Origin of the sequence: Timonella senegalensis JC301 (genome assembly GCF_000312125.1) — a bacterium.
In the GTDB taxonomy this organism is placed as follows: domain Bacteria; phylum Actinomycetota; class Actinomycetes; order Actinomycetales; family Cellulomonadaceae; genus Timonella; species Timonella senegalensis.
In genome coordinates, this window is the sequence record NZ_HE978644.1 from 262,510 (window position 1) to 320,180 (window position 57,671).

General features: G+C 60.7%; 49 protein-coding genes and 1 tRNA gene (1 of these 50 running past the window's edge). 39 read left to right on the plus strand and 11 right to left on the minus strand.

From position 1 onward, the window contains the following. Nucleotides 1-1,677: DEAD/DEAH box helicase (locus HGSM_RS11900; RefSeq protein WP_040595146.1), on the plus strand; the 1,677-nt coding region annotated here is incomplete at its 5' end. A gap of 33 nt (nucleotides 1,678-1,710) precedes the next feature. Here HGSM_RS11900 and HGSM_RS14495 read toward each other — a convergent pair. Both HGSM_RS14495 and HGSM_RS11905 read right to left on the minus strand, forming a co-directional pair. Then, on the minus strand, nucleotides 1,711-1,851 hold the full coding sequence (locus HGSM_RS14495; RefSeq protein WP_154646341.1) for a hypothetical protein: 141 nt from the start codon (nucleotides 1,849-1,851) through the stop codon (nucleotides 1,711-1,713). Nucleotides 1,852-2,147: 296 nt separating this feature from the next. Further along, complete coding sequence (locus tag HGSM_RS11905) at nucleotides 2,148-2,765, minus strand: DUF1349 domain-containing protein (protein ID WP_019148991.1); 618 nt, start codon at nucleotides 2,763-2,765, stop codon at nucleotides 2,148-2,150. Nucleotides 2,766-2,896: 131 nt separating this feature from the next. Here HGSM_RS11905 and HGSM_RS11910 point away from each other — a divergent pair, with 131 nt between their 5' ends. The 19 genes from HGSM_RS11910 (at nucleotide 2,897) to HGSM_RS12000 (ending at nucleotide 25,085) form a co-directional block, all read left to right on the plus strand. After that, the gene (locus HGSM_RS11910) at nucleotides 2,897-3,457 is read left to right on the plus strand and encodes an LURP-one-related/scramblase family protein (RefSeq protein ID WP_019148992.1); all 561 of its coding nucleotides are present in this window, start codon (nucleotides 2,897-2,899) and stop codon (nucleotides 3,455-3,457) included. A 504-nt stretch (nucleotides 3,458-3,961) separates the two neighbouring features. Then, nucleotides 3,962-5,491, plus strand: coding sequence for an ABC transporter substrate-binding protein (locus tag HGSM_RS11915; RefSeq protein WP_019148993.1), 1,530 nt, complete (start codon nucleotides 3,962-3,964; stop codon nucleotides 5,489-5,491). Between the two features lie 237 nt (nucleotides 5,492-5,728). Continuing rightward, entirely contained in the window at nucleotides 5,729-6,700 is a 972-nt protein-coding gene (locus tag HGSM_RS11920) for an ABC transporter permease (RefSeq protein ID WP_019148994.1), read from the plus strand. Then, nucleotides 6,697-7,635 (plus strand): ABC transporter permease, encoded by a 939-nt coding sequence (locus HGSM_RS11925; protein WP_230197546.1) that lies wholly within the window; start codon nucleotides 6,697-6,699, stop codon nucleotides 7,633-7,635. The genes HGSM_RS11920 and HGSM_RS11925 overlap by 4 nt, the downstream gene beginning before the upstream one ends. Then, nucleotides 7,632-8,429, plus strand: a complete 798-nt coding sequence (locus HGSM_RS11930; RefSeq protein ID WP_019148996.1) for an ABC transporter ATP-binding protein — start codon at nucleotides 7,632-7,634, stop codon at nucleotides 8,427-8,429. The genes HGSM_RS11925 and HGSM_RS11930 overlap by 4 nt, the downstream gene beginning before the upstream one ends. Then, nucleotides 8,429-9,232, plus strand: coding sequence for an ABC transporter ATP-binding protein (locus tag HGSM_RS11935; RefSeq protein WP_019148997.1), 804 nt, complete (start codon nucleotides 8,429-8,431; stop codon nucleotides 9,230-9,232). The genes HGSM_RS11930 and HGSM_RS11935 overlap by 1 nt, the downstream gene beginning before the upstream one ends. A gap of 531 nt (nucleotides 9,233-9,763) precedes the next feature. Next, the gene (locus HGSM_RS13895; protein WP_019148998.1) at nucleotides 9,764-12,592 is read left to right on the plus strand and encodes a carbohydrate binding domain-containing protein; all 2,829 of its coding nucleotides are present in this window, start codon (nucleotides 9,764-9,766) and stop codon (nucleotides 12,590-12,592) included. Nucleotides 12,593-13,189: 597 nt separating this feature from the next. Then, nucleotides 13,190-13,972, plus strand: a complete 783-nt coding sequence (locus tag HGSM_RS11945; protein WP_019148999.1) for a MazG family protein — start codon at nucleotides 13,190-13,192, stop codon at nucleotides 13,970-13,972. Nucleotides 13,973-14,190: 218 nt separating this feature from the next. Continuing rightward, nucleotides 14,191-15,483, plus strand: a complete 1,293-nt coding sequence (gene eno / locus HGSM_RS11950; protein ID WP_019149000.1) for a phosphopyruvate hydratase — start codon at nucleotides 14,191-14,193, stop codon at nucleotides 15,481-15,483. A gap of 249 nt (nucleotides 15,484-15,732) precedes the next feature. Next, nucleotides 15,733-16,620 carry a septum formation initiator family protein gene (locus HGSM_RS14220; RefSeq protein ID WP_019149001.1) on the plus strand — a complete coding sequence of 296 codons (888 nt, stop codon included), beginning with the start codon at nucleotides 15,733-15,735 and terminating at the stop codon, nucleotides 16,618-16,620. A gap of 175 nt (nucleotides 16,621-16,795) precedes the next feature. Further along, nucleotides 16,796-17,308 (plus strand): DUF501 domain-containing protein, encoded by a 513-nt coding sequence (locus tag HGSM_RS11960; protein WP_019149002.1) that lies wholly within the window; start codon nucleotides 16,796-16,798, stop codon nucleotides 17,306-17,308. An 84-nt stretch (nucleotides 17,309-17,392) separates the two neighbouring features. Then, nucleotides 17,393-18,394, plus strand: coding sequence for a Ppx/GppA phosphatase family protein (locus HGSM_RS11965; protein WP_019149003.1), 1,002 nt, complete (start codon nucleotides 17,393-17,395; stop codon nucleotides 18,392-18,394). Between the two features lie 267 nt (nucleotides 18,395-18,661). Beyond that, nucleotides 18,662-19,033, plus strand: coding sequence for a PadR family transcriptional regulator (locus HGSM_RS11970; protein WP_019149004.1), 372 nt, complete (start codon nucleotides 18,662-18,664; stop codon nucleotides 19,031-19,033). Further along, entirely contained in the window at nucleotides 19,030-20,589 is a 1,560-nt protein-coding gene (locus HGSM_RS11975; RefSeq protein ID WP_019149005.1) for a hypothetical protein, read from the plus strand. The genes HGSM_RS11970 and HGSM_RS11975 overlap by 4 nt, the downstream gene beginning before the upstream one ends. A 194-nt stretch (nucleotides 20,590-20,783) precedes the next feature. Then, the gene (locus HGSM_RS11980) at nucleotides 20,784-22,238 is read left to right on the plus strand and encodes an NAD(P)/FAD-dependent oxidoreductase (RefSeq protein WP_019149006.1); all 1,455 of its coding nucleotides are present in this window, start codon (nucleotides 20,784-20,786) and stop codon (nucleotides 22,236-22,238) included. Between the two features lie 125 nt (nucleotides 22,239-22,363). Next, nucleotides 22,364-22,436 (plus strand) — tRNA-Leu (locus tag HGSM_RS11985). A gap of 42 nt (nucleotides 22,437-22,478) precedes the next feature. After that, complete coding sequence (locus HGSM_RS11990) at nucleotides 22,479-23,576, plus strand: hypothetical protein (RefSeq protein ID WP_040595147.1); 1,098 nt, start codon at nucleotides 22,479-22,481, stop codon at nucleotides 23,574-23,576. 101 nt (nucleotides 23,577-23,677) lie between these two features. Continuing rightward, on the plus strand, nucleotides 23,678-24,520 hold the full coding sequence (locus HGSM_RS11995; RefSeq protein ID WP_019149008.1) for a Bax inhibitor-1/YccA family protein: 843 nt from the start codon (nucleotides 23,678-23,680) through the stop codon (nucleotides 24,518-24,520). 160 nt (nucleotides 24,521-24,680) lie between these two features. Further along, nucleotides 24,681-25,085, plus strand: coding sequence for an FKBP-type peptidyl-prolyl cis-trans isomerase (locus HGSM_RS12000; protein ID WP_019149009.1), 405 nt, complete (start codon nucleotides 24,681-24,683; stop codon nucleotides 25,083-25,085). A gap of 182 nt (nucleotides 25,086-25,267) precedes the next feature. On the opposite strand, the gene HGSM_RS12005 is transcribed toward HGSM_RS12000, so the two are convergent. Continuing rightward, on the minus strand, nucleotides 25,268-25,684 hold the full coding sequence (locus HGSM_RS12005) for a DUF5997 family protein (RefSeq protein ID WP_040595148.1): 417 nt from the start codon (nucleotides 25,682-25,684) through the stop codon (nucleotides 25,268-25,270). 35 nt (nucleotides 25,685-25,719) lie between these two features. Here HGSM_RS12005 and HGSM_RS12010 point away from each other — a divergent pair, with 35 nt between their 5' ends. Beyond that, nucleotides 25,720-26,547, plus strand: coding sequence for a LysR substrate-binding domain-containing protein (locus HGSM_RS12010; RefSeq protein WP_019149011.1), 828 nt, complete (start codon nucleotides 25,720-25,722; stop codon nucleotides 26,545-26,547). A gap of 83 nt (nucleotides 26,548-26,630) precedes the next feature. On the opposite strand, the gene msrA is transcribed toward HGSM_RS12010, so the two are convergent. Then, nucleotides 26,631-27,287 (minus strand): peptide-methionine (S)-S-oxide reductase MsrA, encoded by a 657-nt coding sequence (gene msrA / locus HGSM_RS12015; RefSeq protein WP_019149012.1) that lies wholly within the window; start codon nucleotides 27,285-27,287, stop codon nucleotides 26,631-26,633. Nucleotides 27,288-27,464: 177 nt separating this feature from the next. On the opposite strand from msrA, the gene HGSM_RS12020 reads away from it, so the two are divergent. Beyond that, the gene (locus HGSM_RS12020; RefSeq protein ID WP_081581479.1) at nucleotides 27,465-28,937 is read left to right on the plus strand and encodes an AI-2E family transporter; all 1,473 of its coding nucleotides are present in this window, start codon (nucleotides 27,465-27,467) and stop codon (nucleotides 28,935-28,937) included. A gap of 43 nt (nucleotides 28,938-28,980) precedes the next feature. Continuing rightward, nucleotides 28,981-30,204, plus strand: a complete 1,224-nt coding sequence (gene ilvA / locus HGSM_RS12025; RefSeq protein WP_019149014.1) for a threonine ammonia-lyase — start codon at nucleotides 28,981-28,983, stop codon at nucleotides 30,202-30,204. A 92-nt stretch (nucleotides 30,205-30,296) separates the two neighbouring features. On the opposite strand, the gene greA is transcribed toward ilvA, so the two are convergent. Continuing rightward, entirely contained in the window at nucleotides 30,297-30,779 is a 483-nt protein-coding gene (gene greA, locus HGSM_RS12030; protein ID WP_019149015.1) for a transcription elongation factor GreA, read from the minus strand. 342 nt (nucleotides 30,780-31,121) lie between these two features. Beyond that, nucleotides 31,122-31,565 (minus strand): DUF4307 domain-containing protein, encoded by a 444-nt coding sequence (locus HGSM_RS13900; RefSeq protein ID WP_019149016.1) that lies wholly within the window; start codon nucleotides 31,563-31,565, stop codon nucleotides 31,122-31,124. A 126-nt stretch (nucleotides 31,566-31,691) separates the two neighbouring features. Between HGSM_RS13900 and mca the strand changes: the two genes are divergently transcribed. From mca to HGSM_RS12050, 5 genes are all read left to right on the plus strand, one after another. Continuing rightward, entirely contained in the window at nucleotides 31,692-32,579 is an 888-nt protein-coding gene (gene mca / locus HGSM_RS12040; RefSeq protein WP_040595149.1) for a mycothiol conjugate amidase Mca, read from the plus strand. After that, complete coding sequence (locus HGSM_RS13905; protein ID WP_019149018.1) at nucleotides 32,579-32,974, plus strand: hypothetical protein; 396 nt, start codon at nucleotides 32,579-32,581, stop codon at nucleotides 32,972-32,974. Before mca ends, HGSM_RS13905 begins: the two co-directional genes overlap by 1 nt. A 658-nt stretch (nucleotides 32,975-33,632) precedes the next feature. Further along, nucleotides 33,633-33,998: a hypothetical protein gene (locus HGSM_RS14500; RefSeq protein WP_154646342.1), complete on the plus strand. Its 366-nt coding sequence runs from the start codon at nucleotides 33,633-33,635 to the stop codon at nucleotides 33,996-33,998. A 17-nt stretch (nucleotides 33,999-34,015) separates the two neighbouring features. Further along, nucleotides 34,016-35,275: a S1 family peptidase gene (locus tag HGSM_RS14505; RefSeq protein WP_154646343.1), complete on the plus strand. Its 1,260-nt coding sequence runs from the start codon at nucleotides 34,016-34,018 to the stop codon at nucleotides 35,273-35,275. A gap of 611 nt (nucleotides 35,276-35,886) precedes the next feature. Continuing rightward, the gene (locus tag HGSM_RS12050) at nucleotides 35,887-36,672 is read left to right on the plus strand and encodes a carbon-nitrogen hydrolase family protein (RefSeq protein WP_019149019.1); all 786 of its coding nucleotides are present in this window, start codon (nucleotides 35,887-35,889) and stop codon (nucleotides 36,670-36,672) included. A 25-nt stretch (nucleotides 36,673-36,697) separates the two neighbouring features. Here the strand turns inward: HGSM_RS12050 and trhA are convergent, their stop codons facing one another. After that, complete coding sequence (gene trhA, locus HGSM_RS12055; protein ID WP_019149020.1) at nucleotides 36,698-37,507, minus strand: PAQR family membrane homeostasis protein TrhA; 810 nt, start codon at nucleotides 37,505-37,507, stop codon at nucleotides 36,698-36,700. Between the two features lie 244 nt (nucleotides 37,508-37,751). Between trhA and HGSM_RS12060 the strand changes: the two genes are divergently transcribed. Both HGSM_RS12060 and HGSM_RS12065 read left to right on the plus strand, forming a co-directional pair. Beyond that, nucleotides 37,752-38,513 carry an isoprenyl transferase gene (locus HGSM_RS12060; RefSeq protein ID WP_019149021.1) on the plus strand — a complete coding sequence of 254 codons (762 nt, stop codon included), beginning with the start codon at nucleotides 37,752-37,754 and terminating at the stop codon, nucleotides 38,511-38,513. Nucleotides 38,514-38,597: 84 nt separating this feature from the next. Then, a complete protein-coding gene (locus tag HGSM_RS12065; RefSeq protein ID WP_019149022.1) occupies nucleotides 38,598-39,344 on the plus strand; it encodes a chlorite dismutase family protein in 747 nt (248 codons plus the stop codon). 144 nt (nucleotides 39,345-39,488) lie between these two features. On the opposite strand, the gene HGSM_RS12070 is transcribed toward HGSM_RS12065, so the two are convergent. Next, a complete protein-coding gene (locus HGSM_RS12070; RefSeq protein ID WP_019149023.1) occupies nucleotides 39,489-40,946 on the minus strand; it encodes a sensor histidine kinase in 1,458 nt (485 codons plus the stop codon). Between the two features lie 325 nt (nucleotides 40,947-41,271). On the opposite strand from HGSM_RS12070, the gene HGSM_RS13910 reads away from it, so the two are divergent. The 8 genes from HGSM_RS13910 (at nucleotide 41,272) to HGSM_RS12110 (ending at nucleotide 49,364) form a co-directional block, all read left to right on the plus strand. After that, the gene (locus tag HGSM_RS13910; RefSeq protein ID WP_195891385.1) at nucleotides 41,272-41,787 is read left to right on the plus strand and encodes a DUF2505 domain-containing protein; all 516 of its coding nucleotides are present in this window, start codon (nucleotides 41,272-41,274) and stop codon (nucleotides 41,785-41,787) included. A gap of 644 nt (nucleotides 41,788-42,431) precedes the next feature. After that, nucleotides 42,432-43,763 (plus strand): ABC transporter substrate-binding protein, encoded by a 1,332-nt coding sequence (locus HGSM_RS12080; protein ID WP_019149025.1) that lies wholly within the window; start codon nucleotides 42,432-42,434, stop codon nucleotides 43,761-43,763. 148 nt (nucleotides 43,764-43,911) lie between these two features. Then, nucleotides 43,912-44,925, plus strand: coding sequence for a carbohydrate ABC transporter permease (locus HGSM_RS12085; protein ID WP_019149026.1), 1,014 nt, complete (start codon nucleotides 43,912-43,914; stop codon nucleotides 44,923-44,925). Beyond that, complete coding sequence (locus HGSM_RS12090; RefSeq protein WP_019149027.1) at nucleotides 44,925-45,845, plus strand: carbohydrate ABC transporter permease; 921 nt, start codon at nucleotides 44,925-44,927, stop codon at nucleotides 45,843-45,845. The genes HGSM_RS12085 and HGSM_RS12090 overlap by 1 nt, the downstream gene beginning before the upstream one ends. After that, entirely contained in the window at nucleotides 45,842-47,293 is a 1,452-nt protein-coding gene (locus tag HGSM_RS12095; protein WP_019149028.1) for a GH1 family beta-glucosidase, read from the plus strand. Before HGSM_RS12090 ends, HGSM_RS12095 begins: the two co-directional genes overlap by 4 nt. A 42-nt stretch (nucleotides 47,294-47,335) precedes the next feature. After that, the gene (locus tag HGSM_RS12100; protein ID WP_019149029.1) at nucleotides 47,336-48,388 is read left to right on the plus strand and encodes a LacI family DNA-binding transcriptional regulator; all 1,053 of its coding nucleotides are present in this window, start codon (nucleotides 47,336-47,338) and stop codon (nucleotides 48,386-48,388) included. Continuing rightward, complete coding sequence (locus HGSM_RS13915) at nucleotides 48,385-49,002, plus strand: fluoride efflux transporter FluC (RefSeq protein ID WP_019149030.1); 618 nt, start codon at nucleotides 48,385-48,387, stop codon at nucleotides 49,000-49,002. The genes HGSM_RS12100 and HGSM_RS13915 overlap by 4 nt, the downstream gene beginning before the upstream one ends. Next, complete coding sequence (locus HGSM_RS12110; RefSeq protein ID WP_019149031.1) at nucleotides 48,999-49,364, plus strand: FluC/FEX family fluoride channel; 366 nt, start codon at nucleotides 48,999-49,001, stop codon at nucleotides 49,362-49,364. The genes HGSM_RS13915 and HGSM_RS12110 overlap by 4 nt, the downstream gene beginning before the upstream one ends. A 291-nt stretch (nucleotides 49,365-49,655) precedes the next feature. On the opposite strand, the gene HGSM_RS12115 is transcribed toward HGSM_RS12110, so the two are convergent. Beyond that, the gene (locus tag HGSM_RS12115) at nucleotides 49,656-49,904 is read right to left on the minus strand and encodes a WhiB family transcriptional regulator (RefSeq protein ID WP_019149032.1); all 249 of its coding nucleotides are present in this window, start codon (nucleotides 49,902-49,904) and stop codon (nucleotides 49,656-49,658) included. A 417-nt stretch (nucleotides 49,905-50,321) separates the two neighbouring features. On the opposite strand from HGSM_RS12115, the gene HGSM_RS12120 reads away from it, so the two are divergent. Continuing rightward, on the plus strand, nucleotides 50,322-50,774 hold the full coding sequence (locus HGSM_RS12120) for a hypothetical protein (protein WP_019149033.1): 453 nt from the start codon (nucleotides 50,322-50,324) through the stop codon (nucleotides 50,772-50,774). Here the strand turns inward: HGSM_RS12120 and HGSM_RS12125 are convergent. Then, the gene (locus tag HGSM_RS12125; protein WP_019149034.1) at nucleotides 50,771-54,985 is read right to left on the minus strand and encodes an FtsK/SpoIIIE domain-containing protein; all 4,215 of its coding nucleotides are present in this window, start codon (nucleotides 54,983-54,985) and stop codon (nucleotides 50,771-50,773) included. The two genes, HGSM_RS12120 and HGSM_RS12125, sit on opposite strands and share 4 nt — an antisense overlap. A gap of 182 nt (nucleotides 54,986-55,167) precedes the next feature. Beyond that, nucleotides 55,168-57,671, minus strand: partial view of an ABC transporter permease gene (locus HGSM_RS12130; RefSeq protein ID WP_019149035.1) — the 3' portion only. It continues 115 nt past the right edge of the window; only the last 2,504 of its 2,619 coding nucleotides appear in the window; the start codon falls outside the window, past its right edge — the gene reads right to left on this strand; the stop codon is at nucleotides 55,168-55,170.

A 57,671-nucleotide genomic window follows, 5' to 3' on the forward strand; every position in this document is an offset into this window, starting at 1 on the left:
GAAACCCCGGATCAGTTGGCCACGATTGATGAGGTCAAGGCAGACATGGAGCGCGAGATGCCCATGGACCGCCTGGTGTGTGGAGACGTGGGCTACGGCAAGACGGAGATCGCCGTTCGTGCGGCGTTCAAGGCAGTCCAGGATGGCAAGCAGGTTGCTGTCCTCGTGCCCACAACCCTGCTGGTTCAGCAGCACTATGACACGTTCTCTGAGAGGTACGCGGGCTTCCCCGTAACGGTCAAGGCGCTGTCCCGATTCCAAACCGACAAGGAAGCCAAGGCAGTCTTGGACGATCTGTCCAAGGGTAAGGTCGACGTCATTATTGGCACGCACCGTCTGCTCTCGGGCACCGTGCACTTCAAGGACCTTGGGCTCGTCATCATTGACGAGGAGCAGCGGTTCGGCGTGGAGCACAAGGAGACGCTCAAGCAGTTGCGCACCAACGTGGACGTGCTCGCGATGAGCGCGACCCCGATCCCGCGCACGCTCGAGATGGCCGTAACCGGCATCCGCGAGATGTCCACGTTGACCACCCCTCCGGAGGAGCGCCACCCCGTGCTCACATACGTGGGTGCGTATGAGGACAAGCAGATCATCGCCGCGATCAGGCGCGAACTGTTGCGCGAGGGCCAGGTGTTCTACGTGCACAACAAGGTGGATTCGATCAACCGCACAGCTTCCAAGCTCATGGAGCTGGTGCCCGAGGCGCGAGTCCGGGTTGCGCACGGAAAGATGAACGAGCACGAGCTTGAGCAGGTGATCATGGACTTCTGGGAGAAGAAGTTCGACGTGCTCGTGTCCACCACGATCATCGAGACCGGCCTGGATATTTCCAACGCGAACACCCTGATTGTGGAGCGGTCCGACCGCCTCGGCCTGTCCCAGCTCCACCAGTTGCGCGGCCGCGTCGGCCGCGGTCGCGACCGCGCCTACGCGTATTTCCTGTACCCGCCGGAGAAGCCGCTGACTGAGACTGCGCATGACAGATTAGCGACGATTGCCGCCAATACCGATCTCGGGTCCGGTATGGCTGTGGCTCTGAAGGACCTGGAAATTCGCGGTGCCGGTAACCTCTTGGGCGGTGAGCAGTCGGGCCAAATTGCTGGGGTCGGCTTTGACCTCTACGTGCGCATGGTTGGCGAGGCCGTGTCGGCGTTTAAGGGTGAGTACAAGCAGGAGGTCCCGGAGGTCTCGATCGAGCTTCCCATTGACGCGCACATTCCGCACGAGTACATCGCGCACGAGCGTCTGCGTTTGGAGGCGTACCGCAAGATCGCGGAGGCCACGGACGAGGTTCAGTTGGAGCATATCCGCGAGGAGCTGCTCGACAGGTATGGCTTGCTGCCGGAGGCGGTGGGCAACCTGTTCATTGTTGCCTCGTTCCGTAACTTTGTGCGTGAATCGGGGGTCCATGACGTCACTGTTCAGGGTAAGTACGTGCGCTTTGCTCCGGTGGAACTGGCGGAGTCCGCGACGATGCGCCTGAAGAGGATCTATCCGGGCTCGATGATTAAACCTGCGGTTCGCACGATTTTGGTGCCGTACCCAACCACCTCGCGCATTGGCGGTAAGCCGCTGCGTGGCGAGGAGATTGTGGAGTGGGCGCGCCAGTTGATTCGGATTATCGTCCAAGGGGATGTCTCCGCTGCGGCAGCAGTGGCGACCAACCGTAGGTAATAACGATCGAAGTGAGTTGTTGCCGCAGGGTGGTCAGAACTGCTGACGGAGCAGTCGGTACGGCTGCGGCAGCAGTGGCGACCAACCGTAGGTAATAACGATCGAAGTGAGTTGTTGCCGCAGGGTGGTCAGAACTGCTGACGGAGCAGTCGGTACCGCAGCGGTAGCTGGCACGAGGTAAGGGTGCGGCGGAGCCCGCCCCATTACCCAACCCTCACCTGCCGAACGAGAGTATTCTCTAGCCCACTCTCGACGTCGAGAGTGGGCTAGAGAATACTCTCGTTGAAAGCGAGGGCGGAACTCCCTCACAGGCCCGCCCGCGCCCATCTCGGTGTGCCTTCACCTTCTTCTCCCTGCGAGATAGCGGTTGGGGGAGCGAGATGTTCCGGCGGACCTACAATCTCGGACCCCCAGGTGCAATCTCGGCGGAGGGAAGGTGGGGCTCGGCGGAGCCCGACCTTACCTGTATGTCAGGAGCCGTCGCGCTGGTCTGCCAACCTGGTGCGACTGAACTTGATCTCCTCGAACTCGATGTCGCATCCCTGTCCGGTGGGAGATTGGGCTTCGAAGCCGATCTGTGGGAGTTCACCTTCATAGTTCAGGTCAAAGACTCGTACGAGGTCCCACTTTTGTCCGTCGAGGGAAGAGTGCATACAGGTCACGTTGTCTACGCGGGAGATGCGCATCCATACGGTATTGCCGTCTACGACTACGCCGTTTGAGTCGTCTGATACCTCGCGGTTCACTACTGAGACCACGGTGGCTTGACCCGCAGGGTTGTACTCAAAGCAGAACTTGGCCCAATAGCGTTCGTTGAACCACACGAGCAGGACCCCGGCGTCGAACTTGGACTTGAACCCCACGGTGATCTTGGCGCTGAGTTGGTAGTCGCCTTCCGGCGCGCTCATGAGCAGGGTGTCGGCGTTGAGGACGGCCGGGTTCGGGTTGGAGGCGTTCGGGTCCACGAATATGTCGGTCATTGGGGCTGCGGTTACTGCAATGTGCGGACGGTCGGCGCTGATCGCCCAGTCGACGGCTCCGGTGGCGGTGAACTCGGCGTCGATGCCAGGGATGTGGTGAGTGCTCATGAAGTGTCGCTTCCTTCGTCGGAACGGATTGCCTCCATAGTGGACTGGTGCTCTGCGGTTTGAAACCGGGCGCGCTGAACTTCATACGAAAGTACGTCGTTTGGGTCGCGGAAAGGTGGTTTTATGGTGGGGTGACCTCAAACCTTGACCTTGCCAGTGCCCGTGAGTTCGTTCTGCGCCAGAAAGTCCGCATGGTTGCGAACGAGTACACGATTGAGAGTGCGAACGGCACTCTGCTCGCGTATGCGAAGCAGAAGGTCATGGCGCTCAAGGAGCGGGTCAGGTTCTTCTCTGACTCCACCAAGTCGATTGAGGTTTTTTCTTTCCAGGCCCGCAACGTCATGGACATGACATCCAAGTGCGATGTATTTGACGGGCACGGTACCCAGATCGGGTTCTTCTCCAAGGACTTTGGCAAGTCAATGCTGCGGTCCACGTGGCACCTCGAATGCGCTAGCGGACACTATCAGGGCCAAGAATCTAGCCAAGCCATCGCCCTTATCCGCCGCTTTGCCGACGTGGCGCTTCCGTACGACTTTGCATTCAAAGACGCTCAAGGGAACCCTGCCTTCCACATTGAGCGCAAGATGACGCTGAGGGATTCCTACAAGGTCACGATCATGGACCCGAGCATTGATGGACGTGTAGTTGCCGCATTGGCAGTGGCACTCGACACTCTGCAACAGCGCTGATCAGCTCAAGCTTTTGGTAGTAGGGCAAGCTTCGCAGGAGCGGGAGTGCTCGCGAAGCCGAGGAGTCCCGCTCCTCACTGAGTGTGACGTGTCAGATATGAGACGGCTCTGCTCAATAGCGCTTTGCGTATGCAATACTTGAACCATCATGCACAACAACACTTTTCCCGTAATCAACACCGTGCCCCGCGTCGCCGGCACCGTGTGTTGTCGTTGTTGTTGATTCCAGCCTTCGCGTAAGGGTGGACAGACTGCTGCACCCAGGGTGCCTCGCACCCAGTGAAGACCAGCCGCTCTGCGGCCGCTTCTTGAGTGAGCAGAACGCTCCGTAACCCGCGCAGGTACGCCACCACAATCGTCGTGAATAAATTCCGGCGATGTGGCGGCAGGATCAGACTTTTCTCCCCAGTTGTGCGGCGCATTCCACTTATTAGCAGGTGTAGGCAATGCCGCCGATCCGCTATTCCGCATCCACGTAAGCACCTGCAGAACAGGAACACCGCAATGAAAACCAGGCTTTCCCTGGCCACGCTGGCACTCGTCTCGTCGCTGGTGCTCGCAGCGTGCGGAACCGGTGGCGGCACCGGCGCCAACCCAGAAGCTACCTCGACGGGTGGCGGCTCGAACGCCGCAACCACTGAGGAAATCGTCATCGGTTCGACCAACGAGCCCACCTCGTTTGAGCGCAACATCGGCGGCTCGTCCGGCATCTCGGAGACCACCACCCGCAACGTCTACGAGGGTCTGACCTCGATTGACGAGTCCGGTCAGGTCATCAACACGCTGGCCAAGGACATCGCGATCTCGGACGACGGGCTCACCTACACGTTCACCCTCCAGGACGGCGTGAAGTTCCACGACGGAACCGCTCTGACCTCCAAGGACGTCAAGTGGGCGATCTCACAGGCGATTGCGCCGGAGTCCAAGTCGGCGCGCAAGTCGGACCTCGCGGTCATCCAGAAGATCGATACCCCAGACGACGCAACCGTGGTGCTGACCCTCGGACACAAGGCCGCCTCGCTGCCATTCTTCTTGGCCTCGGTCACCGTGGTGAAGGACGGCGATAAGACCAACACCGCAGAGAATGGCACCGGGCCCTACAAGCTCGCTGAATACAAGCAGGGCGACCACCTCACCCTGGTCAAGAACGACGACTACTGGGGCGAACCAGCCAAGAACCCAGGCGTAACCTTCCAGTTTTACAACGACGAAACCGCAATGAACAACGCAATGCGTACGGGCGCGCTCGACATCGTGCTGCAGGAGGAAACCCCTGACCAGCTGATGCAGTTCCAGGACGACCCACAGTTCAAGGTGACCGAGGGCAACTCGATCAAGAAATGGCTGTGGACGTTCAACAACAAGGTTGCACCGTTCGATGACGTTAAGGTCCGCCAAGGCCTGTACACGGCGATCAACCGCGACGCGATCCTCAATGCAGTATGGGGCGACTACGGCACGGTTATCGGCTCGATGCCACCAGTTTCTGAGCCGTGGTACGACGCAAGTTACGCCGAGATCCACGCGTACAACCCAACAAAGGCCAAGGAACTCCTCGATGAGGCCGGCGTCAAGGACCTATCGTTCGGTATCAAGTACGTAGCCGAACCTACCCAGGAAATCATTGTCCAGCAGCTCAAGTCCGACCTCGCGGCCGTGGGAGTTACCCTCAACCTGACTCCGATCGACGACTCGGCCTGGTACGAGGGCGTCTACACCAACAAGGACTACGAGACCACGTTGATGGACCACAACAACCCACGCGATGTTCTCTGGTACGCCAACCCTGACTTCTACTGGCAGTACGACAACAAGAAGGTCCAGGAACTCAAGGTCAAGTCCGACGAGGCAAACTCCACCGAGGAGCAGACCAAGTACATCCACGAGCTCTCCGGCATCATCGCCGAGGAAGCACCATCCGCATGGCTGTTCCAGGCCCCACAGATCCGGGTCTCGCGCGCGGAAATCAGCGGATTCTCTGCGGACAAGAACGCAGAGCCGTTCTACGTGGCGAACATCGTTCGCTCGAACTGATTGGGTAGCGCCTAGCGCTCGCTAGGCCTGTGGCCCGCGCTGTAGTTCAGCCCCTTGCGGGGCCGGACCAGTCCGTGTGGGGGTGGGCCGGTCTCCGTAGGTGGCCGGTAGTGAACAGCGCGGGCCAAATACTGCCCGCAGTGGAATAGTTTCAGTCACACTGCGTTACAGAACGTGGACGAGCGTCCTGATCACTACGGCGCTCACGTAACTCAACAAAGGAAAGTACCAAAGCCGATGGGCAGATTCATCGCGGTGCGTGTAGCCTCGCTGATTGTTTCGCTGTTCGTGGCGAGCGTCTTGATCTTCGCGGTCTTGCGCCTGCTTCCGGGAGGTCCCGCGGGCTCGCTGCTCGGGGTGGGCACGACCGCCGAACAACTCGAGCAACTTCGCGAGGAACTGGGGATGAATCAGTCCTTGGTGGCGCAGTATGGGGACTGGATTGGTGGCTTGTTCTCGGGCTCGACCACATCCTTTGTCTCGGGAATGCCGGTGAACGAGTTAATCGCGTCAAAGCTCCCTGTGACGATTCCGCTGTCGCTCGCTGCGTTTGTGGTGTCTGTGCTGGTCTCGGTTCCGCTCGGTGTCATCGCGGGGGTCTACCGCAACTCGGCCATCGGCGTTGGGGTATCGGCACTGTCCCAGCTTGGGCTTGCTGTCCCCGTGTTCTGGGTGGGCGTTGTGCTGGTGTGGGTGTTCTCGTTGCAGGCAGGAATCTTGCCGTCGGGCGGGTTCCCACGGCAGGGCTGGAACGACTTTGGCGGCGCCGTGTCCGCTCTGGTCCTTCCCGTCATCACGATCGCTATCGCGATGTCCTCGATCATGGTCAGGTACGTCCGTTCGGCCACGCTCGACGTCCTGGACGCGGATTACATCCGCACGGCCCGCTCGATCGGGTTCTCACGCGGCGGCGCTCTGGCACGCCATGGGCTGCGCAACGGCGCCGTCCCGGTAGTTGCAATTCTCGGTATCGAACTCGCGACTTCCCTGCTCGGTGCAGTCGTGGTTGAGAACGTGTTCGCGCTGCCCGGCCTTGGCTCGGAACTGCTCTCTGCCGTCACGTCCCGCGACTTCCCGGTCATCCAGAACCTCGTTCTGTTCCTGACCGCAGTGGTCCTTGTTATGAACTTCGCAGTGGACCTGATCCAGCGCGCGATTGACCCGCGCCTGCGGCTCGTGTCTGCTTCAGCCGGGGGAGGTGCCCTGTGACCGGCACAAATATGTCAGATATTCCCGCCGCAGGCGGTCAGATTCACGACGATACTGGCAGCTTGGCAGGAGAACTCCAGCCTGTTTCTAGTCCCGTTGGGAGGAAGGGGTTGTCGGCACGCAGGTGGCCGCCCTCCCTGGTTGCCGGGGTCATCATGGTTGGGGTTACTGTGCTTGTGGGCCTGGTGTCGTTTGTGTGGACGCCGTACTCGATCGACTCCACGGGTGATGGTGGGCGTCTCGCAGGGCCGTCGGCCGACTTCTGGATTGGCACCGACAGGCTTGGCCGCGACCTGTTTTCGCAGCTCATGACGGGTGCGCAGTCCGCAATCATCGTCGCTGTTGCGGCGGTTCTCATCGCCGGTGCGCTCGGCGTAGTGATCGGGATTCTTGCGGCTGGGACTACCAAGACGGTGGACGTTGCACTGCTTAACCTGATCGACCTGATGATCGCCTTCCCCACGCTTTTGCTTGCCATGCTCGTGGTCACGGTTCGCGGGGCCTCCCTGAGTTCCGCAGTGCTGGCTATTGGCATCTCCGGCTCTGCGGTGATTGCCCGCGTGACTCGCGTGAACGCATCACGCGTCCTGCGCGAGGACTATGTGACAGCGTCGATCGCATCCGGAACGGGCTGGTTCGGAGTGGTGGCTCGTCACGTGCTTCCCAACATCCTGCCGATGCTGTTGGTCCAGCTCATGATACTTGCGGGTTCTGCAATCCTCGCCGAGGCTTCCCTGTCCTACCTGGGGCTGGGTGCTCCACCGCCTGCGCCCTCGTGGGGTCGCATGCTCAAGGAGGCTCAATCGACGCTGTCGGTTCAGCCGTGGGGTGCCATAGTTCCTGGTATTGCCATTGCGTGGACCGTGCTTGGGCTGAACCTCCTGGGCGATGGCCTGCGCGAACGCCTTGATCCATCTTTGAGGGGTGACCGATGAGCCTGACAGTTAAGGACCTCACCGTTAAGACGTCCGGCGGCGTGAGGCTTCTGGACTCCGTGTCCTGGAGCGTGGAGAGCGGCGGACGGCTTGGAATCATCGGCGAGTCTGGCTCCGGAAAGTCCCTCACCGCCCAGGCGATACTCGGGCTGCTCCCGCAGGGTATGACCGCAACGGGATCGATCACCCTTGACGGCCAGGAACTCCTCGGTGCCCCCGAGTCAGCACTGCGCAGCGTTCGAGGCAACCGCATCGCGATGATCTTCCAGGAACCACTCACTGCCCTGGACCCGCTCATGCGCGTGGGTAGGCAGATTGCGGGGCCGCTGAAGCTGCACACCACATTGAACAAGGCGGGGATCGCTGTGCGCTCGCGAGAGCTCCTGGAGCTCGTCGCACTGCATGACGTGGACAGGGTGCTGCAGTCGTACCCGTGGCAGCTGTCCGGCGGGCAACGCCAGCGCGTTTCCATCGCGATGGCGCTGGCCTGTGAGCCGGAGGTGCTCATCGCGGACGAACCAACCACCGCGCTCGACGTGACGGTCCAGGCAGAGATCCTTGACCTACTCGCTCGTATCATCAAGCAGACGGGCACAACTCTGGTATTTGTGTCCCACGACCTGCCCGTCATCTCCAAGGTGGCGCAATCACTCGTGGTCATGAAGAAGGGAAAGGTTGTGGAGGAAACGAGTGTGTCCGGCGCACTGTCCGGAGCGCAGCACCCCTACACGCGCCAGCTCCTCGAGGCAGCCCGCAAGGTCACGCGTCTCCCCGAGGCAGAGGTGGAAAACTGATGAACGCTGAGCCAATGATTGACGTCGCGCCGTTGGAGGTTGCCGTGCCGTTGATTGAACTCGACAACGTGACACGCACGTTCGGTCGCGGAGCCAAGAAGACTCACGCCCTGCGGGGAGTTTCGCTCAACGTCGAGGCGGGCCGTTCCCTCGGAATCGTGGGGGAGTCCGGCGCCGGAAAGTCCACCATCCTGAAGCTTCTCATGGGACTCGACCAGCCCACGAGCGGCGAGGTCAGGTTCACGGGCCAGCCGCTGACCGTGCGCAACCGCAAGCTCATGCGTCAGTTCCGCAGCCAGGTCCAGATCGTGTTCCAGGATCCGCGCTCATCGTTGGACCCGCGCATGTCCGTGGGATCCATCATCGCTGAGCCACTGCGCTCACTCGGGACTCCGGGGGACCGGAAGGCCCGCGTGGATGAGGTCTTGGGATGGGTGGGACTCGACTCAAGCGCCGCAAGTAAGTACCCCGCGCAGTTCTCCGGTGGACAACGCCGACGCATCGCAATAGCGCGAGCACTCGCCCCAGCACCCGCAGTTCTGGTTGCTGACGAACCCGTTAGCGCACTCGACGTCTCAGTGCGCTCGCAGATCATCGACCTCTTGGACTCCCTCAAGAAGGATCTCGGGCTGACTCTCGTGATGGTTTCCCACGACATGGCGATTGTGGGGCAACTCTGCGAGGAAACAATCGTGCTCAGGGACGGGCAGATCGAGGAGTCGGGGAACACCCGCCAGGTACTCACTGCGCCCAGGGCCGAGTACACCAAGAAGCTCCTTGAGGCCGTCCCGACCCTCTCCTGAACCCCACCCCTCTCATCGAGAGTATTCCTGCGCCCACTCTCGACGTCGAGAGTGGGCGCAGGAATACTCTCGATGGGGGAAGGGCGAGGTTCTGCTAGTAGGGCAAGGTGAGATCTCGCGAGCTCTGGTCGGCCTCTGGCTGGAGGGCTGAGCGTTCTCGAGTCACTCCGCACCTACGCGCCAATCTCAACAGTCGAGACGAAGGTGGATAGGGTAGTTCCGCCCTGGGTTTAGTTGAACGTGAGTTCTTGCATTGCAAGGCAGCGTTGTAACGGTCAGCATCGTCATGAGCGGGATTCATGCGGCTCCTGACAACTGGGCGAGTCGCAAACTGGGGGGTGTGCAAGAATTTCAGCCTCACTGTTACAACATGGGATGAATGGTATTGGTGACCGTATTTTGTGGTCTTGTGCCCAATGCCTTCGCGATTTAAATTCATGGATTGAACGCTGCCAAGGGCTCTCAATCCTGTAATTGTGCGGGAACGTCGAGTGTGTGCAGCGGCCCTTTCGGGACTCAATGAGGAGAAGAATGCACACCCAAGAACTCCAAAAGCGACGGACCATCAGTGCCGGAGCTGAGCGCCTCATCGGCGTCAAAGCAGCGAGGCGAGCGGTAGGGGCGGTCTCCGCTCTCACGCTCGCGATTCTCGCGATCTACCCGGGTGCGCCCGGTTCGGCCTATGCAGCCACTTTGACTACTGCTGCGAAGCCTCCTGTGGCAGCGCAAGCCAGTGTGACTGTCTCGGCCCCTTCAACTGGCGTACTCCCCAACAGCCAGATCGCGAAATCGGCACCCGCAGGTGTCAATGGTTCAGATGTCATTCTGAACCTCTTCCAATGGAACTGGGTCTCAGTGGCTAAGGAATGTCCAAGTCTCGGTGCTTCAGGGTACGGGTATGTCCAGGTCTCACCTCCTCAAGAACACATCATTGGCTCCCAATGGTGGACGAGCTATCAGCCGGTGAGTTACCGCATCGAATCCAAGTTGGGTACACAAGAACAGTTCTCGGCGATGGTCTCCGCATGTGCGGATGCCGGCGTAGGAATTATTGCGGATGCTGTCATTAACCACATGACAGGCCAAGTGACCTCGGGTGTTGGTTGGGCGGGAACCGACTACGACCTTGAGAGTTATCCCGGTCCCGACGGTCGGTACAGTGCCGAGAATTTTCACGAGTGCAAGTCAGACATCGGCAACTACAACGACCGCGATGAAGTGCAGAACTGCAGACTTGTGGGCCTGCAGGATCTGGACACCAGCTCGGAGTACGTGCGGTCTGAGATCGCAGCGTACCTAGACCACCTAGCAGGTCTTGGGGTTAAGGGTTTCAGGATCGACGCGGCCAAGCACATGGCGGCTGCGGATATCGCCGCAATCAAGGCTGCGACGACTTCCGCCAAGGACCTGTACTGGGTCCACGAGGTCATCGGCTCTGCGTCTGAGCCCATCAAGACCTCCGAGTACACCGGCATTGGGGATGTGCACGAGTTCAACTACGCCCGCGGCCTGAAGTCCGCCTTCGATGGATCGATTTCACGGCTCCAATACGTTGGTACCGGCTGGAGCCTGCTGGCATCCTCACATGCGGGCGTGTTCGTGGATAATCATGACACTGAGCGCAACGGCGAGACCATGAACTACAAGTGGGGCGCCAAGTACAAGCTTGGCAACATGTTCATGCTGTCATATCCGTACGGTTCGCCGTCTATTTACAGCGGCTACGAGTTTGAAGAGCGCGACGCTGGCGCGCCGCAAGACGCCAACGGGCTTATCGACGATGTTGCTTGCTCGAGTGGTGCCTTTACCTGCCAGCATCGCAGCCCTGAAATTAAGAACATGGTTGGCTTCCACAATCTTGTTGCTGGAACCACAATTAACAACTGGCAGAACGTCTCCAACAACTTTGTGGGTTATGGAAGAGGCAATAAGGGATTTGTTGCACTCAACAACACCGCACACACCGAGAACTACACCTTTGCAACTCGTCTTCCAGCGGGCACCTACTGCAATATTGTTTCTAACTCGGAGTTGAGTGGATGCGTTCAAGACATTGAGGTCACAGCGGATGGTCGAGCCAGTGTCACGGTTGAGCCGTACTCGGGCATCGCGATCGACATCGACCATGCGACTCTTACCGGGGAAAACCCACAGGAGAACGCGGGCACCACAACAGTCTTCTATCCCGCGGAGGTATTCGGTGAGGACTCGACTTACATCCACCACGGGGCAATACCGGGTTGGACCGCAGTTCCCGGAGTCAAAATGCAGCCGTCAGTATGTGAGGGCTGGGTCAGTGCTGAGATTCAGAATGAGGGTCCTTTTGAGGCCGTGTTCAATGACGGCGGAAGTCGCTGGGATAACCCATCATCCGGAGGCAACTATGTCCTAGACGGCAACATTGCGACAGTTAAGGACAAGACAGTGTTTGGGACCTTGCCGTGTGACCCTGATTCGTTCCGGAACACGGTGGTGTACTACGCCACCAATGGAGAGTGGGAGAACTACAACGTCCATTTCGAGGCTGGAATGGCCGGCTGGACCACTCCTCCGGGCAAACCCATGTCTCCCGCCTGCACGGGTTGGGTAAAGCGCACCATTCAGGTTGATGGCGAAGGCTTAACGCTCACGTTCAATGACGGCACGAGTTGGGACAACAATGGCGGCGCCAACTACTCAGCCTTTGGTCCAATCGTGTCCGTCTCGGACGGAGTTATTGGGGACACAAACCCGTGCGCTGGTCAGGAGGAAAGCGAAGAACTCCCAGACACGGATATCGAAACTCCGACATTCGAGTTTGACGTGCTTGAGATCTACTACGCTGCCGACAAGGGGTGGCCAAAATACATGATCCACTACGGGTCCGGTAGCGAGTGGACTGCTGTGCCTGGTGTAGAGATGGACACCGTGACCTGTGAAGGTTGGGCTACCTTCTCGATTGCGAACGCTAAGAACGTGATGCTCACGTTTAACGATGGAGCTGAGGTCTGGGACTCGAATAACGGCGCAAACTACGCTGCTACGCACCAGACCATGACATTCTCAGGCGGCTCTGTAACGCACGAAAACCCCTGCCTAGGCGGATCGGATGGTGGCACTGGTACTGATGGTGGTACTGGTACTGGTACTGATGGTGGCACTGGTACTGACGGCAACTCCGACTCAAACGGTCCAGGTGGGGAAGGGGCTGATGGTAGCGCTGGCCCTGGCGGATCTGATGCAGAGCAGGGCGACGAGGTCCTCGCTGAAACGGGTGTCAGCATTGCCGGCGCCCTGGAGATGGCATTTGGAGCACTTGTCGCGTGCGGACTCATTGCGGTGGGGGCAGTAGCGGTACGGCGCGCCTCCCAACGGGTGTAGCAAGCCAGCTAGTCCCTTTGTGTGGAACTTGTCCTGGGCCCCCTCTTCATTTCGAGAGGGGGCCCAGGCATTTCTGCGTGTGGACTGCGAGATAAGGGCACTGCAGCCGGTGCGGGGAGAATGTTGCTTTTGTGCAGGGATGTCATGGCGGACTCGGGCTGTGCCGCTTCGCTTGTCGCACAAGCCCCGCCTTGATTCCTTCGGTTTCCCCGCTACCTCCCCACCTACTCATCGAGAGTATTCCTGAGCCCACTCTCGACGTCGAGAGAGGGCCAGGAATACTCTCGATTGGGAACGGGCGAGGTTCCACTACCTTCCCGTTTCCGCGAATGCCGTCGCCCGGTGTTGAATGCCATCCCCGCGCGACGGCCCTCGTTGCCTTTGCGCGGCCCTCGTTGCTTTTCCGAGGCCCTCACCAAGTAGGGTCGGGTCGGCGCTTGCTCGGTCGTCACTGACCCGGTCGTCACATACTTGATCGAACGGATGATTATCGATCCGTTCGACACCGAACGGATCGATAATCATCCGTTCGATGGAAGGGAGTGGGTCATGCGGGGCAGGAGCCGAGGGCCAGCGGGCGTGAGGGACAATGAGAGGGTGACCAAGATCGTCGAGAATCAGGGCCAGGACCAGCCGCAGGGTGGCGCCGCAGATCAGGGGCAGGAGTGTGCCGCAGGGCAGGGCCAGGACCAGCCGCAAGGTGGTGCCGCAGAACAGCGCAGGCTAGCGGGCATTGCCCGCGCAATCACGGTGATGGACCGCTTGCGGTCCCCGGGAGGATGTCCTTGGGACATCGAACAGACCCACGAATCGCTGGTGAAGTACCTGCTTGAGGAGTCGTACGAACTCGCTGATGCGGTGGACAACAACGACCGCGAGAACCTGCGCGAGGAGCTGGGAGACGTGCTGCTCCAGGTCCTATTCCACGCGAGGATCGCGCAGGAACACCCCACCGACCCCTTCACCTTTGACGATGTTGCGGGTGATTTAGCGGCCAAGCTCGAGTTCCGTCACCCGCACGTGTTTTCTGACGTCACGGTCTCAGGACCCGAGGAAGTCACAAAAAACTGGGCTGAACTCAAGAAACAGGAGAAGGGCCGGGAATCGGTTTTTGACGGGATTCCACTGGCACAAGGCGCACTATCACGCGCCCAGAAGGTGCTTGGCCGGGCCGCGCGGGATGAACGGATCGTGAACGCACTGGAAGTTGCGTCAGAAAACGTAGACAATAGAACCGACGCGGAAAAAATCGGATTTGAACTGCTCGAAATCGTGCGGCGCGCCGCACGTCTGGGCATCGACGCCGAAGGCGCGCTTCGCCAGACACTGACCAGTGTGGAAGGAAGTGCCCGCCGCGCCGAGGCGGAACTGACCGACTAAACCTTGGTCAAGGCCGTGACGACACCGCCGTATTTCGACCAAACCCACACTGGGGGTGGAGCGAAGTACCACGGTTTCCAACAGACCTCGCAGGTCAGACCTGCACGGACAAGATGCCGGGCTGGCGCACACAACAATAGGACGAATAGCCCCTCGCGGAGTGTGACCGGGCCAGTACGCTTGGTATGTAAACTCAAGTCTCTTGAAGGAGCCCCACAGTGGCATTTATCGAATCCGTACGCGCTCTCGAGATCCTCGACTCGCGTGGAAACCCAACCCTCGAGGTTGAGGTTGTTCTTGAAGACGGCGCAATCGGACACGCAGGTGTTCCATCCGGTGCATCCACCGGCGCATTCGAAGCAGTTGAGCTCCGTGACGGCGACAAGTCCCGTTACCTCGGCAAGGGTGTTGAGACCGCAGTTGCAGCAGTCAACGACGTCTTCGGCCCAGCTCTCGTTGAAGAAGGCTTTGACGCTGAAGACCAGCGCGCAATCGACGCTCGCCTGATCGAGCTCGACGGCACCGCTAACAAGGGCAAGTACGGCGCAAACGCCATTCTCGGTGTCTCGCTCGCAGTTGCACACGCAGCAGCAGAATCCGCAGGCCTGCCACTGTACAAGTACGTTGGTGGACCAAACGCACACACCCTTCCTGTTCCAATGATGAACATCCTCAACGGTGGATCCCACGCGGACTCGAACGTTGACATCCAGGAGTTCATGGTTGCTCCAATCGGCGCACCAACCTTCAAGGAAGCTCTTCGTTGGGGTGCAGAGGTTTACCACTCCCTCAAGTCAGTTCTCAAGGAGAAGGGCCTCGCAACCGGCCTCGGCGATGAGGGTGGATTCGCTCCAAACCTCGAGTCGAACCGTGCAGCTCTCGACCTCATCATCGAGGCAATCGAGAAGGCCGGCTTCAAGCCAGGCGAAGAGGTCGCACTCGCACTTGACGTTGCAGCAACCGAGTTCTTCGACGAGGCAAAGGGCGTCTACAACTGGGAGGGTGGCGAGAAGACCGGTGACGAGATGATCGAGTTCTACACCCAGCTCGTAGCCGACTACCCACTCGTATCCATCGAAGACCCACTGTCGGAAGACGAGTGGGACTCCTGGGCAAAGCTCGTTGAGGCAATCGGCGACAAGACCCAGATCGTTGGAGACGACCTGTTCGTAACCAACCCAGAGCGCCTCGCACGCGGCATCAAGGAGAAGGCTGCAAACGCCCTCCTGGTTAAGCTCAACCAGATCGGTTCGCTCACCGAGACCCTCGACGCCGTGACCATGGCACAGCGCGCGGGCTTCTTCGCAATGACCTCGCACCGTTCTGGTGAGACCGAGGACACCACCATTGCTGACCTCGCAGTTGCAACCAACGCTGGCCAGATCAAGACCGGTGCACCAGCACGTGGTGAGCGCATCAACAAGTACAACCAGCTCCTGCGCATCGAGTCGCAGCTCGGCGACGCAGCAGTCTACGCAGGAAAGTCCGCTTTCCCACGCTACAACGGCTGATTATTAGCTGCTAAGCACTAAAGCTGCGGTCCTGCCCCACAAGGGTAGGGCCGCAGTTTTTGTTACCCGGAATGTGGTGAAATCGTGAGGCGAACCTGTGCTGCGGCGTGGCGGGTACCGGCCACACCTGTCTCTTGAGAAACTGGCGATATGCCTAGTTCGCGCCCACCGTCACCACGCTCCTCGAGCGGCGGTCCGGCGCGCCCGTCTCGTCCCGCGGGGAGGACCTCGCGGCCATCGAGTGGGCGGGTGCCTGCAGCAGGAGAATCGCACGGTAAGTCCGTACCTAAGCAGGCTCGGCCCACTGCTCCTCGTGCTGGTGCGAGGTCTTCCGGTGCAAAACCTGCTGGTGCGAAGCCAGCGGGAGCCCGGTCGAGCGGTGCTCAAAAGCCTGCGAACGCGGCTCGGGCAAGCAACAGCAAATCTGCATCGAGCACACGACCCGCACAGAATCGTTCCGGATCGGCCTCCCAGCGCAAGGCTTCTCCATCGACCGGACGCAAGCCTTCACCAAAGGCAAGCGATGCAGCAAAGAAGGGCGCGACGGCCGGCGGGAACGTTTCCGCATACGCGGTCTCGTCCCCAATGGACCGGGGCACGGGAATCCTCAACTCGCGAGCAGCCAGGCGAATCCTCGTCGCAGCAGTCCTAGCAGTGTGTCTTCTTGTTGTACTTCCCGTGATGCGAAATTACATCAAGCAGTACAACGAGCTATCGGACCTTCGCGCGCAGATCGCTCAAGCGCAGGCAAAGAACAAAGCGTTGAGTAATGAGCTTGCGCGCTGGGATGATGAATCCTACGTGATTGCTCAGGCTCGAGAACGGCTGACCTTTGTGTTCCCAGGCGAGACCCCCTACAAGGTCATGGGCTGGGAGGACGAGGACGTTGTTGTCCCGCAGGACGAGAAGGACCCCGACCTCTTCCCGGAGCAGAAGGTTCCTTGGTATCAGTCGATGTGGATGTCAATTGAGAAGGCGGGAACGCTAGGGGAAGAGGCCGACGGTTCCAAGCCGGGCTCTAAGTCCAGCTCTAAGGAAAAGTCCAAGGACTCATCCAAGAACGAGGACGAGGATTCTACGTCGGGGACTTCTGGTAAGGATTCAGGCGAGGAATCGACAGGCGGCACCACAGACTGACGGCGACGCCGCACGTGTGGACGCGAGCCCAACAGCGGAGAACTAGCGCGCCGAGAAGGGGCTCTTGTGCCTCCTGCTGTCGACCGCGCGCGGTGTGACCAAGCGCAGGTTCCTGCGGTCCGAATCTCTGGAACAATGGGACAGGAAAAAGTACGTTTCAATCCAAGGATCTTTTGTGACTAAGACTGTGGGAACCAGCGAGTTCGCGGTAACCGAAGCCGACCTGGTAGCACTCGAAGAACAGCTCGGGCGTGTGCCCCGCGGAGTCGTCGGCATTGCTGCGCGCTGCGTTTGCGGTCGTCCGCTCGTGGTTCAGACCGCTCCTCGCCTCGAGGACGGCACTCCGTTCCCCACCACGTTCTACCTCACGCACCCCGCCGCGGTTTCGAACGCGAGCACGCTTGAGGCTAACGGCGTTATGAAGGAAATGTCCGAGCGCCTGCTGGTAGACGAGGAACTGGCAGCCAAGTATCGCCTCGCGCACGAGCACTACCTCGCATCGCGTGAAGCACTCGGGCATGTCGAAGAAATCGCAGGGATCAGCGCAGGTGGAATGCCCACCCGTGTGAAGTGCCTCCACGTACTTATCGGACACGCACTCGCCGCAGGACCTGGTGTCCAGCCGCTCGGTGACGAGGCACTCGAGATGATCAAGGACCTGTGGAGCCCTGACATCTGCGCCTGCTGACGCAACTCACTGAACCAAGGCGGGGTTCGCTGCCCTGCCATCCCCTGCCCCGCGATGTCAGATGCGAATGGAATGCTTGTAAACATGAGTGTTGATGTGGTCCTCCCCGAAACCCAGCCTGAGCTTGCCGCTGGTAGCGTGCGCGTAGCCGCAATTGACTGCGGAACGAACTCCATCCGCTTGCTTGTGGCTGATATTGATCGTGCCACTGGGGCGATGAAGGATCACGTGCGGCTTATGGAGGTCGTGCGCCTCGGGCAGGGAGTAGACCAGACTGGGCGTCTTGCTGAAGACGCTCTCGAACGGACGTTTGCTGCGACGCGCAGGTACGCCGAGATCTGCGCCGCCTACGGTGTTGAACGGATTCGCTTTGTTGCCACGTCTGCCACGAGGGACGCGGAGAACCGCGACGTATTCGTGTCTGGCGTCAAGGCAGCGATCGGTGTCGAACCCGAGGTCGTATCCGGGGAAGAAGAAGCCGAGCTGAGCTTCGCTGGCGCGGTGAGCGTGCTCGGCACGGAGCACACCGGCCCCTACCTCGTGGTTGATCTTGGTGGTGGTTCGACAGAACTCGTGTTGGGCACAAAATCGCCCGTTGCCGCTTACTCCATGAATGTGGGTTGCGTGCGCATGACTGAACGCCACCTCAATTCCGACCCTCCCACTGCGGAGGAGATCGAGGCTGCGGCACGCGACATCAACGCGGCAATCGACGAGGCGAGCAAGCACGTTCCTATTGGCCGGACCGCCACGTTGGTCGGACTCGCTGGCACCATCACCACCGTGACCGCGCACGCACTCAAACTGCGTTCGTACGATCGCGAACAGATCAATGGGGCTGTCCTTCCGCTCAAGGCAGCCCAGGAATCGACCAAGAACCTCATGGAGCGCAACCGCGCTGAGCGTGCAGCCCTGCCATTTATGCACCCGGGCCGCGTGGACGTCATCGGCGCCGGCGCACTCGTATGGTCGACCGTGATGGCGCGCGTCCAGGCCGCGGTAGCGCAGGCCGGGGGAGCGCTACGCACCACGGTGACCTCGGAGCATGACATTCTCGATGGGATTGCGCTCTCACTCGCGCGCTGACGAGCGCTGACGAGCGCTGACGAGCACCTGGCCTCTCTGGGCCCAGCCATACACGGCTGGGCCCAGTTTTTTGCCATTTTTCTGCGCATGATCGGCGCTTCCTGTGCACCATCTATGAGCGGTTACCTAACTATTGTGTAAAGAGACGTACTATTTTGTAGCAGGTACTACGCGTTACGTAGTAGTGTTTCTTGCAAGGTACAAAATCTTGCGGGGTAGAGCAGTCCAGGGCGCTACCCCGCACACAGCAATTGAAAGGAGCCGGTCATGGATAGCAGTCAGCTGCTCAAGGGCGTGCTCGACGCTGCAGTCCTCGCGGTGGTCCGGCAATCAGACGGGTATGGCTACGACGTGGTGCGAAGGTTGCGCGCGGCTGGATTCGAGGACGTCGGTGAGGCCTCCGTGTACGGAACCCTGCGCAGGCTCTACGCCGCAGGAAACCTTTCAACCTACGTTGTGCCCTCCGACGAGGGGCCTCACCGCAAGTACTACAGCATCAACGGCCAGGGCATTGAGGTCTTGGAACAGCAACGCTCAGAATGGGGAGCCTTCACCCGCTCAATGACTGCGCTTCTTGAACAGGGCGCGAGCGCAGAGGACGCCACCACACGCTTCACCGAACAGGGAATCCGAAAATGAACACAGTCTTGGTCAACTACGTTTCGTACTATGCCGCCCAAGTCCGTGGGGCACTCTCGGACCTATCTCAGGAGTCGATTGACGACCTCACCGAGGGCCTCGAGGCGGATCTCATCGACGCAATGTCGGAGAACCCGAAAGCTGAAAACGCAGAGGAACTCACCCTCAACGATCTCATCGAGCGTTTTGGTAAACCCCGCGACTACGCGGACGAACTGCGCACCGCAGCTGGACTCGGGGGCGTAAGCCAGATCGTCGAAAATAAGAAGGAGCGCATAGCGCTTAAAACCAAGGTGCTCGCTCGCTGGGACACGTTCACGGAAAAGATGGCGGAACAGGCATGGTGGCCGCAAGTCCGCGAGTTTCTGGTGACGCTACGCCCGGTTTGGTGGGTTGCTCGTGCGTGGCTGGTGTACTGGGGGATCAGCATCATCGGCACGCACGGCAACCTGAGGCAGGTTCCTCATGGGCTTGGTGACCTCGTCCTGCTCGTTGGTCTGTGCATCGCGTCCGTGCTCCTGGGGATGTGGACGGCCAAGAACACGCCAAAGCGCGGGTTGAGCTGGTTCATCGCGGCAACCAATACCCTTGCTGTGCTGTTTGTTCCAGGTTTCGTCGCGGACATGATGTTTGTGGGAGGGGGGAGTGGGTCTGAGCGGAGTTATGTGGAGGGGCATGCTGATGGCTGGAACGCGGCCATGAACCAGGGAACCCCCACGTCCGGACTGCGGCCCGCTAACGAGACCCAGATCAGCCTCGGCTCCGCAACCAACCTGTTCGTGTATGACAGTGAAGGCAACCTGATCAAGGACGCCCGCATCACTTCCCAAGACGGCCAGCCAATCAACGCGTCTTCCTACCCGATCCGCATGGACAAGGAAACCAAGAAGATTTCCATGATGGTTCCTCGGGTCGACGAGTTCGGACGAGTCGTGGCCAACGTGTACCCCACTACGTATGCAGCAGTGGACGTGGAGACCGCGTCCTGCAACGCGAACGACAAAGAGTTCTGGGATGCCATGCTTTCGGGGGAGTTCAGCGAAGACTGGTCAGATGATAAGTCGGGAACGCTCTATTCGTACGGTGAGGGCGAAGGGACTGCGCACTTTGTGTACGGTCCAAATGAGCAGGTCCTCTACATCGGCGGCAACAATAACCTGACTAACTCGACTGAATGTCTGCTCGGGCTCCGCATCCCAGCGGGAGCAACCCCGGAGGCCCCGTCATTCACTCGACTCCCGGTTCTGGCGCCGCTGACATCAGAGGTTGAGTCGGGCGCTGAAGGTACTGAGTCGGACGAAAGCGCCGCAGCGGCAAAGGACCTGAAGCAGAAGACCAGCGAGCTTGAGAAGCTTCAGGGGCAGCTCGAGACTGCAGAAGCGTCCAAAGACAGCGGTCCGGTGAAGGAGCTGAAGGGTCAGATCGAGGCACTTGAGAAGGAGATCGCACAGCTGAAGGCTGCGGAGCAAGCCGCCAAGGCGAAAACAAGTGACTCCACCGCGGATCCCACCGAAACAGCCACCGACAACCCAACCGAAAAAGCCACCGACAACTGAGCCGGGCGAGTGCCCGGAACGAGCTGGTCGTCCACCCCTCGGGATGGACGACCAGCCCAAACCACCTAACACTCATGGCACCCGTCACCCAACTCCGTAAAACCGCTGTGATTCCGGGAAAAATTCATGGGATGTGCTAGGTATCACGCGACTTTTTTTAGGCCGGACTTAAGTCCCGGTCGTAAAATTGAAGCATGCCTCAGACAACTCAAACCCTCGAATCTCAAGACTCGCAGGAGCAGAAGGCCACTGCTCCACGCCCACGCAAGGTACCGCGAATTGTTGTTCTCGGTGGTGGGTCCGTTGGCCTGTACTCGGCCCGTCGTCTTCGTAAGCGTCTTGGTCGCCGCGAAGCCGCAATTGTCGTAGTAGACCCTCGCCCGTACATGACGTACGCGCCATTCTTGCCTGAGGTTTCCGCAGGTTCCATTTCTGACCGTGACGTCGTAGCTCCGCACAACCGTGCGTTGAAGCACATCGACACTCTCCAGGGCCGCGTGACGGACATCCGCCACGGAGAGCGCACCATCGAGATCACCCCTGAGATCGGTGAGGCCTACGAGATCTCGTACGACCACCTCATCGTTGGCCTGGGATCCGTTTCCCGCCTTCTGCCTATTCCTGGTCTTGCGGAGAACGCCATCGGCTTCAAGAACGTTGAAGAGGCCATCGCGGTTCGCAACCACGTGCTTGACCGCATCATCGTTGCGTCCTCCACCTGGGACAAAACCCTGCGTGAGCGCCTGCTGACCTTCACCTTTGTTGGTGGTGGGTTCGCTGGCTGTGAGGCAATTGCTGAGATCGAGGACATGGCTCGTTCTGCTGTGAAGCAGTTCAACACCCTGAGCGCTGAAGACCTCCGCTTCGTCATGATCGAGGGTTCGGACCGCATCCTCCCAGAGCTCACCCTCGAGATGGCCACTTATGCTCTTGAGGAAATGAAGAAGCGTGGCATCGAGTTCCACCTTTCCACCTTCCTGTCCTCCTGCGTTGACGGCCACGTTGTGACCTCCACGGGCGTTGAGTTCGACACGGACACCATCGTGTGGACGGCCGGCGTGAAGGCAAACCCTGTCATCAGCGAGTCGGACCTTCCCACCGATCGCATGGGCCGCGTTACCACCAACACCAAGCTCCAGGTCATCGACGCCGACGGCAACGTTGTTCCTGATGCTTACGCCGCTGGTGACTGCGCTGCAGTCCCAGACGTGCACGGTGGCGTGAACGGCTTCTGCGTTCCTAACGCTCAGCACGCCGTGCGACAGGCCAAGCTGCTCGGTGACAACCTGGCGTCTGCGCTGCAGAGCGGTGACCTCAAGGACTACGAGCACAAGAACCTTGGAACCGTTGCGTCCCTCGGCCTGCACAAGGGTGTCGCGATCCTCTTTGGCAAGATCAAGCTTCGCGGCTTCTTTGCCTGGGCTGCGCACCGCGGCTACCACCTCATGGCCATGCCGACGCTCTCGCGCAAGATCCGCATCGCGTCCGGTTGGACTGGTGCGTACCTGATGCGTCGCGAGCTCGTTCCTCTCGGCCCTCTGCACGACCCTCGTGCGGAGTTCCGTCGCGCTGCTGTGGCACCTAAGCCAAAGCCAGCTCCTGTGGAGCCCGCTGCGGAGCCCGCCGCCGAGGACAAGAAGTCCGCTTGATTCTCGCTTGAAAACAGCGATAACCCGATGGGGCGTTCGATTCCGAACACCCCATCGGGTTATTCTTTACAGGTCCCCTTTGCGGGATGGTAGCCACTGATTATCGACGATCGTGGTTACGTTTGGCCCCCATAGCCCAATGGCAGAGGCAACCGACTTAAAATCGGTCCAGTGTCGGTTCGAGTCCGACTGGGGGTACAGTTACGCCTGGTTTGCGTGCGCGATTGCTAGGGTGTGGTCATGGACCACACGGATGTGCCTCACGACCACCATGAACTGGGCATGCGCCCACTCCGCGGCGTCTTTCTGAACATCACGCTTACGTGCCTTGTGACGCTGGCACTCGTCATAATGTCGATTGCGCTCGTGCAGAGCGTGTCGTACTCCCCGCCGCGCATCGTTATTTCCCACGCGTTTGATCGCCTGATCTCGTTTGGTCCTGAGATAGCGGACCATTTGGGGTGGGCTCTCGGCGTTTTCATCCCCATGCAGCTGGGGTTCTACGCGCTCATCATCGGGAAACAGATTGCCGGGGATGCGGAGTCGACCGCGGCAACGCGGAAGAGCCTCGGGAGCCTCGCAGTCCTCATGACTGCGCTGCTGTTCCCAAGCATCGTCTCTATGGTCGGAGCGGCCATGCAGGGAACGGTGAGCCCGGGACTTCTAATGGTTTATCTGCCGCCGGCGGTCCTCATGTTTGTATTAGCGAGCCAGGTTGAGCGGTTCTCCACCACGCACGGTGAAGCCCAGTTGCGGGCGAGCGTGACGCACCGAAACGCGCTCCTTGCGCAGCGGGCAATCGTCCATAGGCCCGCCCGGTGGGTTCTGCCTGCGGTCCTAGCCAACTTGGGTGTGGTGACTGTCCTGGGAGTCGGCGTGGTCCGGGTGGTGGGTGATAACTCGAAGGAAGCCGTGGGTAATGCGTTGCCGATGCTCGTCACGGCGTTCCTGATCAGTGCGGTGCTCCTCATCGCGGTGACGGTTCTTGGCCTGTGGCTGTATCAAGCCAAGACGGATCGTTTTAGCAAGGTGGGAGCGGCGACTCTTGTTGCGCTCGTGTTTGCGATGTATTTCGGCGTGGCACTTACCTATGAGTCCGAGGGTGCCAATGGTTTGGGCGCTGGGCTGATTCTGTTGCTCGTGTGGACTGGGGTTTCTGCTTTCACACCCACCAGGAAGTTGCCGCAGGGTGTCCGAAACTTCACGCTGGGCGGTGCGTCTGCGCGGCTCGCGCTGTTTCGCCTTGATCGATCGATTAAGTTTGAGGAACAGAAGATCCGCGAGTTGGAGGCGCTGAATTCGGGTCCGCACAACAACGAATCCGATCCTAAAGTATGAGCAACCAACTGGAACAACAACATATCTTTGTACGTTGAGTAGTGTAGTGGCGCATGTCCGGGTAGATATTCTGGGTGTGTAGTCCCCCTATTGGAGGAAGAATGACAAACCCAGTCTTTAGCAACAGCGCGGTATTCGGCGAAAAGCAGAACCGCGATGTTCAGCGTACTCAGAGCCAAATGGACCCTAACTTTGGCCGCGCACAGGACATGAGCACGGGTGCTGCCGCCGGCATGGACGCTCACCAGCTCGAAAGCATGTACAACGCACCGGCTGCGACCACCGCAGACACGGGCCGCATGACCTATGACGACGTCATCATGAAGACGGGCCTGCTGCTCGTTCTCCTGGTGGCTGCGGGTGCGGCTACGTGGGCGCTCGCGCCTCAGCTCTACTTTGTTGGCGCCATTGTTGGTCTGATCTTTGGTCTGATCAACTCGTTCAAGCGTGAGCCGAGCCCACTGCTCATCGTGATCTACACGCTCGCACAGGGTGTGTTCCTCGGTGGCCTTTCCAAGATGTACGAGTCCTTCTACGACGGCATCGTGCTGCAGGCAGTCCTCGCAACCATTTCGGTGTTCGCGGTCTCCTTGTTCCTGTTCAAGTCCGGCAAGGTCCGCGTTACCCCTAAGTTCACTCGGATGCTGCTCATCGGAATGGGCGGTTACCTGCTCTTCTCCATCGTGAACCTGGTCCTCACATGGACCGGAGTCTTGGAGGGTTGGGGCATGCGCGGCGGTGCGATGGGCATCGGCATTGGCCTTATCGCCGTTGGCCTCGCGGCTATGTCGCTGGTCATGGACTTTGACGCCGCATCCGTAGGCGTCAAGAATGGCATCCCTAAGAAGTACGCTTGGTCGGCTGCGTTTGGCCTCATGGTCACCCTCATCTGGCTGTACGTCGAGCTCCTTCGCCTCATCGCTATCCTGCGCGGAGACGACTAGTCCTCACAGGTGGTGGCCCGGACTGCTCGGTCCGGGCCACTTCTATGTCCGGGACCGCGCAGGACGGGCTTTTACGCCTCGTGGCACGTAACCTTCGTGTCGTACACTGTTGGTCGCGGTAATCCCGTGTTCACTTTCCTTAAACGAAAGGCTTCGACGCATGTCGACCCAACTCCCATCCGCTTCCGGCGGATTCGGCGACAAGCCCGTCATCACCTTCCCAGAGACCCCAGCGCCCGAGGGCCTGCAGGTCGAGGTTCTGGTCCAGGGTGACGGTCCTGAGATCGCAGCAGGCGACAACATCGTTGTGCACTACCTCGGACAGTCCTGGGGTGGCGGCGTTTTCGATAACTCGTACGACCGCGGCGCAACCATCGACTTCCCGATCGGCCTTGGTGCCGTCATCGGTGGCTGGGACCAGGGCCTCGTAGGCCAGCAGCTCGGCTCCCGTGTTCTGCTCTCGATCCCACCAGAGCTCGGCTACGGCATGCGCGGAGTGCCACAGGCTGGCATCGCCGGCGGCGCAACCCTCGTCTTCGTGGTTGACCTCGTAGACATCGCCTGAGCCTAGTCTCGACTGAAGCGATCACACTGATCTGCTCATAGACGCCGGGGGCCTCGTTCCAGCATCGCTGGAACGAGGACCCCGGCGTTTTGTTTATGCATGTGGTGAGGCAAAAATTAACGACGATTGTGCTGGGTTCCAGCACAATCGTCGTTAGTTTTGTTCTTAGTCTGAGTTAATGCTCAGCGTTCCTCGCGCTTGGCGCGACGGGCAGCCTTTTCCGCCTTGAGGCGAGCTTCCTTGGCGATGCGCTCGTCCTCGGCCTTCACTTCCTGGGCGACCTGGCGCTCAATGACGAGCCACTTGGGCTCTTCGCGGCGGATGTCGTTGATTTCCTCGGTGGTCAGAGGGTCCGCGTATCCGTTGCGGTTCAGACCCGAAATGGAGATACCGAGTCGGGCGGCCACGATCGAGCGTGGGTGTGGTCCGTTGCGGCGCAGGTCTGCGAGCCACTCGGGAGGATTGGCCTGCATCTCCATCAGCTCGGTACGAGTGATGGTCGCCTCCTGAAACTCCTGGGGCGCTGCTGGCAAGTAAATACCAAGCTTCTTTGCAGCGGTAGCCGCCTTCATGCTCTGAGAGGTCTTACGTGATGTCATACGTCAAGACTACCGAATGCGGGTAGCCTTGAGACGTGGAAACCGTCACTGATACCCCCAAAGACAGCGAGACTCCTACCACTTTCCGCCTTGGATACGTCCCAGGTGTGACCCCATCCAAGTGGGTGGGCATGTGGAAAGAGCGTCATCGCGACATTCCACTCGAATTGGTGCCTCTCGAATCAACCGACGCCGGCGCGTCCGTGCGTGAAGGTTTCACCCACGCAAGCCTCGTCCGGCTCCCCATTGACCGCACGGATGTGCACGCAATTGAGCTCTACCGGGAAGTCCCCGTGGTGGTGTTCCCCAAGGACCACCACTTTGCGGCTGCGGACGAGCTCCAAGTCACCGATCTTGGGGATGAGGTCCTGCAGCACCCGCTTGATGACACTCTGCAGTGGGAGCACAGGCCAGGAACCGCGCCAGTTGAACGCCTAGAGAACACCAAGGTAGCTCTCGAGGTTGTGGCGGCAGGAGTGGGAGTGGTTGTGGTTCCGCAGTCCGTAGCACGCCTGTACCACCGCAAGGACCTAACCTACACGCCACTTGATGGTGCACCGGACTCGCCGATTGCGCTGGTGTGGCGGGAGGGCGACGAGGACCCAAGCATCCAGGAATTCATTGGTATTGTGCGCGGTCGCACGGCGAACTCCTCACGCGGTGCGGGTACCGGCAACGCAGACTCGGGGGAGAGTAAGGCAGCCAAGAAGAAGGCAGCCGCAGGTGCCAAAGCGGGCGGCACAACACCGGCACGCGGGGCGAAGTCCGCAGCCAGCCGCTCGTCCAAGAACGCATCGGCCAAGTACGCGCGCATCAACAAGTCCCGCCAAGCAGCCAAGAGCAAGAAGCGCGGCGGCAAGTGATCAACGCTAGATCCTAAGCCAGACATGGGTGTGCCCTCGTCCTCGCGCGCAGCAAGGACAAGGGCACACCCATATCTACCGGTCTAGTTGCAGGCAACGCCCGTGGAGTGAACCGGGCAGTACCCGTTCGGGTTCTTGAACAAGTACTGCTGGTGGTACGGCTCTGCGTAGTAGAACTCGCCGGCGTCCGAGGCTGACTTGATCTCCGTGGTGATCCGGCCGTAGCCGCTGGCTTCGAGCGCGCTCTGGAAGCTCTCCAGGGTGGACTTGGCCGCGGACTCTTGCTCAGGTGACGTGTAGTACACGGCGGAGCGGTACTGGGTGCCCACGTCGTTGCCCTGCCTGAAACCCTGGGTGGGGTCGTGAGACTCCCAGAACGCACGCAGGATGTCGGTGTCGGACACCTGAGCGGGGTCGTAAGTGACCTTCACAATCTCGGTGTGGCCTGTCAGGCCCGTGCAGACCTCCTCATAGGAGGGGTTCGGGGTGTATCCGCCCTGGTAGCCAACAGCGGTGGTCACCACGCCGTCCATGCGCCAGAACTCCTTCTCAGCGCCCCAGAAGCAACCGAGACCCAGATACAGCGTGTGCATGCCGTCGTTCTCATCCCACTGCAGTGGGGCATCGAGCACGGCGTGGCGCTCGGGTATCGCGTATTCGCGTTCGGAACGGCCAGGAAGTGCCCTCTGGGGTGTGACCATAGTTGTTTTGAGGGATGAACCAAACAGTCCGTCGAACATTTTTCCTCCTTTGGGCTGACGTGCCAAAGCCGCCAGAAGTGCAAGGATTGACGTTAGTGTCAACCAAAGTTCCGTTCCAGATGTTCCCATGCTCGGCACTCTCTTTGGGCCGGCGTTAACCTCAGAGTCAGGAACTGCCGGAGACAGAAGGACGTTTGGATGGACGGAAAGGGAACCATGTCACAGAACTCTTCGCACCCGAGCGAATCGTCCAGCCCACGTTCTTCCAGCGCCGCTCAGGGGAAGGCTGCAGCTTCACAGGCCTCACCGGACGACTCGAGCACGGTTCGTGTCACCTCGAGCACACTGAAGGCCGCGGTGAGCGCGCACGCCCGGGAAAAGAAGGAACCCTACATCCCTCCCGTCCTCGTCGCCTCTGCCGCGTGGGGTTGGCGCATCATCGTAGTGCTGCTCCTGGCGGGCTTGCTCCTGTGGGGCTTGGGATACATCAAGACTGTGACCATCCCTGTGGCGATCGCGCTCCTGTTCACGGTGCTCCTGCAGCCCGTAGACAGGTTCCTGCGTACCAAACTCCGCTTCCCACGAGCCCTCTCCGCAGTGACGTCAGTTATCTTCCTCATCGCGTTTCTTGCCGGCTTGATGACCGCGGCCGGAACCCAAGTTTCTAGCGGTATTGGTCAACTCTCACAGCAAGCCATCAAGGGCTTCAACGAGCTCCTGACGTGGGCTCAGGGCGCTCCACTCAACCTCGACCTACACAACATCGACTCCGTGTGGAACGAGTTCCTCCAGAACGTCCAGCAGTACATGTCCACCATCCTGGATGGTGCGCTGACGGTCACCACCACGGTTGGTCACGTCGTCGCTGGTCTGCTGATCACGGTGTTCTGCACGATCTTCTTCCTCAAGGACGGGCGTCAGATCTGGACGTGGATCATTGGTCTGCTTCCGCGCCACCTACGCGAGCGCTCACACCAAGCTGGACGGCGTGGACTCGTGACGCTCTCCTCGTACGTTCGCACCCAGATTCTCGTAGCGTTCATCGATGCTGTGGGTATCGGTCTCGGTGCGGCGGCGATTGGACTGCCGTTGGTCATCCCGCTGGCCGCTCTGGTGTTCCTCGGCTCGTTCATCCCGTTCGTGGGTGCGATTGTCACCGGAGCCATCGCGGTTCTGGTTGCCCTCGTGGTGAAGGGCTGGATCTTGGCGCTTGTGATGCTCGGCATTGTGCTTCTGGTGCAGCAGATCGAAGGCCACATTCTCCAGCCGTTCCTCATGGGCCGGGCCGTGTCCCTGCACCCCGTAGCGGTACTTCTTGCGGTAACGGGAGGAACGGTTCTCGCTGGAATCGTGGGGGCGCTGTTTGCCGTCCCACTTGTCGCAGTTCTCAACACCGTCATCCTCTACCTCAACGGCCACGATAAGTTCCCCGAACTCGGGTTTGACGATCACATCGATATCCGCCCGCAGGGCCGCCGTGCCGTCATGGTCACATCCGCCACCCGATATGTCTCGGAGGGCGCGTGGGATGAGGTAGTCCCTGCAGAAAAGGGCGCGGCGCCGTTGGAAAAGTTCCTCTCGAGGTTCCAAAATAGGGGAGAGGGTTCGGAAGCCGAACCAACCACCCCAGACACATCGTCGGAAGTCAGTGACGATCACGCGCCCAAACCGCCCGCTGACGGCTCCTAACCAGCCCAAGAATGGGCGAAACCGAACAGGATGACGCCCACCCATGAGCACCGCACCACAGGCCGAATGGCCTGTTTCTCTGGACTCGATCCGGCAGGCTGCACAGGAATTATCGACGATTGCCCGAGTAACCCCGATCGAATCGTCCCATGCCCTCGAGAAATACACGGGGGTTCCCACATTCTTGAAGTGTGAGAACCTGCAGCGTTCGGGCTCGTTCAAGGTCCGTGGCGCGTACGTCCGAATGAACCGGTTGTCGGCCGAGGAGAAGGCTCGCGGAGTCATCGCGGCGTCCGCAGGCAACCATGCTCAGGGAGTGGCAGTTGCGGCGGCGGCGCTCGGAATCAGCGCAGTGGTGTATATGCCGGTCAGCGCGGCTCTACCCAAGGTCGCGGCTACCCGAGACTACGGCGCCGAGGTCCGGCTCGTGGGCGCCAATGTGGAGGAGGCACTTGCTGCGGCCAAGGCTGAGGCAGAGCGAACTGGGGCCATCTTCATCCACCCGTTTGACCACGCGGACGTCATCGCCGGTCAGGGCACACTTGCATTGGAGATCCTGGAGCAGGTGCCGCTCGTCAAGACCGTAATGGCACCCGTAGGCGGCGGAGGACTCGTGGCAGGGCTCGTGGCTGCCTTTGCGCAGCTGGCGCCCGAGGTCAAGGTTGTGGGCGTCCAAGCGAGCAGAGCGGCAGCCTACACGGAGTCGCTCATTGCGGGACATCCAGTCACACACCCCGCACAGTCCACAATGGCGGACGGGATCGCGGTCAGCACACCCGGCGACCTGCCATTTGAGATCATCGACCGCGGCAACACCCGGATTGTGAACGTCAGCGAGGAAGACATCTCCAAGGCGCTGCTGTACATGGCCGAGCGCGCAAAGCTTGTGGTCGAGCCCGCGGGGGTCACTGGAATCGCAGCGCTTATGGCGTACCCGGGGGAGTTCGAAGGCCCTGTGGTCGCGCTGCTATCGGGCGGGAACATCGACCCGAACGTCCTGCTGCGGGTTGTGCGACACGGTCTGGTCTCCGCGGGTCGATTCCTCGTGGTGAAGGTGCGCTTAGACGATCACCCGGGCGCGCTCGCCCAGATGCTCTTCGACCTAGCGTCACAGAACGCGAACATCATGCACGTGGGCCACGTACGCACGGGAGTGGACCTCGCCATCGACGAGGTCGAGGTGACAATGCAGGTCGAGACCAAGGGGCCAGACCACTGCACCGAGGTGCTCGAGTTCATGAGGTCCAAGGGCTACAAACTCTCCTGAGCTCCTCGCGGAACAGACTGCGTGCACATACAGAAAGAGCGTGGCGGCTCCAACTAGTGTTGGGGCCGCCACGCTCGATGCTGTGGGGTATGTCAGCCGGCGTAAGGCTTGGCATCCTTAATGGTTACCTCGATGACCTTGCCTGTTGGCGCGGTGTAGCTGGAGGTTTCGCCCACGCGCTTGCCATAGATGGCAGCACCGAGTGGCGAGTGCTCCGAGTATACGTCGAGGTCAGTGGTCTCCGCGATCTCACGTGAGCCGAGCAGGAAGACCATGTCATCCCCGAACAGCTCAACGGTTACGATCATTCCGGCCTCGACAACGCCGTCGTCGGCGGGAGTTCCGATGCGGACGTTACGAAGCTTCTCCGTGAGCTCACGGATACGGGCCTCGTTCTTAGCCTGCTCTTCACGTGCGGCGTGGTAGCCGCCGTTTTCCTTGAGGTCGCCCTCATCGCGAGCGGCGGCGATGCGCTCGGTGATTTCCTGGCGAGCGGGCCCGCTCAGGTTTTCGAGTTCGGCCTGGAGACGGTCGTAGGCCTCCTGGGTGAGCCAGGTGACGTTAGTCTGAGTCACAGGTCGCTCCTTCCTTTGTTTGGATAAGTAACCGCGATACCCCGTGTTAGGGCATCGTGGGCGCAATTAAGCGCGGCCAACAACCGCCATAAAAGAAGGTGCCCCCGTACGTGACTTCCGGGCTTCGGTGGAATGTCCACGAGTGGCGGACCGAACCTACCGGGGCCAATATGGCGTTCCGGATCGATTCCGAAGCGGGCGGAGAAGTCGACGCGCGTGGACACTACTTGGCTTTTGGCCGCGCTCTTTTCCGTGCTGAAACAACCAGTATAACAATCAACAGTAAAAAACGCCCGGACCCCTAGTAAAAAGGGGACCGGGCGCTGCGAGGCTCTCGGTGGCCTATGGCATGTTGATTGGAACGCACGAATCGATGATCGCGGTGACCGCAAGTTCAGTCGTGCGGATGTCCGTGCTGAACCTCTGCTCGTAGGTGTCGGCAGGGCCAATGACCACGTCCTTGGTGCCAACCTGCGCGTAGTTTTCGTTGAGGGCATTCACCGTGCACTTCACAGTCCAGTCCTCCGGCTTTGCCACGTCAAAGGTGATCTCGATGACCTCGGAACTCTTGATGTTGAACCCCACATCCTTGCCGCGGATCGTAGGGATAGCGAAGGCGATGTACGCCATGACCCCAACTGCAATCAGGATGACTGCCACACCAAGGGCGATCGCGAACTTGCGGCCACGCGGCGTGAGCGAACCTGAAGGCCCAGATGGGGTGGACGAAGCCAGAACAGGCGCGTCTTCATCCAGCTCGTACTCGTCGTAGTACTCGTTGTTCACGAGAGCCTTTCTGAAGGTGACCAATCTGTAAGCCCGAACGGGGCTCGCAGAACTGTGAATTCGATTATTGTGTCAATCAGTTGCACTTTCAACGAGCACAGTAACCAGCGAGTTCCCGGAGGCCTCATGACTACTACGCCGATGCGGCTCATGGCCGTTCATGCGCATCCCGATGACGAATCGAGTAAGGGTGCGGCCACGACCGCGCGCTACGCGGCGCAAGGTTACGAGGTTCTCGTTGTAAGTTGCACGGGCGGCGAACGAGGTAGCGTCCTTAACCCCAATTATGGTCGTGAAATCCCAGAACTTGAACCCATGAGGGCTGTTCGTGAGGTAGAGATGCGTCACGCTGCCGAGGCCTTGGGCGTAAAACACCACTGGCTTGGCTTCGTGGACTCGGGTCTCCCTGAGGGCGATCCGCTACCACCCCTGCCGGAAGGATCCTTCGCGCTTGTTCCCTTGGAGGTCTCCGCGCGCGAACTGGTCAAGCTCGTCCGTGAGTTCCGTCCACACGTCATGACCACCTACGATCCATCGGGCGGGTACCCGCACCCCGACCACATTCGCTGCCACGTGGTGGCCAAGGAAGCCTTCGATCAAGCCGGCGACCCGGACGCGTACGAGGGAACAGGGCAGCCATGGGAAGTCTCCAAGCTGTACTACAACCACGACTTCTCTACGGCACGCATCACTGCGCTGCACGAATCCATGTTGGAGGCAGGGTACGAGTCGCCGTATGGTGAGTGGGTTACCGCGCGGGCGGAACGCGGCGTTGTTGACCGAGAAGTGACTACTCGGATTGAATGCTCCGAGTACTTTCCCGCCCGTGACGGGGCGCTACGCGCCCACGCCACTCAGATCGACCCGGATGGTTTCTTCTTTGCTGTTCCACGGGAACTTGAAGCAAGGGTGTGGCCGTTTGAAGAGTATGAACTTGCTGTCTCGCGGGTTTCGACCGCGCTCCCCGAGACGGACCTATTTGCAGGTATCCCTGCGGAAACTGAAGGACACTGATGAGCTTCAACGCCGCCATCGTTAACTCGGTCCTGGTTGTAGAGACCACCGAGCCCGTGAGCACCGAGACGACCTCGACCACCACGCCGTCCCCCGACGAGCTGCGTCCAGGCCTTGACCCTACCGACATCTCTCCGGGCCTCATCGGCTTTGTGGTGACCTTCCTCGTTGCAGCGGCAGCGGTGTTGCTGTTCCTGTCCATGTCGGGCAAGCTCCGCAAGGTCTCGCACAAGGGGCACGCAACCAACCGCGTGACCGGCACGTTCGACGGCCCCGGCCCTAAGCGCAACGTTGAGCCAGGTCTCACCCCGATTGTGGACACCCCGTCCTCGAGCGACGAGGCGCCCTCGGCAGGCAGCGGCGCCGACACCTCGGACTCCGGTAGCAACGACTAATATCGGCGCCCACGTTCCACCTCACGCGGATCCCGCGGCGACAGTGTTCGCCGCGGGATCCGCGTTTTTGTTGGACGGTGCCCACTCAATAAGCACGCTTTTTCGCCAGTGTGACCCGTGCAATTGTCTCCGCTGTGACGGCTGCTCTTGCTGGGACTTTGTTCGTGACGATGCCTGCGCAAGCGGCACCCCGATACAGCAGAACTCGACACGAGCGAGCCAGACTCCACAGCAACAGCACCCGATCAAGCAAGTAACCCTAGCGAGTCAAGTGCTGAGGAGCTAACGGCTGAGGATGGGCTTTCGGCGCGGTTGTCAGCGATCTCGAGTGACAGGCGGGTTGAAGACCTTTCACTGCGTACCGAGTACGAGCAGGTGTTCGCAAACCCGGACGGGACCTGGACCCCGGAAGTATTCACGATGGCAAGGACGAGGCGACGGGTGAGCTGCGCGTCGTCAAGGGCAAGGCTGGAGTGTGTGCATCGTAGTCTTTCTGCTTTGGTCGGAGTCGTTGTCAATAGACTGTGCTGGAAATGACGAGAAATACTTTAAGAAGGTAAATGCTTCACCTCATCTCGTTCTATACAAAATGGCGCACAGTCGGATAGGATGTACAAACCAGTCTTCTTACATCGAGCGTTCTCAACGAGGAGGAACAATGAAGAGGAAGATCCGAGCGGGTGTGGCCTTATTCTGCATGCTTCCACTCCTCCTCATGGCGGGTGCTTGTTCGAAGACTGATTCGGACGGACGAGAGCACGGACCACGACTAGAAATTGTGTCGATAGTTACTGCCGAAGTCGCGGCTGATGGTCTTACCCTCATTGTCGATTCGTGCGATGGTGAACCTGTTGCAAAAGTTTCTGAATCGGAACTTGAAGTCAAAATCACAGTCACAGCAACAGTACAAAATCCAGGGCCTACTTGTCAGGATTCTCTCGATATCACACTGGACAAAGCATTGGGTGACCGCACCATTATTGATTTGTCCAGTAACTCAACGATACCGGCTCTAAATTTTTGAAAGGAAGTAGTCGAAAGATGGCTAGAAGCATACACGTACTACGGAGTGGTGCGCTCGGAACTGCACTAACGGCGCTGCTATTATCAATTACTCTGCCCTCCTCCGCACAAGAACTCGCCGATACGACAGACACGACCCCGGTGATGTCACATCAAGAAGCACTGTCTCTTGACGCTGAAGAGTTCACGAAGACTAGTAGCCTCAGCGAAGAGGATATGGAATCACGTCTTGAGCTAGAAAATGAAATCGCTGGATCGATCGAAGAAATCCGTACCATTTCTGGTTCAAGGCTTTCAGCTGTTTATGTCCTCCCTGAGGAGGCCCTAGCAATTCATGTGCGGCTCACCGGTGATAATGAGATAGAAAGGCTCTCAGAACTCAGTTCTTCGCTTCCAGTGCCGCTCCATGTGGAATATGGCGCAACCTATTCCCAGGAGGAACTTGTGGAGGCCACCAACGAGATATCCGAACGAATCGTACTTGAAAACATCAAAGGTGTAGACGGTGTCGAAGTCTCTGGGACAACCGAGAGTTTAGTGTTTGTCACGAACTCCGAAGCGGATAACTCAACTAGAAGTTCACTTGTAGGTATTGCCAGTGAAGTCTTGGGCCCAAAACCAGACGTAGCAAGCAGAGGTGTAATCCACAGCCCGATCGGAGTAGTTTTTGAGGAACATGAAGGGTCAGCGGAGAACGCCAGCCGTGGTGGGGTAGCTCTAAGCAGTTGCACAAGTGGGTTCACGGTGGTTTCTGGCAGTGTACGTGGTTTCCTGACGGCGGGGCACTGTGGAAACACGCAAAAGTTCTCCACGACCCCTACCGGCTCGCTAACGCAGAGTTCCACATTCAAGAGTCAGAACTACGGTAAAGCTGCTGACATTCAGTGGCATACCCCAACCGTTGCTGCTTCCTTCAAGCAATTCTTTGGATCGAGCGCAACATCGGCCACTACTCAACTCGGGACGCAAACTACGTACGTTGGGCAAGGGCTGTGTCACCGTGGAAAGGTGTCGGGTTATTCCTGTGGATACGTGACGAGCGTGAGTTTTGCGCCTACTTGGTCGGAAGCCTGCAACGGCTTGGGATGTAGTGCTGTCTTTGTCCGTGCATCCGGTACAAACCTTGCTAACAGACGTGGGGATAGTGGGGGACCTTGGTTCGGCGGCGCTTATGCCTATGGCATTCACAGCGGCGGCCTAATCGCCGATGTGGGCGCCTGGGCTGCTTTCACGCCGATAGCCAAGATTAGTACACTCGGAGTCACGCTCTACAAGTAGATGTCGACTAGGGGCACCTTTCTTGCCTCCACACTTCAGGACTGTGTAAACGCCGAATAGCGTGGTGTATTCTTGTCAGCCACAACAATGAAACAACCCCTGTTTCAGCAGATGCAGGGGTTGTTTCATGCTCTACACCAGCAGGGTCATGGAACTCGGCGCGATCCCCTCGACCAGGACCGTTGGAAACAGTTACGGCAACGCTTTGGCAGAAGCCGTGAATGCGCTCTACAAAGCGGAACTTATCCGCCAGCAAGGGCCCGGGAAACAGTCGAACAGGTTGAGCTCGCCACGCTCAAGTACGTGTGGTGGTGGAACAACGAACGCTTGCACGCTGAACTCGATATGCGTACCCGGGCAGAAGTCGAAGCAGCGTACTACGCTAACGCGGGACCCGTGCCAGGACTTACTCAGTAACGGACAACGATGTCAGAACTAAACCCAGGTCAAATCAGCTCAGTCCCGGCCGCCCAACTCTTCTAGTGCGTAGATGGCTAGCGCCGTGATAAGCGCCGACACGTGTGTTGATGGGCATTCGTTTAGCTCGAGTTTCGAGGTGGCGGAGTGTGTTCTCACCGCCGTTTCTCTTCAGGGCGTGACACCATGTGAGCATGCGCATTGCAGTAGCCCAGCTCGAGGTCACCCGGGACCTTGCCCGTGCCCGCGCGCTTGCCTCGGCCGCCGCTGCAAGCGCAGCGACCTCCGGCGCTCGGCTACTTGTTCTGCCCGAGTATTCCTCGGGATTCGATCCGCGCGGCGTGGACCGCGACCTGGCTCAGCCAGCAGGCGGCTCGTTTGAGCAACGTCTCGCAGAACTCAGCGAACAACACAGCCTGTGCATCGTGGCCGGGGTGGTCCGCGAACACGGCGAAAAGCTCACGAACACTCTCGTGGCGCTGGACCGGGGCGAGCTCGTGGCCCAGTATGACAAGATCCACCTGTTCGACGCATTCGGCACTAGGGAATCCGACACCTTTGACGCGGGTGCAATCGAACAGCGCGGCACGTTTGAGTGCGACCAGTTCACGATAGGCCTCCAGACCTGCTACGATCTGAGGTTCCCAGAGATCACACGTAAGAGGGTGCTGGAAGGCGCGTCGATCGTCGTGAATCCGGCAGCGTGGGTGGCCGGGCCCAACAAACTTGCCCATTGGCGGACCTTGATTGCCGCCAGGGCAATCGAGAACACGTGCGTGATGGTCGGTGCGTCGATGGCAGGACGGGGGGTCATCGGCCATTCACTGGTGGTGGGCGCAGACGGAACCATTCGAGCGGAACTGGGCGCCGAACCCGGGCTGGCTGTGGTGGACATCGAGCAGGTGGACATAGAACTGACCCGGAACCGCAACCCCTCACTGCGTAACCGCAGGATGGGGATCGAGGCGCCGGGCCAGTAACTACACGACTACGCGGGGCGGCTGGTCAGCCCAAGACCGCCATCATGACTGCCACGAAGTGGCAGGTAAAGCCGATGACCGTGAACGTGTGGAAGATTTCGTGGAAGCCAAAGTACTTGGGGCTCGGGTTGGGGCGCTTGAGTGCGTAAACCACGGCGCCGAGCGTGTACGCGAGGCCGCCAGCTGCCACGAGCCAGACGATTGCCGGGCTGCCGTTACGCCAGAACTCCGGCAGGAACCACACTGCAACCCAACCGAGCGCGATGTACACGGGCACGTAAAGCCAGCGTGGGGCGGTGAGCCAAATCATACGAGCAGCAAGGCCCAGAAGGGCGCCGGACCACACGATCACGAGCAGCAGGGTCGCCGTGGACTTGGTCAGCAGCATGACCGCGAGCGGGGTGTAGGTGCCCGCGATGATCAGGAAGATGTTCGAGTGATCCCAGCGGCGCAGGCCAGCCTTGACCCCGGGGCGCCAGTTTCCCAGGTGGTACACGGCGGAGGTGCCGAACAGGAGCCAGGACGAGATCGCAAATACGATGGATGCGACCTTGGGTGCGATCGGCGGCGCGAGCACGATGAGCACGATGCCTGCGGCCAGGGCCAGCGGGAACGTGCCCGCGTGGATCCATCCGCGCAGCTTGGGCTTGATGGCATCGAGCGCACCAGAGACGCCCTCGGCTGCCTTGGCGGCGGCCTTGGAAGCTGCCTTCGACGCAGCCGCACCGGCTTTTTCAGCCGCAGAAGTTGCTCGGTCTACGAGGGATGATTCGGCGTCGCCCGAGTCCTCCATGTCATGGGGGTCTTTGGGTGAGGTGGTCTCGATTTTAGCCACGTTATCTCCACATAGGTTTGGCGTAGTCGCCTTTGCATCTCTAAGTATGTCAGGGCTCTGAAGGGCGGTGGGCGTGCCGGCCTGAGCCAGCATAACCTACGCTACCGTAACTTACGGTAGCGTAGGTACGGGAATCTGTGAAGATTTACGTCACCTCGCCGATCAATCGCGCGGAGATCACCTTTCTCGGGTGGTTCGTCAAGTAACGTGAACTTGTTCCCCCAACGCCTGAAAGGCACCGCTCGTGTTCACACCCCCCTTCCTGTATGGCATCTACGAGGATCGAATCGCTCGTCGCCTACCGCGTCAGTCGATGCCGCGTCACGTGGGTGTGATCCTTGACGGCAACCGGCGGTGGGCAAAGTCCTTTGGCGAAACCGCTGCAACAGGTCACCAGCGCGGCGCAGACAAGATCTCGGACTTCCTCGGCTGGAGTGAGGAACTCGGAGTTGAGGTTGTCACCCTGTGGATGTTGTCTACGGATAACCTGCGCCGGGAATCCGCCGAACTGGATGCCCTCTTCGGGATCATCGAAAACGCGGTGCGGCAGCTCGCGGAGACCCAGCGATGGCGCCTGAGGGTCGTGGGCAAGCTTGACCTTCTACCTGAGGCGCTCGCACAGAGCCTCGTGGCCTACCAGAACTCCACTGCCAACGTGGAAGGGCTCGAGGTCAACGTCGCGATTGGCTATGGTGGCCGCCACGAGATCGCTGATGCCGTGCGTTCGATGCTCAACGAGTACAAGGGCCAAGGGCTTGAACTAGAGCAGATCATCGAGAAGATCTCAGTCGAAGGGATCAACGACCACCTCTACACCAAGGGCCAGCCCGACCCCGAGCTTGTCATCCGTACCTCCGGCGAGCAGCGACTCGGCGGGTTCCTGCTCTGGCAGTCCGCCAAGTCCGAGTTCTACTTCTGCGAGGCCTACTGGCCCGACTTCCGCCGTGTGGACTACCTGCGTGCTATGCGCGCCTTCGCCTCGCGCGAACGCCGGGAGGGCAAATAGGCTGGATGGTGCGCGCCGCGCATCCCAGCAAACCACTCCGGTTCACCCGCCCGTTCGTCAGCACACCATCCGCGCAGGAGCCCCATGTCTTCCAAAGAGTCAGCCACGACCCACTACGCCATGTGGTCCGTGTTCCAAACGGCCAACACGCTGCCCGAGGACGCCCTTGAGCGCAAGGACATGGTCCGTGAGGCGCTGCGCGCAGTGAACGGGGCCGCTGGAGGCTCGCCGGCAGGGCTGACTGTGCGCGGCTGGTACGACCTGTCGGGCATGCGTTCGGACGCTGACCTTATGGTGTGGTGGCACGCCACCACCGTAGAGGCTGTCCAGGGCGCCTACCAGCGTCTACGCCAGTCCGAACTGGGCCGGTGTCTCGACCCGATCTGGTCAAACGTGGGTGTGTACCGCGCAGACACGGGCGCAGACACCGACTCAGACACCGACGCAGAAGCAGGCGGCACTACCCAACCGGCATTCCTCGAGTCGGGCGAGCCCGGCGCCTACCTGAGCGTCAGCCCACTCGGATATTCACAGGACTGGTATCAACTGCAAGCCGAGGAGCGCTCGCGCTTACTGGCTGAGCAGGCCCAGTCCCTGGCCCAGCACGCGGGCGTGCGCACCAGCACCGTGGCGGCCTTCGCGTTGGGTGACTTTGAATGGCTGCGCGCCGTTGAGGCCCCAGAACTACACCAGCTCGTGGACGCCTCGCGTGCTCTGCGCTCAACCGCCGCCGGACACCACGTCCGCGAGGACACTCCGGTGTTTGCCGGCCCGCGCACGGACCTCAACTCGTGGGCAGCACGACAGCCACTGTCCGACTACGACGCCTAGAACCCTGGGTTACGTCCGATAGACCACAAACGCCCTGCTGGCGGCCCCGTTAGGGGCCGCCACCAGGGCGTTTTTTGATTCTCGACGATTGTGGCTGGGCACCAGCGCGTGCCGGATGCCAGCCGCAATCGTCGAAAATAACAACTATCCGTGCATGTCCAGTTCGATCACGACCTGCGTGCCGCCGGTCTCATTGTTGGACCAGTCGATCGTGCCCTGGAGTTCGTTCGTGATGAGCGTGCGGACGATCGTGGAGCCGAGGCCCGAGCCAGGGCCGCGGCCCTCGTCGAAGCCAGCACCGTTGTCCGAGACGGTCGCTTTGAGGTGCTTGCCCGTGCGTTCCGCACGGATCTCCACGGTGCCACCGCCCGTGGCGGACAGGCCGTGCTCCACGGCGTTCGTGACCAGCTCGGTCAGAACGAGAGCGAGGGGAGTGGCCTCCTTGGCCGGGATGAGGCCAAACGAACCGCGCTGGATCGTGCGCACTGAGATTCCGGCCGCGGCCACATCCGCGGCGAGGCGCAGTGCGCGCCCGACCATCTCGTCGAACTCGACCTCCTCATCCAGGTTCTGGGAGAGGGAATCGTGGACGAGGGCGATCGTGGACACGCGACGCATGGCCTCCTCGAGGGCCTCGCGAGCCTCGGGAACCGTCATGCGGCGGGCCTGGAGGCGCAGGAGCGCGGCCACCGTTTGCAGGTTGTTCTTGACGCGGTGGTGGATCTCGCGGATCGTCGCATCCTTGGTGATGAGCTCGCGCTCGCGGCGGCGCAGTTCGGACGCGTCGCGGCACATCAGCACGGCGCCGATGCGCTCGTGGTTTTCAAGGAGGGGAACCGCGCGCACGGACAGGCACACGCCCTTGGACTCGATGTCGGTGCGCCACGGGGCGCGGCCCATCATGACCAGAGGCATCGACTCATCCACGGGGACCTTGTGCTCGATGAGTTCGGCCGTGACCTCCACAAGGGACTGGCCGATGAGCGGGCCGAGGACGCCGAGTCGGTGGAAGCAAGATAGGGCGTTGGGGGAGGCGTAGAGGACCTCGCCCTCTGCGTTGAGGCGAAGCAGGCCGTCTCCTACACGCGGAGCGCCCCGGCGCGAGCCGGTGGCGGCGTTGGGGGAGGGGAACTCGCCCGTGGCGATCATGTTCATCAGGTCGTCGGCTGCCTCGACGTAGTTGATTTCGAGGCGAGACGGGGTGCGGCCTGAGCCGAGGTTGGTTTGGCGTGCGACCACCGCGATGGTGTGGCCGTTGCAGCGAACTGGGACGGCCTCCTCGCGCACGGCGTATGTGCCGAACCAACGTGGCTCACGGGCGCGCTGAACTTCCTCGTCCACAAGAGCCTTTTCCAGCTGTGGACGCACGGAGTCGGGAGCGAAGGTGCCCACGATGTCCTCGTAGTGCACCGTGGCGCCGGTTGAAGGGCGGCAGTGCGCTAGGGAGACAAAGTTGCCGTCCTCCGTGGGAAGCCACAGGACGAGGTCCGCAAACGCAAGGTCGGAGATGAACTGCCAGTCACCAACAAGCAGGTGCAGCCACTCCACTTGGGCTGGCTCAAGGTAGGCATACCGTTCTACAAGATCACTGAGGGTCGACACACGTTAAGACTACGCGAACCCTCCAGTTGGGCGGAGGTCCTACAGCGGCCCGGCGATGTGGCGTTCGACCGGGGTGAAAGTGTGTGAATCGGAGACGAGCCCCGGCATTCGAGTGCGAGCGCGCTGCTCAAAGGTGCCCGGCCCGAGTAGTCTTGGAGGTAGACAAGTTCGCAGGTGCGGGGTGTGGGAATCTGAGTTCTGTGCCGATTGGCGCTTCGGCTTTGACCACGATGTGCTCCGCAGTTCAATCCGCTTTCCGCGCCGCTTTGCTTCCACTTTCCGCCCCGCTTTCCATTCCTCCTTCCACGCAGCCGAAAGGGTACTGATGAAGATCACCGAGACGATGCTCGTCAGCCACGATGCCAAGACAGTCTTTGACACGATGTGCGACCCCGCCTACGTGGAGTACAAGAGCGAACGTGCCGGCATCACCCTGCTCTCCAACGACGTGGTCACCACGGACGAGGGCGCAGTCACGGTGGTTACCCGCGGGTCCATGAAGTCCGATGTTGTCCCCGCTAACTTCCGCACCTTCGTGGGTTCAGAGATCGAGATCCGCCAGACCGTGGCGTGGGCCGAGGCAGAACTGTCCGAGCGCGATGGAGACGGCAAGCGCGTGGGCACCTTCGCCCTCGACATCTCGGGAGCGCCCGTGCGGATCTCCGGAACGGTCATCCTGGAGACTGCGCCAGCCGGTTCGCAGCTTGCCTACTCAGGCGAGGTCAACGCGTCGATCCCGCTGTTCGGTAACATGATCGAAAAGGCCATCGCCGGCGTCATCACGGACGTCCTGGCCAAAGAGGCGAGCTTCGCCGATGAATGGATCGCCAGCCGCGGATAATCGTCTTAGTCTTGGTTGCGAAGCGGCCGTCCCACCTCTGGTGGGGCGGCCGCTTCGCTGTTTGTGGCTGCGGGTATGTGGCGAGTGCCGTTGGAAGTGAGCGTGGTTTCCACAGATTCTCGACGATTGTGGTTGCGCCGGGCTCGAAAGCCACTGCTGGTGGGTGTGGGGCCGCGTTCGGGGCTTTCTTTGCGCGGGGTGTGCGGCGAGTGCCGTGTCCAGGGGTCGAGTGCCGGCTCCGCGCGACGGCACTCGACCCCTAAAAGCAGCACTTGCATGGTGGGGCGCGGGCGGGTATGCCCGCCGGAGTCTTGGTCCTCGGTGTGGGACATGCGCTGGTGGGTGCGCATGATCGTCGTGAATCATGAAAGGTCACGAGGGCGTAACGATTGGGTATACGTGAGAACGCTCCCAATGCTGTGAACAGCAGTTATAGCCGTTTAGGTCGTTACATTCACCGAGTTGCGGAAATGAGCACTTGACTTTGTGGAAGCGCTCCCAGCATGATGCTTATAACACATGGGAGCGCTTCCATCGAGGTTGCATGGGCGCCCTCATGAATGCCAAAAGCCATCCCCCCGAATGGCTTGCGGTTCCATCACACAGCGGCACAAGCCGTACTCGTTGACAAAGGAGTCCCCGTAATGATTCGTTCCACTCGCACGCGGAGAGGGGCGGCAGCGCTCGCAGGCGCATCCGTCATCGCACTCGCACTCGGTGCCTGCTCCAGCTCAGGTGACACCCCAAATGAGGGCAGCGGAACCACCAACCCAGACGAGAAGATCACCCTCACGGTCGCCACGTTCAACAACTTTGGCTACACCGACGAACTGCTCGCTGAGTACACCGCACTGCACCCAAACATCACGGTCAAGCAGAATGTGGCAGCACTCTCCGATGACGCCCGCCTCAACCTGACCACCAAGATGGCGGCAGGCGGCGAAGGCCTCGCGGACATCGAGGCAATCGAGATCGACTGGATGCCAGAACTTGAGATCGTCAAGGACAAGTTCGCGGACCTTGCCTCGGACAAGGTTGCGGGCCGCTGGCTCGACTGGAAGGAAGCCCAGGGCAAGACCTCAGACGGCAAGCTCATCGGTTACGGAACCGACATCGGCCCAGAAGCCATCTGCTACCGCGCCGACCTCTTCAAGGAAGCCGGCCTGCCAAGCGACCGCAAGGAAGTTGCCGAGCTCCTCGGCGGCGCGGACGCAACGTGGGACAAGTACTACGAAGTGGGCAAGCAGTTCGTTGCCAACTCGGACTCCGCATGGTTTGACTCCGCGGGAGCTATCTGGCAGGGCGTTGTAGGTCAGATCGCAGAGCCTTACGAGAACCGCGCTGACGGCTCCGCCAAGGACCTCGCCACGAACACTGAGATCAAGGCTGCATACGACAAGATCGTGGAAGTATCCGCGGAACTCTCCGGAAACTTCGACCAGTGGTCTGACGACTGGGCCGCAGCATTCCAGAACAACGGCTTCGCCACCATGCTCTGCCCAGCGTGGATGACCGGACCAATCGAATCCAACTCCGGTGGAGTCACTGGCTGGGATGTAGCTGACGTCTTCCCAGGCGGCGGTGGAAACTGGGGCGGATCGTTCCTGACCGTGCCAAACACCGGCAAGAACGTGGAAGCAGCCAAGGAACTCGCAGCGTGGCTGACCGCACCTGAGCAGCAGGTCAAGGCGTTCAACAACGCGGGAACCTTCCCAAGCCAGATCGAAGCACTCGCCTCCGAAGACCTCAAGGCCTCCACCAACGAGTTCTTCAGCAACGCTCCAGTAGGCGAGATCTTTGCAAACCGAGCAGCAGCAGTTGACGCTGCGAACCTTCCATTCAAGGGTCCTAACTACTTCAAGATCAACAACGCGATCACCAACGCTCTTAAGCGCGTGGACGTAGAGAAGACCGACGACGCGAAGACCTCATGGGACAAGGCAATCTCTGAGTTCAACGACTTGGGCCTCATGTGATCTAGGGCAACCCAACGTGCAGTGAGAGCCGCGCCTGCGGGCTCACCGCACTCACCGGCGCCGGGTAGCTCAGCACAACTGCTACCCGGCGCTGCCGTGAACGCCTAAGCCCACACCACCTCGCAGCCAGAAACCCAGAGGGATTCTCATGACAGTGCAGTCGCCCCCAAACCAGGCACTCCAGCCGGAGCTAGATCGCCGCCCCACACGCATCGCGTTTAGCCAGAAACTTGGCAAGTGGGACGTGAAGCTCTCGCCCTACCTCTACATCTCCCCGTTCTTCATCCTGTTCGCAATCACGGGGCTCTTCCCGCTCCTATACACGGGATACATCTCCGTGCACGAGTGGCACACCCTCGGCGGCAAGGGCGCATTCGTCGGCCTAGACAACTTCACCGCGGTCCTTGACCAGGCCACCTTCTGGAAGGCCCTGCGTAACACCTTCTCGATCTTCCTGCTGTCCTCTGTACCGCAGGTGATCGCAGCGATCATCATTGCCGCTATCCTCAACGCGAACATACGCGCCAAGACGTTTTGGCGCATGGGCGTGCTGCTTCCGTACGTCGTAGCGCCAATCGCTGTTGGCCTGATCTTCTCGCGCATCTTTGGTGACCAGTTCGGGCTCGTGAACGCGCTGCTGGACGGGATCGGGCTAGACCCGGTGCGCTGGCACTCGGACGCCTTTGCGTCCCACTTTGCTATCGCCACAATGGTGAACTTCCGCTGGACTGGCTACAACACGCTGATCTTCCTTGCGGCAATGCAGGCGATTCCTGGCGAGCTGTATGAGGCGGCAATCATCGATGGAGCGGGACGCATCAGGCAGTTCTTCTCCATCACGATCCCTCAACTGCGCGCAACCATCATGTTCGTGGTCATCACCTCGACCATCGGTGGCCTGCAGATCTTTGACGAGGCACGAGCTTTCGACGCACAGGGCCGCGGTGGTGGCGACAAGCAGTGGATGACGTTGACCATGTACATCCAGGACCTCGGTTGGGGTAACCAGCTCAACTTTGGACGTGCTGCTGCAGTGGCCTGGTTGCTGTTCCTCGTGATCATCGCGATCGGAATCGTGAACTTCTTGATTACATCCCGGATCTCGACCGCCGGAACAAAGACGCCCAAGACCTCGAAGAAGGCAAAGAAGGTGAAGCTCTGATGGCGACTCCAATCTCGTCCCTCCCTGTTATCGCGCAGACTTCCGGCAAGGGCGCGGCCAAGTGGGCGGCGCGGCGCGCCGAGAAGGCAGCCGGGGCAAACCGCCGGCCGGGCTGGGTAACCTACCTGCTGCTCGGGATCGTCATCGCGATCTCCGCATTCCCCCTGTACTACGTCATCCTGCTGGCATCCTCCGACCAGGTGACAATCTCCCAGACCGTCATCCCAGGCCTCCTGCCCCAGGGAAACTTCTGGAACAATGTCCAGACCGTCCTGAACGGCCCGTACCCCATTGGTAAGGCCTTCATGAACTCGCTGATCATCGCGGTTCTCCAGTCAGTCTCTGTGGTCGTGTTCTCCACGCTTGCCGGCTACTCGTTTGCCAAACTCCGCTTTAGGGGTCGTGGACCGCTTCTTGTGTTTGTCATCGCCACGATGGCCGTGCCAACGCAGCTCGCGGTGGTTCCACTGTTCATCGTGATGACCAAGCTAAACCTGAACAACACGATTGCTGCAGTCATCATCCCGGGCATGGTTACCGCCTTTGGTGTCTTCTGGATGACCCAATACCTCGAGAATGCGCTGCCGTATGAACTGATTGAGGCGGCCCGCGTCGATGGCGCCTCGATGATCCGCACGTTCTGGAACGTGGCTATTCCTGCAGCGCGTCCGGCGGCTGCGATGCTCGCACTGTTTACCTTCATCGGATCGTGGGTCAACTACTTCTGGCCTTTCATCATTCTGAGCGCCCAGAACCCCACCCTTCCGATGGTTACCAAACTCCTCCAGTCCGGATACCACACGGACTACTCTTTGATCATGGCTGGTGTCGCAATCTCTACCGCGCCACTGCTCGTATTGTTCTTCCTCGCCGGACGCCAACTCGTGGCCGGCATCATGCAAGGAGCTGTTAAGGGATGACGACCCCACTAAACCAGAATGTTGCATTCCCAGAAGGATTCCTCTGGGGTGCTGCCACTGCCGCTTACCAGGTGGAGGGCGCCGCACACGAGGATGGACGTAAGGACTCTATCTGGGACACGTTCTCGCGGATCCCGGGAGCCGTCCTTGACGGGCACAACGGTGATGTCGCCTGCGACCAGTACCACCTCTACAACTCCGACGCCGCGCTCATGCAGGACCTCGGCATTCAGGCCTACAGGTTCTCCACCTCTTGGGCTCGAGTGCGTCCGGACGGAGTGAGCGGCAAGGCCGGAATCAACCAGAAGGGGTTGGACTACTACTCCCGCCTAGTTGACTCCCTCCTGGAGAAGAACATTCTGCCGTGGCTGACGCTCTACCACTGGGACCTGCCGCAGGCACTCGAGGAAAAGGGCGGCTGGGCCAACCGCGACACCGCGTACCTGTTCTCTGAGTTCGCTACCACCATGCATGAGGCGCTGGGTGACCGCGTGAACGTGTGGACCACCCTGAACGAGCCATGGTGCTCCTCGTTCCTCAGCTACACCGCCGGCGTGCACGCCCCCGGACGCACCTCCGTTCCAGACGGCCTAGCCGCTGCTCACCACCTGCTCCTCGGACACGGCCTCGCCATCCAGGAACTGCGTTCGGCAGCACCTGACGCAGAACTGGGGATTACCCTCAACTTCACCGTGGCGGACCCAGTAGACCCAAGCAACCCAGACGACGTGGACGCGGCACGCCGCATTGACGCGCAGTTCAACCGGGTGTTCGCAGACCCGATCTTCAAGGGAGCCTACCCAGTAGACCTGCTCGAGGACTTGGGTGAGGTAGGGGAGCGTGAGGCGTTCGAGGCCCTGATCCACGACGGTGACATGGCCACCATCTCGACCCCGATCGACACCCTAGGCGTCAACTACTACCACGGTGAGGCCAACTCGAAGACCCCACCAGCTGGCGAGTTCGTTGGAGATGCCCCGGTAGACCGCGTCACTCGGTCGCCATACCCGGCCGCCGATGGCGTGTACTCGCACCCACGTGGTTTGCCCGTCACTGACCAGAACTGGGAGATCCAGCCGGAGGGCTTGACTAGGCTCCTCACCCGCCTACACGCCGACTACACCGGTCAGAAGGGCGTCAAGCTCTACATCACCGAGAACGGATGCGCGTTCGACGACGTCCCGGACGAAAACGGCTACGTTGACGACCAGAACCGGCTCGACTTCTACGACTCGCACCTGCGCGCGATGAAGGATGCCATCGATCAGGGTGTGCCACTGTACGGGTACTTCGCGTGGTCGCTGCTCGATAACTATGAGTGGGGTTGGGGTTACCACAAGCGATTCGGTATTGTCCGAGTTAACTATGAAACCCAGGAACGTATCGTTAAGGCGAGCGGCGAGTGGTACTCCCAGATCGCCAAGACGAACGTTGTCCCGGCACGCTAGAGAAACTCTGCGTCCGGTCCTGCCCCCAAGGAAGTAGACGAGATGAACAACCCGATGCCAACTTTGGAAGAGGTTGCCGCCGAGGCGGGCGTGTCACGCTCCACGGCATCACGTGCAATCAACGGTGGTTCACGAGTCTCACCGCAAGCACAAGCGGCGGTTGAACAGGCTATCGCCCGGTTGGGATACACCCCCAACCGGGCAGCCCGTTCCCTGGTCACCCGTAGGACAGAGTCAATTGGACTCATCTTCCCGGAACCTGACGTCAGGGTGTTGTCCGACCCATTTTTCGGGTCCGTCATTCGTGGCCTTAACGCGGCGCTCAAGGACACTGACATCCAGCTTGTTTTGATAATTGCCCAGCCGGAGGACTCGCTCGGGCGCATCGAGCGGTACCTCACCAACGGGCACATTGACGGCGCGATTGTGGTGTCCCACCACTACAAAGACCAGCTTGAAGAGATCATCCTGAAGTCCCGGCTCCCTGCCGTGTTCGTTGGTAGGCCCTCCAGCACGGATGGTGCACTCCACATGGTTGACGTGGACAACGTTGCCGGCGGGCGTGTAGCAACGGAACATCTCATCGCGAGAGGGCGCACCAAGATTGCGCACATCTCCGGGCCGTCCGATATGGCCGCCGGCCAGGACCGCCGGGACGGCTGGCTCCAGGCTGTACAAGCCGCAGGCCTCACACCCGGCCCGTGTCACGAAGCCGACTTCACCACCTCCATGGGTGCGCAAGCCATGGAACAGATCCTCTCCGAGGCCCCTGACATCGATGCAGTCTTTGCGGGATCCGACCTCATGGCCTTGGGCGCGCTGCGTGTGCTCGAACAAAACGGGAAGCGAGTTCCCGAGGACGTTTCAGTTGTCGGCTACGACGACCTCGGGGTGGCCGAAACAACTGTCCCTCCGCTAACCACGGTGATCAACCCGGTAGCTGAGATGACTCGATGGGCCACCGCGGAACTCCTGTTCAGGTTGGGATACCTTTCCGAAGCGGAGCGGTTCAGCGGGCTCGCTACTGAAGGCGTGGAAACTCGGCCCAACGCGATTATCTTGCCAACGGTGCTCGTCGAACGAGCCTCAAGTTGAGTCCAACCGCGCACGGCATCAAGGCACCCCTTGCGGGTCTGGGTGTACTCGTGTGGGTTGGTGGTGGCGCGGGAGCTGTCCTGCGGTACGCAGTGCAGAACGTGTTGTCGGGGTGGCGCGTTGGCACTGCGGGAAGCGGGGTGGCCGGGGCCGCGACCAGCACCGGCTCCGCTGCAGGCGCCGTAGCCGCCACTGGCGGATGTCCAGATCCTGCGCAAGCCTCTGACTGCGCCGAACTCGTTGCAGATCGGTCAACCCTGTCCTCGCTCGAGGCAATCATGGGTGCCTCCGCCGGCATGGACCTAGTCTCGCTGTTCCTCATTAACTTGGTTGGCTGCCTCGCGATTGGTTGGGTCACGGTCATCCTGCTCGCCCGACCCAACCGTGCAGCGTGGCATGCTGCGCTCGTCCCTGGATTCCTAGGTGGGTTTACGTCATTTTCCTCTTGCATGGCGCTCGTGTCCGGGCTCAGCAGGGCAGAGGCACCCGGTTGGGGCGTCCTCTATTTCCTCACCACTACGGCGCTGTGCGTTGTAGCGGCCTGGGGCGGCGGCCAGCTGGCGCAGCGTCGGGTCACGCGGCGCGGAGCTCACGGGGACGGTGAGAACCGATGACGGTCACACTTCTCTTGACGGTGTTTGCTGGCGGCGGCTTTGGTGCTCTTGTGCGATGGCTGTTTGGCCAGGCCGAGCGCGCCGTGCGAGCCAACCACGAACGTCCACAGGACGGCTGGGGCACCACCTGCGCAAACCTGCTGGCTTGCGTGGTTTTGGCGATCCTCCTGGATATTGGGATCGAACCTGGCTGGAGCTCAGCTGTTCTCGTCGCCGGGCTGTGCGGCGGCCTGTCCACCTTCTCCTCGTTCGCTCTGGAGATCAGTTCCATGATCCTTGACGGCAGGTATCGCCGGGCCTCCGCACACGTGGCGATTAACGGTCTGCTGGGACTGCTTCCGTTCCTGCTTCTGTTGACCTGACACGACACAACCCGAACTGACCGACCCCTACCTCCGCAATGACCCCCACCTTCTCCATCGAGAGTATTCCTGAGCCCACTCTCGACGTCGAGAGTGGGCTCAGGAATACTCTCGATGGGAGGGGTGATCGAAGCCCAGGTAACAAGAAGGCCGGTTGCCCAACCCACCATGCGAAGGGCCACCAGCCCAACTCACCATGCGAAGGGCCACCAGCCCAAACCACCATGCAAAAGGGCCGGCTGCCCAACCCTCAGGTTGGGCAGCCGGCCCTTAGCCGTACTGTTAAAGCTTTCAGTGCGCGCGGCGAGCGCGTGCAGTGCGACGCTTAAGCGCGCGACGCTCGTCCTCGGACAGTCCACCCCAGACGCCTGCATCCTGACCGGACTCGATGGCCCACTTCAGGCAGGTGTCTACTACGTCGCAGCGACGGCATACTGCCTTCGCTTCTTCGATTTGAAGGAGTGCTGGTCCGGTGTTGCCAATTGGGAAGAAAAGTTCTGGGTCTTCTTCAAGGCACTCGGCGCGGTGACGCCAATCCATTGCAACTCCTAGGCACAGTAAGGTCACTCAACCGTTGATGGGGAGGGAGTGACCTGAAATAAATACGGGAAACACGTAATCACTAGGTTCACACTCTTGGAGGGCTGGGCACAAGGGTTTGCGATGAATTACCCAGCCGTTTTCCGTGAGGTTTTTGTCACACGATCTATGAGTGGTATAAGTGCCCGTCATATGGCAGGGGAGCGGCGGAAACATGGGAAAATCACACTTGACCGGGCCGCTTTGTAGGTGCTATTGAGGGACCTCGTGTCCACGATGTGGTCGCCCTGTCTCACCCTGCTTTTCGCGTCCAAACAGGAACTCGCAGCGAACTATTATTGCGGCCCAGACGTTAATCTAGTGACAACAGCAATTGGGTAAGAATCCCGATACTTCCTCCCCGCAGAAGAGTAGATCGTGACCGAGCAACCACATTCCGAAAGCCCGCAGAACCGCCAGTCACTGCTGTCGTGGTTGGCCGTCCCGCGACCCACCATGGTCAAGGTTGCGTTGGGTCTCCTCACGATTGAAGCGCTCGCTGTCATCGCATACACGGTGTGGGGAATTGCGGACATCGTCATGGGCAAGGTGGAGTACTGGGCTGTGTCGCTCGCTTTGGTGGCCTGCACGGCGCTCGCCGGCTGGCTGCTCGTGGCCATCACGCGGGGCATCGGTGACCGCAGCCCGTGGGTACGCGGCCCTGCGCTCACGATCCAGATCCTCATGGTCCTGGTTGGCGTGAGTATGCTGCAGGCCTCACTACCTGCGATCGGTATCCCGGTTCTCGCCTTTGGCGCGCTTACGTTTGTGGTTCTGTGTCTTCCCGCCGTCTCCAACTACATCGGTTTCCGCGAACTCAAGCAGGACTAGACGCTGAGCCTCGCGGGATGCGCCCGTCCGCTTTCCACGTAGACGGCATAGCCTGCACCTCCCGCGGGGTCGATTGCCGCTCCGACGGGCACGCCCAGGAACTCGCGCTCGCGGTGTCCCGGTTCCAGCCACAGCCCCTGCGCGCACGACTGCAGAAACCGCCCCAGCGCGCCGCCATAGGCGTTCGCTAGCGCGGTGGGCGCCACCTGTGCCAGCACGGGCACGCGCGCCGCATAGGCGGCTGCGAGCAGCTCGCCCACCTCGTAGGGGTTGCGTTCCGTGGTCAGGTCTAGGTCCTCAATGGACACAATGATTTTCGACGATTGACCTCCTTCCAGCGCACTGGTTGCGCTGTGTAGTTGTTCCGCGCCGTCCGTGGAGCTGACCCTCAGCACTGTTGCCTCGCCTGCGTGGGCACTCCGCCCGGCGATGAGGCGGGTGGCGGATGCAGTGCGTTTTGCTCCGCGCTTTCCCACGAGGACGAGGTTGTCGCCGTGCCATGCTAGGGGCTTGGGGCTGAAGCCGTAGGTTCCCGCGGCGCCGCCGGCGGGGGTGGGATGCGCGCGTGGTGGCAGGAAATCCTCCCTGTTCAACGCCTCCCAGTGTGGTACCTCCCCATTGAGTGAATCTTTGCTGCGGACTTCACCGGGTGAAGTGTGTTCTGAAACGGCGAACTGGCACGCGAGGGACTGGTGCGACTCGATCCACACTCCGCGTCCTGGAGCGCTGGGTAGACCAGCGAGTTCCTTGGGAACGCCCCACATGACGTCGTCGTGGGAGTTTCCGGTGCCGAGCACTATTCGGGTGGAGATGTGCGGCTCGTGGGTACGGGAGATGTGTGTGCCGTGGGCCGTAAAAAGCGAGGCCCCTGCTCGCCTCCCTCTTGTGAAGAGGATGTCTATGAGTTCTAGTCCGGACCCGCGGTCGAACGCTTCCAACTCTCGGATAACTTCGTCCGCGGTGTCTAGGACAATGAGCCCCGGCCGTTCGAGAGCGGAGGTGAGAGCCCCGTGGATGAGGAAGGCATCGGAGCTATCCACACAGATCAGCGAGGCCCCAACCAACCTGTCAAGCTCGGAGCGAACCATAGGGTGATCAACGTTGGGGCCGATCCATGTCACGGGGATCGCTTCGAGCTGGGGAACTCCATGCGGCACAGGCTTGGCGCTCCGGTTAAGCAGGGTGGCGGTCTGCTCAAGATCGGCATGCTCGAGGGCCGCTCGCACCAGGGAGAGCAGAGCCGTGGTCTTCCCGGATCGCGCGCGCCCGAGAACCGCACAGTGCGCGCCGAGGCTGTGGACGAGTGGCAGGTGGGTGAGTGAGTCCGGCGAGGCCCCGAGCACACCGGCATCCCCGGAGCGCGCGACCCACCGTTCCGGGAGGGGTGGTGCCCACAGTGCACGCGGACGTTCATAGATGGGGGCCCGCGACAACTCGGCCATGTACCAACCGAGGGGGTCGGGTGTGTCCGGTGAATCGTCGGTAATAACGGCTGGCGCAACCAGCGGGACGTGCCAGCGCGACAGCGCGCGGACCAGCGGGGCGGAGCCACGCGGAGGAGCGCCACACAGGAACGACTGCGCGCGGATCAGCGGCTCGGAGCCAACCCGCACGAGTACGCGGCCCGGCAGCGAGGCAGGGATCGCGGCGCCATCTGGCACCCCCAGCACGTCCAGCGAGTCCGCCTCGTCGGCAACCCTCAGGCAAGCGCGGAGAGTGATGTTGGCTCGCATATCCGGCGTGATCGCGCCGGAGGGTCGCTGGGTAGCAAGCACGAGATGAATCCCTAGCGAGCGGCCCTGTGCGGCCAGACGCACGAGCGAGGGAATGAAGTCGGGCTGGTCGTCTGCGAGTGCGCGAAACTCGTCGACCACGATGAGAAGTCGGGCAAGCGACCCGAGCCCGAGTCTCCGGTTGTAGTCCTCAATGCGGGTAATGCTGTGCTCGGCAAAGAGGCGCTCGCGGCGCTGCAACTCTTTGCGCAGCCCGACCAACGCGCGGCCGGACTCGGAGGGATCAAGGTCCGTGACCAGTGAAATCGTGTGCGGAAGCCGGGCCGCGGCGCCCAAACCTGCGCCGCCCTTGTAGTCCACCAGCACGAGGTGGAGTTCCGCCGGCGAGTAGCGGGCCGCCGCGCCAAACACGAGGGACTGCAGGAACTCGGACTTGCCGGAACCGGTGGTGCCGGCCACGAGCATGTGCGGTCCCTGCGCCACGAGGTCGAGCCACAGCGCGCTGCCATCCTCGCCGATGCCCACGGGCACGGTGAGTGCCCCCGGCGAGTTGGTTCCCCACCGCGCGCCAATGCCTGTGTTCAGGCTCGCCCCCACACCCTTACCAGCGCCCAACCCCAGAGAACCGAGCGCGTCCACGAGTGGGGCACTGGAAGGCAACCGAGAGGCACCGGCGCCGGTGGATATGAGGTGCGCGCCGAGCCCAACCACGAGCTCTTCGGCCAACTCTGGCGACAGCGCGTCTAAGTTGGCGTTGTGCGCCCCTACGCCAACAGGAACAACCGCTGTGCGGAACTCCGGGTGCGCAGTCACGGACGCGGCGAGCTCCCGCGAACACAGTACGACCAGGTGCGCCCCTGCCCGCGCGCTCTCCCGCACCGCTTGCACAAGCCGCGCTGCGAGCGTGGCATGGGGTGCGGGCAGATCGAGCAGGTCCACAACCGTGAGTGCCGGCAGGTTGACGCTCTGCTCGCGCCCAGCCCATGAGGAGACATTCGTGAGTCGGGGCCGGCGCCAGCGCAGGAACTCCCAGTTCTGCATGGCCGCGGAAGAAGCCACGATCTCGACGTCCGCCTCCTTGTCCGCACAGGAGTCCGTGTCCAGGGGCGATCCCGCTTCAACATCCACCGATCCCGCCCCGGCGAGCGCCCGGATCACGTGCTCCCGCGCAACCGACCGGGCGGCGGAGTGCGCGGACGCACGGACATCGCGCTCATCGCGACTAACCCCCGCCTGCGCATCGGCGTACGGCACCACGACGGCCATAACCGCAGGAACTCCGGCCAGGGCGCCCGCGATGTGAGGGGATGATGGATCCCTGATTGCGAGCACTAGTTCCCACAGCCTAGGTCGGGATGTGCGCGGCGCGCTCTCGTGAGCGCTCGCGGCTTGCGCGGGCTGCGCAGACTTCCTGCGCGCGAGGTGCTGCGCCACGAACATGAGCGGCCCCGCCAGCCCGAACAGCAGGAACGTTGGCTGCTGCATGACCGCCGCCAGGAGTGCCGAGATCGCGAGCGGCACAACGACCGGGACCGCCATGACCGCCGCCGACTCCCGGTAAGTCGGCTGCTCGGGCGCCGGTTCGTGGCCGAACCGGCCTGGGTTCCAGCGGACGGTCGGCTCGTACCTGACTACTTCTCCTATTTTCGACGATCCACTCGCTTTTCCCTGCACCTCCAGTTCCAGCACCACGCCGTGCGATAGGGTGAGCCCCCATAGCCATGCCCGCGGGTGCACGCGCAGCCGGCGGACGGAGGGTTTGAGGCCAAAGGGGCGCACGATGTGCGCGGTGCCCAGAACCAGGTGCGCGCGGAGTCCACCCTCGATCACCGCCGACCGAGGCTCCACATCGGTCGCGGGACTCACTACCGAACTAGCGGCTGTCCGAAACGTAGACCGGAGCGTAGACCGGAGCGCAGACCGGAGCGCAGACCACAGCGCATGAGCATGCCACCGCCACGACAACCGGACCCGCACGCTCGAAACCCCAGAGGCACCCGGCAACCCAGTGCGAACCCAAACTCCCTGTTCCACGCGTGCCCAACCTCGACCTCGCTCAGTGGAGGTGATCTCAGCGCCCACCGACGGCCCCGCGGTCTGGCGCATGACAGTCCCGGCATCGCCATGTGACCCCGCCGGCAGCTCGCCCAAGGCGCCAGTCCCACTCAAAGCGGACGCGCCGAGTAACGCACCGGCCCCACCCGCCACGGAAGCGGATCCCGCCATACCAACGGCCCGTTCGTTGGCTGGAACTGGGATGCGAGTGATGCGCGCTCCAAAGGTGAGTGGCGCGCTGCCCACCCGGTGCGCAGGGGTGAGCGCTTCCGTTCCCACGTACCAACGAGCCTCCGCACCCGCGATGCTCGCGGTCTGTGAGCTCAACTGGACCGCCAACTCGGCAAACGACGTTCCCGAGCGGACATCGAGTTCGCCAATGCCGGCGATGGACAGAGGGAGATAAGAGTCTGAGGCGCGCACCACGCAATCCTGCCCCGATCTCAGGCCGTACGCGGCAGGCAGCGAGAATCTGTGGATAACGGCAGGTGAGGGGCGCTGGGACGCAACTCGATCGTCGAAAATCAGTACTAGAAATTGGGCCCTACACGCACGAGTGCCCGGCACCCCTTTCGGGGTGCCGGGCACTCGCGGTCATCTACCTGTCAGTCGACGGACAGTGCCTCCACAGGAGAGGTCTTGACCGCTCCGCGCGCCGGGATGACCGAGGCGAGGAGTCCCGCGCCCAACGCGACCGCGAAGATCATCGCGATGTCGGTCCAGCGGGCCGAGAATGCCACATCAGTCATTCCACTGAGCAGGAGCTGAGTGCCAGCCCACGCGTACAGAGCACCCAGCGCCACACCAACGAGTGCGCCAATACCCGCGATGAGCATTCCCTCGAAAGCGAGGGACGTGCGCAGCTGGCGCTTGGACATGCCCACCGCTCGCAGTGTCGCGTTCTCGCGGCGGCGCTCGATGATCGAGAGCGACAGCGTGTTGGCCACACCGATCAGCGCGATGAGCACTGCTACGCCAAGCAACCCAACCAGGATCAGCAGCATGATATCGATTGCCTTCTGGAACTCAAGGCGCTGCATGACTGAACCTTCGAGCGACACGTTCTCGCTGCCAAGAACGTCTCGGATCTCGTCCACAGTATCGCCGGCATTCTTCAGGTCGGAGACCTTAATGAACAGGGTTGACGAACGGACCTGTGAATCGTCAATGCCGAACGTGTTTACCAGTTCCTCAAAGACTTCAGAGGTGACGGCGATTCCATTGATTCCACCGTTACCAGCGCTCTTGAGCTCCACTCGGTCAGCCCAACCAGGCTGCTCCTCAGGCCCGCCATTACCGACAATCTCGTCTGAGTTCTTGAACATCCAAATAGGAGTGTCCTTCTTGAACGAGTTGTATGCGGGGTGGAGGAACTTGCCCTCCCCCAACTGGTCAAGGACTGATGCATCACGCATAGCGTTGCGTGCGTCTTCACTCAGTTCCACGAGGGTTTCGGTTTCCACATAGTTGTGGTCGATACCGTCTTGGGATGCAAAGTTCACATAGGTTTGACGCGCCGCGTACACGTACTCGACACCGTCGATCGCACGCACCTTCTGAGCTGTCTGGTTCGTGTCGACTGCCTTGCCATCAGCGCCCTGATAGAACTGGGCAACAAGATCGATGGGGAAGGTCTCGTCGAGTTCTCGATCCAGCGTGCTGCGGGCAGTTGACGCTCCGATCGATAGGAGAGACACGAGCGTTACGCCGATGAAGAGTGCGGTCGCGGTGGATGCAGTACGCCGAGGGTTACGTGCGATGTTCGCGGCAGCGAGCTGCGCGGGTGCACCCATCTTGCTGAACAACTTACCCACGCCGGAAACAACGGCTGGTACCCACAGCACTGCTGAAATGATGAGGCCCACAAAGCTGGCAGCGCCACCGAGAATGCCGAGTCCAACTGCGATGTCGAGCGAGTCCTCACGAAGCGTGAATGAGAATGCGAGCAGCCCCGCGCCGCCGAGTACGAGGAGCGCCGCAATAACGGTGCGCACCTTGCCAGCGGTTCCACGAGTCTCCGCAACCCCCTCGATCGGACGAAGTGCGGCAAGTGGAGCCACGCGGGTTGCCACACGGGCCGGAACGAACGAGGCGAGGAGCGTCACCAGGGTTCCCGCTACGAGAGGTACCCAAATGGCGGTTGCCGGGATCGAAACCACGGAAGGGATTGACGCCGAAAGACCAACTGCACTTACGACCCAGAGGATTGCCTGGACGAGCAGGATTCCGAGAATAACGCCGGCCACGGACGCGAGGAACCCGAGGATGAGCGCCTCAACAAGAACCGAACGCTTAATCTGCTTGGTGTTTGCACCCACACAGCGCAGAAGTGCGAGCGTGCGAGCGCGCTGGGCCACGAGAACTTGGAACGTGTTTGAGATGACCAGTGCAGCAACAAGGAGCGCGATTCCTGCAAAGGCGAGGACAGCGGACATGATGATGTTCGCCTCGCCCGTGAGCGCTTCGAGTTGGTCCTGCGTGATCTGCTCAATGCTGGAGACCTTAAGCCCACCGGCTAACTGGGTAATTTCGTCCTGAAGTGCGCCCAGTCGGACAGCATCTCCTGCAACCGAAGGTTCCGCGGCAACCAGCACATGCTCTGCGAACATTTCACCTGAGTCAAGCGCGGAGTAGATGGATTGGATACCTTCCAAGGTAGTAACCGCAGCACCGCCATAGCTTGTGTACGCACCCTTAGGGTCCTCCGTCAGGCCGGTGATCTTGAAAGAGACCTTGCCTTGCGTGGCGTCGCCGCCATTAGTGACCGCGATGTCGTCGCCAACTGCTACGCCGAAGCGTTCCGCAAACTTCACGGGAAGAGAGATCTCATCGGCGGCAGAAGGAGCCTTGCCCTCCGAGTACGTGAAGAAGTTGAGACCCGCTGATTCACCCTGAGTAATAAACGGTAGGTATTCTTGGGAACTTCCCTTGACCAGGGAGAACCAGCCTTGAGAACTAATGGACGTCTCAGCGACTTCTGGAAGCGCGTCGATTTTCTCGATCAGGTCAACAGGAACGCCGGAGTACTCCACGCTCTTGTAACCATCAACAGTGGTCTCCTTATACCCAAGGACAACCACGTCGGACTGCCCGTACTGCGCGGTCATTG

What these genes read in the sequence shown, in the direction of transcription:
- HGSM_RS14500 (WP_154646342.1), top strand. Translation starts at nt 33,633, where the DNA reads ATGAAGAGGAAGATCCGAGCGGGTGTGGCCTTATTCTGCATGCTTCCA.
- HGSM_RS11990 (WP_040595147.1), top strand. Translation starts at nt 22,479, where the DNA reads ATGGACCACACGGATGTGCCTCACGACCACCATGAACTGGGCATGCGC.
- HGSM_RS12110 (WP_019149031.1), top strand. Translation starts at nt 48,999, where the DNA reads ATGACGGTCACACTTCTCTTGACGGTGTTTGCTGGCGGCGGCTTTGGT.
- HGSM_RS12080 (WP_019149025.1), top strand. Translation starts at nt 42,432, where the DNA reads ATGATTCGTTCCACTCGCACGCGGAGAGGGGCGGCAGCGCTCGCAGGC.
- HGSM_RS12085 (WP_019149026.1), top strand. Translation starts at nt 43,912, where the DNA reads ATGACAGTGCAGTCGCCCCCAAACCAGGCACTCCAGCCGGAGCTAGAT.
- HGSM_RS11915 (WP_019148993.1), top strand. Translation starts at nt 3,962, where the DNA reads ATGAAAACCAGGCTTTCCCTGGCCACGCTGGCACTCGTCTCGTCGCTG.
- HGSM_RS12050 (WP_019149019.1), top strand. Translation starts at nt 35,887, where the DNA reads ATGCGCATTGCAGTAGCCCAGCTCGAGGTCACCCGGGACCTTGCCCGT.
- HGSM_RS13910 (WP_195891385.1), top strand. Translation starts at nt 41,272, where the DNA reads ATGAAGATCACCGAGACGATGCTCGTCAGCCACGATGCCAAGACAGTC.
- HGSM_RS11930 (WP_019148996.1), top strand. Translation starts at nt 7,632, where the DNA reads ATGAGCCTGACAGTTAAGGACCTCACCGTTAAGACGTCCGGCGGCGTG.
- ilvA (WP_019149014.1), top strand. Translation starts at nt 28,981, where the DNA reads ATGAGCACCGCACCACAGGCCGAATGGCCTGTTTCTCTGGACTCGATC.
- HGSM_RS12065 (WP_019149022.1), top strand. Translation starts at nt 38,598, where the DNA reads ATGTCTTCCAAAGAGTCAGCCACGACCCACTACGCCATGTGGTCCGTG.
- HGSM_RS12090 (WP_019149027.1), top strand. Translation starts at nt 44,925, where the DNA reads ATGGCGACTCCAATCTCGTCCCTCCCTGTTATCGCGCAGACTTCCGGC.
- HGSM_RS12100 (WP_019149029.1), top strand. Translation starts at nt 47,336, where the DNA reads ATGAACAACCCGATGCCAACTTTGGAAGAGGTTGCCGCCGAGGCGGGC.
- mca (WP_040595149.1), top strand. Translation starts at nt 31,692, where the DNA reads ATGACTACTACGCCGATGCGGCTCATGGCCGTTCATGCGCATCCCGAT.
- HGSM_RS12005 (WP_040595148.1), bottom strand. Translation starts at nt 25,684, where the DNA reads ATGACATCACGTAAGACCTCTCAGAGCATGAAGGCGGCTACCGCTGCA.
- HGSM_RS11935 (WP_019148997.1), top strand. Translation starts at nt 8,429, where the DNA reads ATGAACGCTGAGCCAATGATTGACGTCGCGCCGTTGGAGGTTGCCGTG.
- HGSM_RS11970 (WP_019149004.1), top strand. Translation starts at nt 18,662, where the DNA reads ATGGATAGCAGTCAGCTGCTCAAGGGCGTGCTCGACGCTGCAGTCCTC.
- HGSM_RS11995 (WP_019149008.1), top strand. Translation starts at nt 23,678, where the DNA reads ATGACAAACCCAGTCTTTAGCAACAGCGCGGTATTCGGCGAAAAGCAG.
- HGSM_RS11905 (WP_019148991.1), bottom strand. Translation starts at nt 2,765, where the DNA reads ATGAGCACTCACCACATCCCTGGCATCGACGCCGAGTTCACCGCCACC.
- HGSM_RS13905 (WP_019149018.1), top strand. Translation starts at nt 32,579, where the DNA reads ATGAGCTTCAACGCCGCCATCGTTAACTCGGTCCTGGTTGTAGAGACC.
- HGSM_RS12095 (WP_019149028.1), top strand. Translation starts at nt 45,842, where the DNA reads ATGACGACCCCACTAAACCAGAATGTTGCATTCCCAGAAGGATTCCTC.
- HGSM_RS11920 (WP_019148994.1), top strand. Translation starts at nt 5,729, where the DNA reads ATGGGCAGATTCATCGCGGTGCGTGTAGCCTCGCTGATTGTTTCGCTG.
- HGSM_RS13895 (WP_019148998.1), top strand. Translation starts at nt 9,764, where the DNA reads ATGCACACCCAAGAACTCCAAAAGCGACGGACCATCAGTGCCGGAGCT.
- HGSM_RS11975 (WP_019149005.1), top strand. Translation starts at nt 19,030, where the DNA reads ATGAACACAGTCTTGGTCAACTACGTTTCGTACTATGCCGCCCAAGTC.
- HGSM_RS12115 (WP_019149032.1), bottom strand. Translation starts at nt 49,904, where the DNA reads ATGGATTGGCGTCACCGCGCCGAGTGCCTTGAAGAAGACCCAGAACTT.
- msrA (WP_019149012.1), bottom strand. Translation starts at nt 27,287, where the DNA reads ATGTTCGACGGACTGTTTGGTTCATCCCTCAAAACAACTATGGTCACA.
- HGSM_RS11965 (WP_019149003.1), top strand. Translation starts at nt 17,393, where the DNA reads ATGAGTGTTGATGTGGTCCTCCCCGAAACCCAGCCTGAGCTTGCCGCT.
- HGSM_RS12020 (WP_081581479.1), top strand. Translation starts at nt 27,465, where the DNA reads ATGTCACAGAACTCTTCGCACCCGAGCGAATCGTCCAGCCCACGTTCT.
- HGSM_RS12000 (WP_019149009.1), top strand. Translation starts at nt 24,681, where the DNA reads ATGTCGACCCAACTCCCATCCGCTTCCGGCGGATTCGGCGACAAGCCC.
- HGSM_RS11980 (WP_019149006.1), top strand. Translation starts at nt 20,784, where the DNA reads ATGCCTCAGACAACTCAAACCCTCGAATCTCAAGACTCGCAGGAGCAG.
- HGSM_RS14505 (WP_154646343.1), top strand. Translation starts at nt 34,016, where the DNA reads ATGGCTAGAAGCATACACGTACTACGGAGTGGTGCGCTCGGAACTGCA.